This window comes from Pseudomonas sp. GD03875 (assembly GCF_029840585.1).
In the GTDB taxonomy this organism is placed as follows: domain Bacteria; phylum Pseudomonadota; class Gammaproteobacteria; order Pseudomonadales; family Pseudomonadaceae; genus Aquipseudomonas; species Aquipseudomonas paralcaligenes.
The window spans coordinates 1-43,445 of sequence record NZ_JAOCCV010000040.1 but is presented as its reverse complement, the minus strand read 5'-3'; the positions used below and the strand labels follow the sequence as shown (position 1 = coordinate 43,445).

The 43,445-nt window shown below is 68.7% G+C and carries 34 protein-coding genes and 2 tRNA genes; 23 read left to right on the top strand and 13 right to left on the bottom strand.

The window, feature by feature from the left end; translation table 11 throughout:
• Window positions 1-33: 33 nt before the first annotated feature.
• Window positions 34-120, bottom strand: a tRNA-Leu gene (locus N5D30_RS23520).
• A 107-nt stretch (window positions 121-227) separates the two neighbouring features.
• Window positions 228-314 (bottom strand) — tRNA-Leu (locus tag N5D30_RS23515).
• A gap of 196 nt (window positions 315-510) precedes the next feature.
• On the opposite strand from N5D30_RS23515, the gene rnr reads away from it, so the two are divergent.
• The 8 genes from rnr to alr all read left to right on the top strand — a co-directional run bounded on the left by rnr (window position 511) and on the right by alr (window position 8,718).
• Entirely contained in the window at window positions 511-3,027 is a 2,517-nt protein-coding gene (gene rnr, locus N5D30_RS23510; RefSeq protein WP_279910936.1) for a ribonuclease R, read from the top strand.
• Window positions 3,024-3,776 carry a 23S rRNA (guanosine(2251)-2'-O)-methyltransferase RlmB gene (gene rlmB, locus N5D30_RS23505; protein ID WP_220814627.1) on the top strand — a complete coding sequence of 251 codons (753 nt, stop codon included), beginning with the start codon at window positions 3,024-3,026 and terminating at the stop codon, window positions 3,774-3,776. The genes rnr and rlmB overlap by 4 nt, the downstream gene beginning before the upstream one ends.
• Before the next feature lie 168 nt (window positions 3,777-3,944).
• On the top strand, window positions 3,945-4,358 hold the full coding sequence (gene rpsF / locus N5D30_RS23500) for a 30S ribosomal protein S6 (protein WP_110683505.1): 414 nt from the start codon (window positions 3,945-3,947) through the stop codon (window positions 4,356-4,358).
• Between the two features lie 28 nt (window positions 4,359-4,386).
• Window positions 4,387-4,617 carry a 30S ribosomal protein S18 gene (rpsR, locus tag N5D30_RS23495; RefSeq protein WP_021701047.1) on the top strand — a complete coding sequence of 77 codons (231 nt, stop codon included), beginning with the start codon at window positions 4,387-4,389 and terminating at the stop codon, window positions 4,615-4,617.
• Window positions 4,618-4,654: 37 nt separating this feature from the next.
• The gene (locus tag N5D30_RS23490; RefSeq protein ID WP_279901956.1) at window positions 4,655-5,548 is read left to right on the top strand and encodes a hypothetical protein; all 894 of its coding nucleotides are present in this window, start codon (window positions 4,655-4,657) and stop codon (window positions 5,546-5,548) included.
• 21 nt (window positions 5,549-5,569) lie between these two features.
• On the top strand, window positions 5,570-6,016 hold the full coding sequence (rplI, locus tag N5D30_RS23485) for a 50S ribosomal protein L9 (RefSeq protein WP_220814626.1): 447 nt from the start codon (window positions 5,570-5,572) through the stop codon (window positions 6,014-6,016).
• 150 nt (window positions 6,017-6,166) lie between these two features.
• Window positions 6,167-7,561 carry a replicative DNA helicase gene (gene dnaB, locus N5D30_RS23480; protein WP_220814625.1) on the top strand — a complete coding sequence of 465 codons (1,395 nt, stop codon included), beginning with the start codon at window positions 6,167-6,169 and terminating at the stop codon, window positions 7,559-7,561.
• A gap of 80 nt (window positions 7,562-7,641) precedes the next feature.
• Window positions 7,642-8,718 carry an alanine racemase gene (gene alr, locus N5D30_RS23475; RefSeq protein WP_279910935.1) on the top strand — a complete coding sequence of 359 codons (1,077 nt, stop codon included), beginning with the start codon at window positions 7,642-7,644 and terminating at the stop codon, window positions 8,716-8,718.
• A gap of 58 nt (window positions 8,719-8,776) precedes the next feature.
• Here the strand turns inward: alr and N5D30_RS23470 are convergent, their stop codons facing one another.
• Window positions 8,777-10,657 carry a sensor domain-containing diguanylate cyclase gene (locus N5D30_RS23470; protein ID WP_279910938.1) on the bottom strand — a complete coding sequence of 627 codons (1,881 nt, stop codon included), beginning with the start codon at window positions 10,655-10,657 and terminating at the stop codon, window positions 8,777-8,779.
• A 209-nt stretch (window positions 10,658-10,866) separates the two neighbouring features.
• On the opposite strand from N5D30_RS23470, the gene N5D30_RS23465 reads away from it, so the two are divergent.
• Complete coding sequence (locus tag N5D30_RS23465) at window positions 10,867-13,155, top strand: YgiQ family radical SAM protein (RefSeq protein WP_279910934.1); 2,289 nt, start codon at window positions 10,867-10,869, stop codon at window positions 13,153-13,155.
• A gap of 9 nt (window positions 13,156-13,164) precedes the next feature.
• Here the strand turns inward: N5D30_RS23465 and N5D30_RS23460 are convergent, their stop codons facing one another.
• Window positions 13,165-13,668 (bottom strand): hypothetical protein, encoded by a 504-nt coding sequence (locus N5D30_RS23460; protein ID WP_279910933.1) that lies wholly within the window; start codon window positions 13,666-13,668, stop codon window positions 13,165-13,167.
• A 188-nt stretch (window positions 13,669-13,856) separates the two neighbouring features.
• Window positions 13,857-14,261, bottom strand: coding sequence for a bacteriohemerythrin (locus N5D30_RS23455; protein ID WP_279910932.1), 405 nt, complete (start codon window positions 14,259-14,261; stop codon window positions 13,857-13,859).
• Window positions 14,262-14,395: 134 nt separating this feature from the next.
• Between N5D30_RS23455 and N5D30_RS23450 the strand changes: the two genes are divergently transcribed.
• The 3 genes from N5D30_RS23450 (at window position 14,396) to N5D30_RS23440 (ending at window position 21,193) form a co-directional block, all read left to right on the top strand.
• Window positions 14,396-17,704, top strand: coding sequence for a transglutaminase family protein (locus N5D30_RS23450; RefSeq protein ID WP_279910931.1), 3,309 nt, complete (start codon window positions 14,396-14,398; stop codon window positions 17,702-17,704).
• Between the two features lie 85 nt (window positions 17,705-17,789).
• Entirely contained in the window at window positions 17,790-20,282 is a 2,493-nt protein-coding gene (locus N5D30_RS23445) for a circularly permuted type 2 ATP-grasp protein (protein WP_279910930.1), read from the top strand.
• Window positions 20,279-21,193: a transglutaminase family protein gene (locus N5D30_RS23440; RefSeq protein ID WP_279910929.1), complete on the top strand. Its 915-nt coding sequence runs from the start codon at window positions 20,279-20,281 to the stop codon at window positions 21,191-21,193. The genes N5D30_RS23445 and N5D30_RS23440 overlap by 4 nt, the downstream gene beginning before the upstream one ends.
• Window positions 21,194-21,406: 213 nt before the next feature.
• Here N5D30_RS23440 and N5D30_RS23435 read toward each other — a convergent pair whose 3' ends face one another.
• Window positions 21,407-22,645 (bottom strand): TIGR03862 family flavoprotein, encoded by a 1,239-nt coding sequence (locus tag N5D30_RS23435; RefSeq protein WP_279910928.1) that lies wholly within the window; start codon window positions 22,643-22,645, stop codon window positions 21,407-21,409.
• A 117-nt stretch (window positions 22,646-22,762) separates the two neighbouring features.
• Between N5D30_RS23435 and N5D30_RS23430 the strand changes: the two genes are divergently transcribed.
• Entirely contained in the window at window positions 22,763-23,896 is a 1,134-nt protein-coding gene (locus N5D30_RS23430; protein WP_279910927.1) for an aminotransferase class V-fold PLP-dependent enzyme, read from the top strand.
• On the opposite strand, the gene N5D30_RS23425 is transcribed toward N5D30_RS23430, so the two are convergent.
• Window positions 23,893-24,813, bottom strand: coding sequence for a histone deacetylase (locus tag N5D30_RS23425; RefSeq protein WP_279910937.1), 921 nt, complete (start codon window positions 24,811-24,813; stop codon window positions 23,893-23,895). The two genes, N5D30_RS23430 and N5D30_RS23425, sit on opposite strands and share 4 nt — an antisense overlap.
• A gap of 28 nt (window positions 24,814-24,841) precedes the next feature.
• On the opposite strand from N5D30_RS23425, the gene N5D30_RS23420 reads away from it, so the two are divergent.
• Genes N5D30_RS23420 through N5D30_RS23405 form a run of 4 tightly spaced genes read left to right on the top strand, consistent with a single transcriptional unit; the run spans window position 24,842 to window position 28,471 of the window.
• Window positions 24,842-25,396: a GNAT family protein gene (locus N5D30_RS23420; protein WP_279910926.1), complete on the top strand. Its 555-nt coding sequence runs from the start codon at window positions 24,842-24,844 to the stop codon at window positions 25,394-25,396.
• Window positions 25,386-26,993 carry a SagB/ThcOx family dehydrogenase gene (locus N5D30_RS23415; protein ID WP_279910925.1) on the top strand — a complete coding sequence of 536 codons (1,608 nt, stop codon included), beginning with the start codon at window positions 25,386-25,388 and terminating at the stop codon, window positions 26,991-26,993. Before N5D30_RS23420 ends, N5D30_RS23415 begins: the two co-directional genes overlap by 11 nt.
• Window positions 26,994-26,996: 3 nt before the next feature.
• The gene (gene tesB / locus N5D30_RS23410) at window positions 26,997-27,866 is read left to right on the top strand and encodes an acyl-CoA thioesterase II (protein WP_220814609.1); all 870 of its coding nucleotides are present in this window, start codon (window positions 26,997-26,999) and stop codon (window positions 27,864-27,866) included.
• Entirely contained in the window at window positions 27,863-28,471 is a 609-nt protein-coding gene (locus N5D30_RS23405; RefSeq protein WP_279905631.1) for an HAD family hydrolase, read from the top strand. The genes tesB and N5D30_RS23405 overlap by 4 nt, the downstream gene beginning before the upstream one ends.
• On the opposite strand, the gene N5D30_RS23400 is transcribed toward N5D30_RS23405, so the two are convergent.
• Window positions 28,465-30,294 (bottom strand): long-chain-acyl-CoA synthetase, encoded by a 1,830-nt coding sequence (locus N5D30_RS23400; protein ID WP_279910924.1) that lies wholly within the window; start codon window positions 30,292-30,294, stop codon window positions 28,465-28,467. The genes N5D30_RS23405 and N5D30_RS23400 overlap by 7 nt on opposite strands.
• A gap of 153 nt (window positions 30,295-30,447) precedes the next feature.
• Here N5D30_RS23400 and N5D30_RS23395 point away from each other — a divergent pair, with 153 nt between their 5' ends.
• Window positions 30,448-31,464, top strand: a complete 1,017-nt coding sequence (locus N5D30_RS23395) for an AraC family transcriptional regulator (protein ID WP_279910923.1) — start codon at window positions 30,448-30,450, stop codon at window positions 31,462-31,464.
• A 15-nt stretch (window positions 31,465-31,479) separates the two neighbouring features.
• Here the strand turns inward: N5D30_RS23395 and N5D30_RS23390 are convergent, their stop codons facing one another.
• Together N5D30_RS23390 and N5D30_RS23385 are read right to left on the bottom strand one after the other, a co-directional pair.
• Window positions 31,480-32,352 (bottom strand): zinc metallopeptidase, encoded by an 873-nt coding sequence (locus N5D30_RS23390; protein WP_279910922.1) that lies wholly within the window; start codon window positions 32,350-32,352, stop codon window positions 31,480-31,482.
• Window positions 32,353-32,420: 68 nt separating this feature from the next.
• Window positions 32,421-32,852, bottom strand: a complete 432-nt coding sequence (locus N5D30_RS23385) for a DUF411 domain-containing protein (RefSeq protein ID WP_279910921.1) — start codon at window positions 32,850-32,852, stop codon at window positions 32,421-32,423.
• A gap of 128 nt (window positions 32,853-32,980) precedes the next feature.
• Between N5D30_RS23385 and N5D30_RS23380 the strand changes: the two genes are divergently transcribed.
• Entirely contained in the window at window positions 32,981-33,370 is a 390-nt protein-coding gene (locus tag N5D30_RS23380) for a DUF4345 family protein (protein ID WP_279910920.1), read from the top strand.
• On the opposite strand, the gene N5D30_RS23375 is transcribed toward N5D30_RS23380, so the two are convergent.
• Window positions 33,356-33,991, bottom strand: coding sequence for a TetR family transcriptional regulator (locus N5D30_RS23375; protein ID WP_279910919.1), 636 nt, complete (start codon window positions 33,989-33,991; stop codon window positions 33,356-33,358). The genes N5D30_RS23380 and N5D30_RS23375 overlap by 15 nt on opposite strands.
• 163 nt (window positions 33,992-34,154) lie before the next feature.
• On the opposite strand from N5D30_RS23375, the gene N5D30_RS23370 reads away from it, so the two are divergent.
• From N5D30_RS23370 to N5D30_RS23360, 3 genes are read left to right on the top strand one after another with little or no spacing between them, the layout of a single operon-like run.
• Window positions 34,155-35,297 carry an efflux RND transporter periplasmic adaptor subunit gene (locus N5D30_RS23370; protein WP_279910918.1) on the top strand — a complete coding sequence of 381 codons (1,143 nt, stop codon included), beginning with the start codon at window positions 34,155-34,157 and terminating at the stop codon, window positions 35,295-35,297.
• 10 nt (window positions 35,298-35,307) lie between these two features.
• Window positions 35,308-38,445, top strand: coding sequence for an efflux RND transporter permease subunit (locus N5D30_RS23365; RefSeq protein WP_279910917.1), 3,138 nt, complete (start codon window positions 35,308-35,310; stop codon window positions 38,443-38,445).
• Window positions 38,442-39,878 carry an AdeC/AdeK/OprM family multidrug efflux complex outer membrane factor gene (locus tag N5D30_RS23360; protein WP_279910916.1) on the top strand — a complete coding sequence of 479 codons (1,437 nt, stop codon included), beginning with the start codon at window positions 38,442-38,444 and terminating at the stop codon, window positions 39,876-39,878. The genes N5D30_RS23365 and N5D30_RS23360 overlap by 4 nt, the downstream gene beginning before the upstream one ends.
• A gap of 443 nt (window positions 39,879-40,321) precedes the next feature.
• Here N5D30_RS23360 and trmA read toward each other — a convergent pair whose 3' ends face one another.
• Window positions 40,322-41,407, bottom strand: coding sequence for a tRNA (uridine(54)-C5)-methyltransferase TrmA (gene trmA, locus N5D30_RS23355; RefSeq protein ID WP_279910915.1), 1,086 nt, complete (start codon window positions 41,405-41,407; stop codon window positions 40,322-40,324).
• Entirely contained in the window at window positions 41,404-42,702 is a 1,299-nt protein-coding gene (locus tag N5D30_RS23350; protein ID WP_279905645.1) for an NCS2 family permease, read from the bottom strand. Before N5D30_RS23350 ends, trmA begins: the two co-directional genes overlap by 4 nt.
• A gap of 194 nt (window positions 42,703-42,896) precedes the next feature.
• Between N5D30_RS23350 and N5D30_RS23345 the strand changes: the two genes are divergently transcribed.
• The coding region (locus N5D30_RS23345) for a DJ-1 family glyoxalase III (RefSeq protein WP_279910914.1) at window positions 42,897-43,445 on the top strand (549 nt) is incomplete at its 3' end.

Below are 43,445 nucleotides of genomic sequence, written 5' to 3'. Positions count from 1 at the left end.
AACCGAGCCTTAGCTCGGTTTTTTCTTGAAGAGTGGTGCCCAGGAGAAGACTCGAACTTCCACGGTGTTGCCACCGCTAGGACCTGAACCTAGTGCGTCTACCAATTCCGCCACCTGGGCACATTGCGACGATTGCTCGCCGACTTTTTGCAGCTTCACCGCTTGCGGCGGTACGGAGGCTGCTCCGTTAAAAGCGAAACCGAGCTTTTGGCTCGGTTTCTGAAGAGTGGTGCCCAGGAGAAGACTCGAACTTCCACGGTGTTGCCACCGCTAGGACCTGAACCTAGTGCGTCTACCAATTCCGCCACCTGGGCACGGGAAACTATGATTACTCAGTCGCTTCCGTGTTACAACGTCTCAGCAACGTTGTGGGCGCGAACTATACGGAGCCCGTTTTTGCTTGTAAACCCCTGACGGCGAAAAAATTATTGTGCTGACCCCCGATGCCGTTTCGCGCTTCAATAGGGGCATGGCACACCATCTATATATGCGTAAAGGTGATTTCACTTAATGGCCGATTGGCAATCCCTCGATCCCGAGGCCGCCCGTGAGGCGGAAAAATACGAAAACCCCATCCCCAGCCGCGAGCTGATCCTCCAGCACCTGTCCGAGCGCGGCTCTCCCGCCGCTCGTGAAGAGCTGGTGGCCGAGTTCGGCCTGACCACCGACGAGCAGCTCGAAGCGCTGCGTCGCCGCCTGCGTGCCATGGAGCGCGACGGCCAGCTTATCTATACCCGTCGCGGCACCTACGCGCCGGTGGACAAGCTCGACCTGATCCGCGGCCGCATCAGCGGCCACCGCGATGGCTTCGGCTTCATGGTGCCGGATGACGGCAGCGACGACCTGTTCCTCAGCCCGGCGCAGATGCGCCTGGTGTTCGACGGCGACCGCGTGCTTGCTCGCGTCTCCGGTCTCGATCGCCGTGGCCGCCGCGAAGGCGCCATCGTCGAGGTCATCGCGCGCGCCCACGAGACCATCGTGGGCCGCTATTTCGAGGAGGCCGGCATCGGCTTCGTCGAGGCCGACAATCCGAAGATCCAGCAGGAAGTGCTGGTCACCCCGGGTCGTACGAGCGGTGCCAGGGTCGGTCAGTTCGTCGAGATCAAGATCACCCACTGGCCCACGTCGCGCTTCCAGCCCCAGGGCGATATCGTCGAAGTGATCGGCAACTACATGGCGCCGGGCATGGAGATCGACGTGGCTCTGCGCAGCTACGACATCCCCCATGTCTGGCCCGAGGCGGTGGTCAAGGAAGCGCGCAAGCTCAAGTCCGAAGTCGAGGAGAAGGACAAGGAGAACCGCGTAGATCTGCGTCACCTGCCGTTCGTCACCATCGACGGCGAGGACGCCCGCGACTTCGACGACGCCGTCTATTGCGAGAAGAACAGCGGCCGCTGGAAGCTGTTCTCCGGCGGCTGGAAGCTCTACGTGGCGATTGCCGACGTATCGCACTACGTCAAGGTCGGCTCCGCGCTGGATGCCGAGGCGGAGAAGCGCGGCAACTCGGTGTACTTCCCCGAGCGCGTGGTGCCGATGCTGCCGGAAGAGCTGTCCAACGGCCTGTGCTCGCTGAACCCGCAGGTCGACCGCCTGGCCATGGTCTGCGAGATGAGCATGTCCAAGTCCGGTGAGCTGGTCGACTACCAGTTCTATGAGGCGGTGATCCACTCCCATGCGCGGCTGACCTACAACAAGGTCAGCTACATGCTGGAGCAGCCCAAGAGCAGCGAGGGCAAGGCCCTGCGCGACGAGTACAAGGCGGTCCTGCCGCACCTCAAGGAACTCTATTCGCTGTACAAGGTGCTGCTGGCCGCTCGTCACGAGCGCGGCGCCATCGACTTCGAGACCCAGGAAACCCGCATCGTCTTCGGTGCCGGCCGCAAGATCGCCGAGATCCGTCCGACCCAGCGCAACGACGCGCACAAGCTGATCGAGGAATGCATGCTGGCGGCCAACGTGGCCACCGCGCGCTTCATGCTCGACCACTCGATGCCCTCGCTGTACCGGGTGCACGACGGTCCTCCGGCCGAGCGGGTCGAGAAGCTCAAGGCCTTCCTCGGTGAGCTGGGGCTGGCCCTGCACAAGGGCAAGCAGGGGCCGACGCCGAAGGATTACCAGAAGCTGCTGGCCAGCATCCAGGATCGTCCGGACTTCCACCTGATCCAGACCGTGATGCTGCGCTCCCTGAGCCAGGCCGTGTACAGCGCCGACAACAACGGCCACTTCGGCCTGAACTACGAGGCCTACACCCACTTCACCTCGCCGATCCGGCGTTACCCGGACCTGCTGGTGCACCGTGCCATCCGCAGCGTGATCCGCTCCAAGCGCGAGACCAAGCACGTACAGCGCGCCGGCGCGGCGAGCATGCCCAAGGCGCGTATCTACCCGTACGACGAAGCGGCGCTGGAGAAGCTCGGTGAGCAGTGCTCGATGACCGAGCGGCGCGCCGACGAGGCCACCCGCGACGTGGTCAACTGGCTCAAGTGCGAGTTCATGCAGGACCGCGTCGGCGAGACCTTCGAGGGCGTGATCACCGCGGTGACCGGCTTCGGCATCTTCGTCGAGCTGCGCGACATCTATGTCGAGGGCCTGGTCCACGTCACGGCGCTGCCGGGCGACTACTACCACTTCGACCCCGTGCATCATCGCCTGGCCGGCGAGCGCAGCGGGCGCAGCTTCCGCCTGGGTGACAGCGTGGAAGTGAAGGTCATGCGCGTCGATCTGGACGAGCGCAAGATCGAGTTCGAGCTGAGCGAAGGGCGGGCCGACAAGGCGCCGGCGGGCCGTGGCCGTGCCGGCGAGTCGCGTCGCAAGCCGGCGGCCAAGACCCCGGGGCCCGGTAACACCGATGTGCAGAAGAGCCGTGATGTGAAGAAGGCTCTGCTCGACGGCGCCAAGAAGGGCGGCGGCAAGGCTCCCGCGGCCAAGGGCGGCTCCGGCAAGGCTTCCGGCCATCGCAAGGGCACGCCCAAGGCGGGCGGTGCTCCGTCGGCAAGTCGGCCGAGCAAGCGCAAGGCGAAGCAATGAGCCAACTGGAAAAGGTCTACGGCGTCCACGCCGTCGAGGCGTTGCTGCGTCATCATCCCAAGCGGGTCAAGCAGCTGTGGCTGGCCGAGAGCCGGCATGATCCGCGGGTGCAGGCCCTGCTGGCGCTGGCCGGCCAACATCGCGTGGCGGTCGGGCACAAGGATCGCCAGGAGCTGGACGAGTGGGCCGAGGGCGTGCACCAGGGCGTGGTGGCCGAGGTCAGTCCGAGCCAGGTGTGGGGCGAGAACATGCTCGACGAGCTGCTCGAGCGTGGCGAGGGTCCCGCCCTGCTGCTGGTGCTGGACGGGGTGACCGACCCGCACAACCTCGGCGCCTGCCTGCGTACCGCCGACGCCGCCGGCGCCCAGGCGGTGATCGTGCCCAAGGACAAGTCCGCGACCCTCAACGCCACCGTGCGCAAGGTGGCCTGCGGTGCCGCCGAGGTGATTCCGCTGGTGGCGGTGACCAACCTGGCGCGTACCCTGGAAAAGCTGCAGAAGAAGGGCCTGTGGATCGTCGGCACTGCCGGCGAGGTCGACCAGGAGCTGTACCAGCTGGATATGACCGGCCCCACCGTGCTGGTCATGGGCGCCGAGGGCAAGGGCATGCGCCGCCTGACCCGCGAACACTGCGACTACCTGGTGAAGCTGCCTATGGGGGGCAGCGTCAGCAGCCTCAATGTGTCGGTTGCCACGGGAGTCTGCCTGTTCGAGGCGGTGCGCCAGCGTCGCGTGGCCGGCAAGGCCTGATCAAATAATCGCCAATTCGCCTTGCGCGCGACAGGGGGCTTCTCTAGAATGTCGCCCCTTGCCGCGACGGCAGGCGCTTGCGCGCCTTCGCTTCGGCAAGATCAACGAGTCATTCACTCCTTGCCTGACCACGTTCCGTTGGCAGGCTGCAACCCGTAAGGAGCATTCATGCGTCATTACGAAATCATCTTCCTGGTTCACCCGGACCAGAGCGAGCAAGTCGGCGGCATGGTCGAGCGTTACACCAAGCTGATCGAAGAAGACGGCGGCAAAATCCACCGTCTGGAAGACTGGGGTCGTCGCCAGCTGGCCTACGCCATCAACAACGTTCACAAGGCTCACTACGTGATGCTGAACGTCGAGTGCAGCGGCAAGGCCCTGGCCGAGCTGGAAGACAACTTCCGCTACAACGATGCCGTGATCCGTAACCTGATCATCCGCCGCGACGAAGCCGTTACCGGCCAGTCCGAGATGCTCAAGGCCGAAGAAAACCGCAGCGAGCGCCGCGAGCGCCGTGAGCGCGTTGAAACCGAATCCGCCGAAGGCGAAGACGGTGACAACAGCGACAACGCTGACGAGTAATCCACGGATCTATTGAGGAGCCACATTCATGGCACGTTTCTTCCGTCGTCGTAAATTCTGCCGTTTCACCGCCGAAGGCGTGAAAGAGATCGACTTCAAGGATCTCAACACCCTGAAGGCCTACATCTCCGAAACCGGCAAGATCGTTCCCAGCCGTATCACCGGTACCAAGGCTAAGTACCAGCGTCAGCTGGCCGTCGCTATCAAGCGCGCCCGCTACCTGGCCCTGCTGCCCTACACCGACAGCCACGGCCGTTGATAGCGGACCGTCGATTTCGTAGTAAGGGATAAACCGCATGCGCGCCATGGCTGAATTCATCATGCGCGGCCGCATGCAGGCCACCCTCGTGGTGGTCGGTTCGGCGGCAGTGCCGCTGTTGTTCTGGTTGAGTGCCGCCGCCAGCTGCCTGGTGCTGCTGCGGCGGGGGCCGAGAGATGCCGTTGGCATCCTCGCCTGGGCGTTGCTGCCGGCCCTGGGCTGGTGGCATTTCGGCGAGCCGCGCACCCTGCTGGTGCTGCTCGGTTCGCTGGGGCTGGCGCTGTTGTTGCGCGCCGGCCACGCCTGGAGTCGGGTGGTGCTGCTGAGCATTCCCGTCGGCCTGGTGTATGGCGTGGTTCTGGGTGCGGTGTTCCGTGAACCCATCGCCGCTCTGGCGGGTGAGCTGTACAAGCTCATGCCGCAGATGCTCGATGGGGTCTACCAGCAGATGTCGGTAGAGGAGCGGACCCGCCTGGAGGCACTGATCGTCCCCGTGCTCACCGGATTGATGGCGGCGTTGCTGCAGGCCGTCAGCCTGCTCTGCCTGATGCTTGGGCGGTACTGGCAGGCGGCACTGTACAACCCCGGTGGCTTCGGGCGCGATTTTCGCGCCTTGCGGCTGCCGCCGGCACTGGCCTTCGGGCTGTTGGCGGTCATGTTCCTGGCGCCGAATCTGGGCCTGGAGATGGCCATGCTGACACCGCTGTGCAGCGTGCCGCTGGCGTTTGCCGGGGTGGCCCTGCTGCATGGCCTGGCCGCCGAAGGGCGTCTGGCGCGGTTCTGGCTGGTGGGGCTGTATGTGTCGCTGCTGCTGTTCATGCAGCTGGTTTATCCGTTACTGGTGGCCCTGGCCATCGTCGACAGTCTGATGGATTTTCGCGGTCGCCGAGCGCGCAACGATGGCGCAGGCCCCGCGGACGGTGAAGGTTAAAAGTTAAGAGGTAAGACCCAAATGGAAGTTATCCTGCTGGAAAAAATCGCCAACCTGGGCAACCTGGGCGACAAGGTCAACGTCAAATCCGGTTACGGCCGCAACTACCTGCTGCCGCAGGGCAAGGCTACCGCCGCTACCGCCGAGAACGTTGCTGCGTTCGAAGCTCGTCGCGCCGAGCTGGAAAAAGCCGCTGCCGAGAAGAAGGCTTCCGCCGAATCTCGCGCTGCCCAACTGGCCGAGCTGGAAGTCACCATCACTGCCGTGGCCGGTGACGAAGGCAAGCTGTTCGGTTCCATCGGTACCCACGACATCGCCGAAGCCCTGACCGCCTCTGGCGTGGAAGTGTCCAAGGCCGAAGTGCGTCTGCCGAACGGTACCATCCGCCAGGTCGGCGAGTTCGACGTTGCTGTGCACCTGCACTCCGACGTGGAAGCCACCGTCAAGGTGATCGTGGTAGCCGCCTAAGGCGAGCGACCCGCGGGCCTTGCACGAAGGTGCGGGCCTGCAGACAATCGGGCACTCATCGCTTTGCGGTGCGTGCCCGTTGTTTTTTAGAACCCTTGGCCAAGCCGCGCGGCTTGCCCAAGGGCTCTGCGCAGTGGAATCCGAGTTGCCATGAACGATATCAGCGTCCCCCAGCAGTACGACCTGGAAACCGCCGCCCTCAAGGTGCCGCCGCATTCCATCGAGGCCGAACAGGCCGTGCTGGGCGGCCTGATGCTCGACAACAACGCCTGGGAGCGGGTCTCCGACGCGGTGTCCGATGGCGATTTCTACCGGCATGACCACCGCCTGATCTTCCGCGCCATCTTCACCCTGGCCGAGCGCAACTCGCCGTTCGACGTGGTGACCCTGTCCGAGCAACTGGACAAGGAAGGCCACCTGAGCCAGGTCGGCGGCCTGGGCTACCTCGGCGAGTTGGCCAAGAACACGCCCTCGGTGGCCAACATCAAGGCCTATGCGCAGATCATTCGCGAGCGCGCCACCCTGCGGCAGCTGATCGGCATCAGCAACGACATCGCCGACATGGCCTACGCGCCCCAGGGCAAGAGCGCGGTGGAGGTGCTCGACGAGGCCGAGCGGCAGATCTTCCAGATCGCCGAGGCGCGGCCCAAGGCCGGCGGGCCGGTGGGGATCAACGATATCCTGGTCAGGACCATCGACCGCATCGACGAGCTGTTCAATACCAACGAGGGCCTGACCGGCATCTCCACCGGCTTCACCGACCTGGACGGCATGACCAGCGGCCTGCAGCCGGCCGACCTGGTGATCGTCGCCGGCCGTCCGTCCATGGGCAAGACCACCTTCGCCATGAACCTGGTGGAGAACGCGGTGCTGCGTTCCGACAAGGTGATTCTGGTGTTCTCCCTGGAGATGCCCAGCGACTCGATCGTGATGCGTATGCTCTCGTCGCTCGGCCGCATCGACCAGACCAAAGTGCGCTCCGGCAAGCTGGACGACGACGACTGGCCGCGCCTGACCTCGGCGGTCAACCTGCTCAACGAGCGCAAGCTGTTCATCGACGACACCGCCGGCATCTCGCCGACCGAGATGCGCGCCCGCGCCCGCCGCCTGGCGCGCGAGCACGGCGATATCGGCATGATCATGGTCGACTACCTGCAGCTGATGCGCATCCCGGGCTCCAGCGGCGACAACCGCACCAACGAGATTTCCGAGATCTCGCGCTCGCTCAAGGCCCTGGCCAAGGAATTCAACTGCCCGGTGATCGCCCTGTCGCAGCTCAACCGCTCCCTGGAGCAGCGCCCCAACAAGCGCCCGGTCAACTCCGACCTGCGCGAATCCGGTGCGATCGAGCAGGACGCCGACATCATCATGTTCGTCTACCGCGACGAGGTGTACCACCCGGAGACCGAGTTCAAGGGTGTGGCCGAGATCATCATCGGCAAGCAGCGTAACGGTCCCATCGGTACCTGCCGCCTGGCCTTCATCGGCAAGTACACGCGCTTCGACAATCTGGCACCGGGGACCTACCAGTTCGAGGACGAATGACCGTCATACCCCTGCCGGATCAATGAAAGCGGGCGCCCAGCGGTTAAGATGGGCGCCCGTTTCGTTTCCGGAAGCCCGCCATGCGCCCTCTCGTCGCCACCATCGATCTGGCCGCCATCGTCCACAACTACCGGCTCGCCCGGCGCTGCGCCCCGGGGCGCCAGGCGTTCGCCGTGGTCAAGGCCAACGCCTATGGGCATGGCGCGCGGGAGGTGGTCAGCGTGCTCCACGATGAGGCCGACGGTTTCGCCGTGGCCAGCCTGGAGGAGGCCGCCGAGGTGCGCGCCATGCACGCTGAGGCGCGCATCCTGCTGCTGGAAGGCTGCTTCTCGGCCGACGAGCTGCCGATGGCGGCGCACCTGGGGCTGGATCTGGTGCTGCAGGGGCCGAAGCAGGTCGAGGCGCTGCTCGCCGCCGATCTGCCGCAGCCGCTTAACGTCTGGCTCAAGCTGGACTCCGGGATGCATCGCCTGGGCTTCTCCGCCGAGGCCATCCGCGAGCTGTTCCCCCGGCTGCGCGGCACCGCCCAGGTCGCCGAGCTGAACCTGATCAGCCACTTCGCCTGCGCCGATGAGCGCGGCCACTCGATGACCGAGCTGCAGCTGGAGCGTTTCCTCGAGCTGCTCGATCTGGATTTCGACCAGCGCAGCCTGGCCAACTCGGCGGCCGTGGTGGCGATCCCGGCCGCGCACATGGACTGGCTGCGGCCCGGCATCATGCTCTATGGCGCCACGCCCCTGGTCGACCTGAGCGCCGCCGAACTGGGCCTGAAGCCGGCCATGACGCTCGGTGCCCAGCTGATCGCCGTGCGCCAGGTGCCCGCCGGGGAGAGCATCGGCTACGGCGCCGACTGGGTCGCCACGCGGCCGTCGCGCATCGGCACCGTGAGCTGCGGCTATGCCGACGGCTACCCGCGCCAGGCGCCGGCCGGCACTCCGGTGTGGATCGGTGGCCGCCGTGTGCCGCTGGCCGGGCGGGTGTCGATGGACATGCTGATGGTGGACCTCACCGACCTGCCCGGGGCCGCCGTCGGCGACGCGGTGGAGCTGTGGGGCACCAACCTGCCGGTGGACGAGGTGGCGCGAGCCGCCGGCACCATCGGCTACGAGCTGCTGACCAAGGTCACCGCGCGGGTGCCGCGTCGCTATCACACCTGAGCCTGGCGTCGGTGCGCATGGCGCACCCTACGGGTTCGTTCGTGTAGGAAAGCCTGTTCTAGCTCAGTCCGCTGGGCACCTTGAGCACGTCCAGCGCCAGGCATTCTTCCAGGCTCAGTTCGCCGCCTTCGCCCTGCAGAACGAAGCCGGAGCGCCCCTTCTGCTTGGCCCGGTACATCGCCTCGTCGGCGGATTTGTAGAGGCCGGCGAACTGCAGCGCGTGCTGCGGGTAGAAGGCTGCGCCGATGCTGATGGTGACCGCCAGGCGGTTGGCGCCGTACATCACCGGCCGCGACAGTTCCGCAAGCAGGCGGGTGGCGACTTCCTCGACATGCTGGCGGGCGTCGGCGCCGCCTACCAGCACCGCGAATTCGTCGCCGCCGAGGCGCGCCACCATGTCGTTGGCGCGCATGTGCTCGCGCAGGCGCTGGCCGATGGTGCGCAGCATCAGGTCGCCGGCGTCGTGGCCATAGCGGTCGTTGATCGGTTTGAAGTGGTCCAGGTCCACCAGCATCAGGGCCACCGATTCTTCGCGGCGCTGGGCGTCGGCCAGCGCCATCTCGGCGCGCTCGATCAGGTAGCGACGGTTGGGCAGTTCGGTCAGCGGGTCATGGAAGGCGGCGTGCTGCAGGCGCTCCTCGCGCTCGCTCAGTTGCTGGTTGGCCAGGGCCAGTTCGGCGGTGCGCAGGCGCACGGCTTCCTGCAGTTCGTCGGCGCTGGCCTGCATCTGCGCCAGGCGCGCGGTCTTCTCGCGATCGGCCTGGAGCATGGCCTCGGCCTTTTCCTGCTTGAGCGTCTGGATGCGGTAGGCCAGGGCGAAGGAGAACAGGATGGTTTCGGCGGCCACCGCCAGGGGGAACACGTAGGCGTTCCAGGTGGCCGGCTGGACGATGCCGGTGGAGCGCATCAGCGCCAGGCTGATGCTGCCGAGGATCAGGCCGTAGCCGAACAGGTAGAGCAGGGCGGGGAAGTAGCCCTGGCGCCAGCGGATCATCGCCGAGCCGAGGGCGGCGGGGATGCTGGTCAGCGACAGCAGGGCGATCAGCCAGGCGGCGGTGCCGCGCAGGCCGAAGCCGTCGAGCACCACCGCGATCACGTAGCAGGCGCAGGCGAAGCTCAGCAGATGGTGCGCCCAGCGCACATGGACGCGGGTCTGCAGCAGGGTCTGGGTGAAGCGGCAGGCGCAGAAGCCCCATAGCGAGGGCAGGGTGATGCGGTCCAGCCAGAACGGTACCGGCGCGCCCGGCCACAGGTACTGGAAGCCGTGGCCGCTCATGCTGACGATCAGCAGCAGGGCGCCGGCGGTGGTCAGCACGTACCAGAAGTAGGCGGAGTCGCGCAGGGTGAGGAAGATGAACAGGTTGTACAGCAGCAGGGCGGCGATGATGCCGTAGATCAGGCCCAGGCCGAGGTTCTCATGGTTGGCCAGGTGGTCCAGCGCATCCAGCTGCCAGACCTTGAGCGGGAAGGAGTTGCCGGCCGGGTCGTAGCTGCGCAGGTAGAAGGTCTGCGGCGTCTCGCCCAGTTCCGGCAGGCGCAGCACCGCGCGCCGGTAGTCGTGGTCGCGGCCCTCGGCGAAACTCACCCGCTCGCCGGACTGGCGCAGGCTCCAGCCGCCCTGGCCGTCGGGCACATACAGTTGCAGGTCGAGCGGGGTCACCGCGCCGATTTCCAACCACCACTGCGCCGGCGCGGTGGCCGCCCGCTGCAGTTCGATCCTGATCCACCAGGGGTTGGCGTTCTGGCCGACGCTGGCGCGGCCGTCGGCTGGCCGGAAGCGCGCCTGCACGGCCGGGTCGGCCATGTCCTCGATGCCCAGCTCGCCACCGGCGTCTTCCAGCAGGGCGATATGCCCGTTCAGCTCCTGTCCGCTGCTGTCGGCCTGCAGCTGTATGGGCGCGGCCTGCAGCCGCCCGCCGAGCAGGCTCAGGCACAGCATCAGCAGCAGCGCATGCGCGAGAGGGCATCGCACCGGGTGGACTCCTTGAACCGGGTTCTGAATGGCGTGGGCAATTGGCCGGGAGTATAGCCATGGAAGTGATCGTGATCACAAACCGGCAGCAGGATACGCCCGAGCGCCCTGGTCGGATTCTGTATATTTTTTGTGCTATATTCCGCGCCCCGTGAGCGTCCGCCTGATCAAAAAATATGCAAGCCGCCAAGCCGCTGTTCGACTACCCGAAATACTGGGCCGAGTGTTTCGGGCCCGCGCCCTTCCTGCCGATGAACCGGGCGGAGATGGACCAGCTCGGCTGGGACAGCTGCGACATCATCATCGTCACCGGTGACGCCTACGTCGATCACCCGTCGTTCGGCATGGCCATCATCGGCCGCCTGCTGGAGGCCCAGGGCTTCCGCGTCGGCATCATCGCCCAGCCGGACTGGCGCTCGAAGGACGACTTCATGAAGCTCGGCCAGCCGAACCTGTTCTTCGGCGTGGCGGCGGGCAACATGGACTCGATGATCAACCGCTACACCGCGGACAAGAAGATCCGCAGCGACGACGCCTATACCCCGGGCGGTCTCGCCGGCAAGCGCCCGGATCGCGCCAGCCTGGTCTACAGCCAGCGCTGCAAGGAGGCCTACAGCCAGACCCCGGTGGTTCTCGGCGGCATCGAGGCCTCGCTGCGCCGGATCGCCCACTACGACTACTGGCAGGACAAGGTGCGCCGCTCGATCCTGATGGACGCCACCGCCGACATCCTGTTGTACGGCAACGCCGAGCGCGCCGTGGTGGAGATCGCCCAGCGCCTGGCCTTCGGCGAGCGGATCGAGCAGATCACCGACGTGCGCGGCACCGCCTTCGTCCGCCGCGACACTCCGGAAGGCTGGTTCGAGGTGGACTCCACCCGCATCGACCGCCCGGGCAAGATCGACAAGATCATCAATCCCTACGTCAACACCCAGGACACCGCCGCCTGCGCCATCGAGCAGGACAAGGGGCCGGCCGAGGACCCGAACGAGGCCAAGGTCATCGAGCTGCTGCCCAGCCCGAGGATGACCCGCGCCAAGACCGTGATCCGCCTGCCGTCGTTCGAGAAGGTGCGCAACGACCCGGTGCTCTACGCCCACGCCAACCGCGTGCTGCACCTGGAGACCAACCCGGGCAACGCCCGCGCCCTGGTGCAGAGGCATGGCGAGGTGGACGTGTGGTTCAACCCGCCACCCATCCCGATGACCACCGAGGAAATGGACTACGTGTTCGGCATGCCCTATGCGCGCGTGCCGCACCCGGAGTACGGCAAGGCGAAGATCCCGGCCTACGAGATGATCCGCTTCTCGGTCAACATCATGCGCGGCTGCTTCGGCGGCTGCACCTTCTGCTCGATCACCGAGCACGAGGGGCGCATCATCCAGAACCGCTCGCACGAATCGATCCTCGCCGAGATCGAGGAGATGAAGAAGGTGCCGGGCTTCACCGGCGTGGTCTCCGACCTCGGCGGCCCGACCGCCAACATGTACCGCATCGCCTGCAAGAGCCCGGACATCGAGCAGCACTGCCGCAAGCCGTCCTGCGTGTGGCCGGGCATCTGCGAGAACCTGAACACCGACCACTCGTCCCTGATCGAGCTGTACCGCAAGGCCCGCGCCCTGCCGGGGGTGAAGAAGATCCTGATCGCTTCCGGCCTGCGCTACGACCTCGCCGTCGAATCGCCCGAGTACGTCAGGGAGCTGGTCACCCACCACGTCGGCGGCTACCTGAAGATCGCCCCGGAACACACCGAGGAAGGCCCGCTGTCGAAGATGATGAAGCCGGGCATCGGCAGCTACGATCGCTTCAAGCAGATGTTCGAGAAGTTCTCGAAGGAGGCGGGCAAGGAGCAGTACCTGATCCCGTACTTCATCGCGGCGCATCCGGGCACCACCGACGAGGACATGATGAACCTCGCCCTGTGGCTCAAGCGCAACGGCTTCCGCGCCGACCAGGTGCAGGCCTTCTACCCGTCGCCGATGGCCAGCGCCACGGCCATGTACCACTCGGGCAAGAACCCGCTGCGCAAGGTCACCTACAAGAGCGACGGCGTGACCATCGTCAAGAGCGATCAGCAGCGCCGCCTGCACAAGGCCTTCCTGCGCTACCACGACCCGAAGGGCTGGCCGATGCTGCGCGAGGCGCTGGAGCGCATGGGCCGCGCCGACCTGATCGGCAACGGCAAGCATCACCTGATCCCGACCTACCAGCCGCAGCCCGACGAGTACCAGAGCGCGCGGCGCAAGAACTCGACGCCGGCCGGCAGCAAGAAGGTCGGCAGCGACAACAAGGGCAAGACGGTCGGCCGCATCCTCACCCAGCACACCGGCCTGCCGCCGCGCGGCAGCGATGGCAGCAAGGCGTGGGACAAGCGCGAGCAGGCCAAGGCCGCTGCCGAGGCGCGGCGCAAGGCGGAGAAGTCCGGGGGCAAGAAGCCGGTCAAGCGCCCGGTTGCACCGCGCTGAGGGAAGGGCTCAGCCTCGCCCCGGGCGGTATCGGCGGCGCAGCTGGCGCATCAGCCTGTGCAGCGCCTGCATGGCCCGATAGCGCTTGCTGTTGCTCAGCAGCAGTCCGGCGAGGCCTGCGCCGATGCCCGTGAGCGCCAGCCCGCCCTGCAGGCCCTGCGTCTGGACCGCCAGCGGGCCGAGCAGCAGGGCCGCGAACAGCAGGCTGTGCACGAGACGCGCTCCTGGCAAGCCCTGGATGAGCAGGATGTTGCCCAGGCTGTAGACGCCGACGAGCAGCATCAGCCCGAAGAACTGCGCCAGCGGCTGTTCCGCCACGGGTAGCGCCGGGACCAGCAGCGGGAGCGCGCAGACGATGGCGATCACCGCGCAGAGAAATATCCCGAAGAAGGTGGCGGCGAACAGGCCGGCCCACAGGCGCATGGCGCCGAGAGGCGTCAGGGCGGCCTCCCGGTTCGGTTCGATATATCCCTGCTGCAGCTGCTCCAGGGCCAGTTCCAGTGGCGTCCTCACTCCGATTCCTCGCGTCGTTCCCTCGATCCCCGCCGGGGCGGGCTGGATCATAGGCGAGTCGGTGCATCCGGTCCGGGAGGCGCAGCCCAATCTCCGTAGGGTGCAGGTAGACAGCCGCCGGGCACGCGCTGCTTGCACCGCACTGAAGCCTGCAGGGGGAGTGTCTCGCACCTTTCTGGTGCGTGCTTTCAGCCCAGGCCGTGGTCGCGGAAATGCGCCACGTAGGCCTTGTCCACCTTCAGGATGTGGTGCACCAGCCAGTCCTTGAGCAGTTCGAGGGCATCGGGGCCGACCGCTTCGCCCTCCTCGTGGCGCGCGAGCAGCGTCATCACCTGGCCGCTGAACAGGTTGTGCTGGGCCTGGTGCGCCTCGGCCTCGGGGTAGCCGAGGCGGACGAACAGGTTCTCCTCGACGATGAAGTGGTTCATCACATAGTCCATCAGGCCCTCCAGCAGTGCGCCGATCTGCTCGCGCGAGGCCCCGGCCCTCAGCGCCTCGTGCAGGTCGTTGGTCTGGTCCACCAGCCAGCGATGCTGTTCGTCGATCTCCGCTATCCCCACCTCAAGCGCTTGCGTCCACGGCATGAAGGTCATGCGCTCCTGCTCCCCTCGTTGTTTTTTGCTGCCGATCTTGCCCGCTGCTGCCGAGGCCTCGTTGATCCGGGTCAATGGCAATGGCACAACTCTTGCCCCTGCCGGTTATCGCCCTGGCTCGCAGGAGGCACGCCGTGTCGATCCATGTCGCACTGCAGCACGTCACGCACTACCGCTACGACCGCCCGATCAACCTGGGCCCGCAGGTCGTTCGCCTGCGCCCGGCGCCCCACAGCCGCACGCGCATCCTTTCCTATGCGCTGCAGGTTGAGCCGGGCGAGCACTTCGTCAACTGGCAGCAGGACCCCCAGGGCAACTACCTGGCGCGCCTGGTGTTCCCGGAGAAGACCGAGCGGCTCAAGGTCACCGTCGACCTGGTCGCCGAGATGGCGGTGTTCAACCCCTTCGACTTCTTCCTCGAAGAGCACGCCGAGAAGATTCCCTTCGCCTACACCGGCGGCGAGCAGCGCGAGCTGGCGCCCTACCTGGTGACGGCTGCCTGCGGGCCGCTGTTCGCCGAGTACCTGGCCGGCATCGACCGCACGCCGACGCCCAGCGTCGACTTCCTGGTCGCGCTGAACCAGCGCCTGTCCCAGGACATCCGCTACCTGATCCGCCTGGAGCCGGGCGTGCAGTCGCCGGAGGAGACCCTGCAGCTGGCCTCTGGCTCGTGCCGCGACTCGGCCTGGCTGCTGGTGCAGCTGCTGCGCCACCTGGGCCTGGCCGCACGCTTCGTCTCCGGCTACCTGATCCAGCTCACCGCCGACGTCAAATCCCTCGACGGCCCCAGCGGCGCCGAGCAGGACTTCACAGACCTGCACGCCTGGTGCGAGGTGTACCTGCCCGGCGCCGGCTGGGTCGGGCTCGACCCCACCAGCGGCCTGTTCGCCGGCGAGGGCCACGTGCCGCTGGCGTGCAGCCCCGAGCCCTCCGCCGCGGCGCCGATTTCCGGGGTGCTCGACGAATGCGAGTGCGAGTTCGAGCACGACATGCGCATCGAGCGCATCTGGGAAGCGCCTCGCGTGACCATGCCCTATGGCGAGGAGCAGTGGCAGGAGATCCTCGGCCTCGGTCGCCAGGTGGACGCCGAGCTGGCCTACGGCGACGTGCACCTGACCATGGGCGGCGAGCCGACCTTCGTCGCCATCGACTACCCGGACGACGCCGAGTGGAACACCGCCGCCCTGGGGCCGAACAAGCGCCGCCTGGCCGCCGAGCTGTTCCACCGCCTGCGTGCCCACTACGCGCCGCAGGCCCTGGTGCACTTCGGCCAGGGCAAGTGGTACCCCGGCGAGCAGCTGCCGCGCTGGTCGCTCAACTGCTTCTGGCGCAAGGACGGCGAGCCGATCTGGCAGGACCCGGCGCTGTACGCCGACGAGACCCGCTATTACGGCGCCGACGCGCGCCTGGCCGGGCGCTTCCTCGCCACCCTGGCTGGGCACCTGGGGCTGGAGGCCGAGCACGTGTTCCCGGCCTACGAGGACTGGCTCTACTACCTGTGGCGCGAACGCCGCTTGCCGGCCAACGTCACCCCGGGCGACGCACGCCTGGCCGACCCGCTGGAGCGCGAGCGCCTGCGCAAGGTGTTCTGCCGCGGCCTGGGCGAGGTGGTCGGCCACGTCCTGCCGTTGATGCGTAGCGCCGGCGACGACGCCTGGCTGACCGGGCCCTGGTTCCTGCGCGACGAACACTGCCGGCTGGTGCCCGGCGACTCGCCGCTGGGCTACCGCCTGCCGCTGGACTCGCAACCCTGGGTCGGCGAGCTGGACTACCCCTACGTCGCGCCACAGGACCCGCACCAGCCGTTCCCGCCGCTGCCCAGCCGGCAGAGCATCGTCCAGCAGCTGCGCATGCCGCTGCACCCGGCCGGGCGCAAGCCGCCGGCGGAGGGCGAGGGACCGCAGGCGCCCGGGCTGTTCGAGTCGGCGTCCGGCGTGGTCCGCACCGCCCTGTGCGCCGAACCGCGCGACGGCCGCCTGTACCTGTTCATGCCGCCGCTGCAGCGGCTGGATGACTACCTGGAGCTGGTCGCCGCCATCGAGGCCACCGCCCGCGAGCTGCGCTGCCCGGTGCTGCTGGAAGGCTACGAGCCGCCGCAGGACCCGCGCCTGACCCACTTCCGCGTCACCCCGGACCCCGGCGTGATCGAGGTCAACATCCACCCGGCCGCCACCTGGGACGAACTGGTCGAGCGCACCGAATTCCTTTACGAGGCGGCGCGCCACTGCCGCCTGAGCAGCGAGAAGTTCATGCTCGACGGCCGCCACACCGGCACCGGCGGCGGCAACCACTTCGTTCTCGGCGGCGCCACGCCGGCCGAGTCGCCTTTCCTCCGTCGTCCGGACCTGCTGCGCAGCCTGATCAGCTACTGGCACAACCATCCGTCGCTGTCCTACCTGTTCAGCGGCCTGTTCATCGGCCCGACCTCCCAGGCGCCGCGGGTGGACGAGGCGCGCAACGACGCCCTCTACGAGCTGGAGATTGCCTTCGCCCAGATGCCCGAGCCGGGCCGCGAGTGCCCGCCCTGGCTGGTCGACCGCCTGCTGCGCAACCTGCTGGTGGACGTCACCGGCAACACCCACCGCGCCGAGTTCTGCATCGACAAGCTGTACTCGCCGGACTCGGCCAGCGGCCGCCTCGGCCTGCTCGAACTGCGCGCCTTCGAGATGCCGCCGCACGCGCGCATGAGCCTGGTCCAGCAACTGCTGCTGCGCGCTCTGGTCGCGCGTTTCTGGAACGAGCCGTACCGCCCGGCGAAGCTGGCGCGCTGGGGCACCGAGCTGCACGACCGCTTCCTGCTGCCGCACTTCGTCGAGCAGGACTTCGCCGACGTCATCCAGGAGCTCAATGCCGCCGGCTACCCGCTGCGCGCCGAATGGTTCGCCCCGCACTTGGAGTTCCGCTTCCCGCGCCTGGGCGACTACGCCGTCAAGGGCATCGACCTGGAGCTGCGCCAGGCCCTGGAGCCCTGGCACGTACTGGGCGAGGAGGGCGCTGTCGGCGGCACCGTGCGCTACGTGGACTCGTCCCTGGAGCGGGTGCAGGTGAAGCTGAACGGCCTGGCGCCGGACCGCTACCTGCTCACCTGCAACGGCGTGCCGGTGCCGTTGCGGCCCACCGGCAGGGTCGGCGAATTCGTCGGCGGCGTGCGCTACCGCGCCTGGCAGCCGGCCAGCTGCCTGCAGCCGACCATCGGCGTGCACGCGCCGCTGGTGTTCGACCTGGTGGACACCTGGATGCAGCGCTCCCTCGGCGGCTGCCAGTACCACGTGGCGCACCCCGGCGGGCGCAATTTCGAGGCGCTGCCGGTCAACGCCTACGCCGCCGAGAGCCGGCGCATGGCACGCTTCTTCCGCCACGGGCACAGCCCGGGTGAACGCACGGTGGCCGAACCGATCAACAATAATGAACTGCCCATGACCCTGGACCTGCGCCGCTCCTGAATCCTTCTCCCGCCGGGAGAAGGTGCCCGAAGGGCGGATGAGGGTGCTGAGGGAGAGGCGCCGCGTTAACACTGCCGAGATGTCCATGCCTGACCTGCTTGCCGACTACCCGCGCTCCGGCGCGGCCTACCAGGAACTGCTCGACGCCCGTGGCCAGGTGCGCCCGCACTGGCGCCGCCTGTTCGACCAGCTGCAGCGCAGCACCCCGGCCCAGCTGCAGCAGCGCCAGGCCCTGCTGGAGCGGCAGATCCAGGAAAACGGCGTGACCTACAACGCCTACGCCGCGCCGGACGGCGCCGACCGCCCCTGGGAACTGGACCTGCTGCCCAACCTGATCCCCGCCGACGAGTGGCAGCAGATCGCCGCCGGCGTGGCCCAGCGCGCCAGCCTGCTCGACGCCGTGCTGGCGGACATCTACGGCCCGCAGCAACTGCTCGCCGAGGGCCTGCTGCCGACCGAGCTGGTGTTCGGCCACGACAACTTCCTCTGGCCCTGCCAGGGCGTGCGCCCGCCGGGCGGCACCTACCTGCACCTGTACGCGGTGGACCTGGCGCGGGCGCCGGACGGCCGCTGGTGGGTCACCGCCGACCGCACCCAGGCGCCTTCCGGCGCCGGCTACGCCCTGGAGAACCGGCAGATCCTCTCGCGCGCCTTCCCCGAGCTGTACCGCGACCTACGCGTGCAGTATCTGGCCGGCTTCTTCCGCACCCTGCAGGACACCCTGGCGCGCCAGGCGCCGGCCGACGGCGAGACGCCGCTGGTGGTGGTGCTGACCCCGGGGCGCTTCAACGAGAGCTATTTCGAGCACCTCTACCTGGCGCGCCAGCTCGGCTATCCGCTGGTGGAAGGCAGCGACCTGACCGTGCGCGACGCCTGCCTCTACCTCAAGACCCTGGCCGGCCTGCGCCGGGTCCACGCCGTGCTGCGCCGCCTGGACGACGACTACTGCGACCCGCTGGAACTGCGCACCGACTCCGCCCTCGGCGTGCCCGGCCTGCTCGAAGCGGTGCGCCAGGGCAACGTGCTGGTGGCCAACGCCCTGGGCAGCGGCGTGCTGGAGTCGCCGGGGCTGCCCGGCTTCCTGCCCGCCATCGCCGAGCGGCTGCTGGGCGAGGAACTGCTGCTGCCGTCCATCGCCAGCTGGTGGTGTGGTGAAGAGCCGGTGCTGGGCGAGGCGCTGGACAAGCTCGACGAACTGCTGGTGCGGCCGAGCTTCCCGTCGCAGAGCTTCGTCGCCCAGTTCGGCCGCGACCTCGACGAGACCCAGCGCGCGGCCCTGGCCGAGCGCATCCGGGCGCGTCCCTACGCCTACGTGGCGCAGGCCCGCGCCCAGCTGTCCCAGGCGCCGGTGTGGCTGGCCGAGGAGGGCGGCGTGGTGCCGCGCGCCATCGGCATGCGCGTGTTCGCCGTGGCCAGCGCCGACGGCTACCGGGTGCTGCCCGGCGGCCTGACCCGGGTGGCCGCCGATGCCGACGCCGAGGTGATCTCGATGCAGCGCGGCGGGGCGAGCAAGGACACCTGGGTGCTCGGCGAGCGCCACCCGGGCGGCGAGCCCTGGCAGTGGCTGCGCCCGCTCGGCGTGGCCGACCTGGTGCGTAGCGACCCCTTCCTGCCGTCGCGGGTGGTGGAGAACCTGTTCTGGTTCGGCCGCTACGGCGAGCGCTGCGAGGACAGCGCGCGGCTGCTGCGCATCATGCTGTCGCGCTACGTCGACGACGATGACGACCCGCAGGCCCTGCAGGCCGCGCTGGTCCTGGGCGAGGGGCTCGGCCTGCTGCCGGATGCCGCCAGCGGCACCTTGGAGCAGCGCCTGTTCGAGGCCATGCTCGGCGCCGACTGGCCGGCCAGCCTGCGCGCCGGCCTGCAGCGCCTGCAGTGGTCGGCCGGCAGTGTGCGCGGCAAGCTGTCCCGCGCCAACTGGCAGGCGCTGGTCGAGCTGCAGCGCGAGGCCCAGAGCCTGGAGCGCGAGGGCGCCGACTTCGGCGACCTGCTGGACTTCCTCAACCGCCTGCTGATGTCGCTGGCTGCCCTGGCCGGCTTCGCCCTCGACGACATGACCCGCGACGACGGCTGGCGCTTCCTCATGATCGGCCGCAGCATCGAGCGCCTGCAGTTCCTCTGCGAGAGCATCGCCGGCTTCCTCCGTGGCCACGCCGCCCACGACCAGTCCGCGCTGGAGTGGCTGCTGGAGCTGGGCAACAGCAGCATCACCTACCGCACCCGCTACCTGGCCAGCGCCCAACTGATCCCGGTGCTCGACCTGCTCCTGCTCGACGAGCAGAACCCGCACGCCGTGCTGTTCCAGCTGCGCCAGCTGCTGCGTTCCCTGGAGCGGCTGGAGGAGAACTTCGGTTTCGTCGCCGGCGACGCGCTGGCCGAACTGGGCGACAAGCTCGCCGGGTTCCGCCTGGGCAGCCTGGAGAACCCGCTGTTCGGCGCCTCCGGCGTGCGCGCCGTGCTCGGCGGCCTGGCCGACCTGCTGCTGCAGATCGTCGAGGCCTCCGGCGAGGTCTCGGACCAGCTGGCCCTGCGCTTCTTCGTGCACGTGGACGCCAGCCGGGGGACACTCTCGTCATGAAGCGTGCCCTGTACCAGGTCCTCCACGATACCCACTACCGCTACTCGGCGCCCGTCTCCCTGGCCCAGCAGCTGGCCCACCTGTGGCCGCGCGACTGCGAGCGGCAGCTCTGCCAGGAACGGCACCTGGCCATCACCCCGCAGCCGACCCGGCGCCAAGACGGCCTGGACACATTCGGCAACCCGCTCACCCGCCTGGCCTTCGAGCGCCCCCACGACGAACTGCGGGTGGTCGCCAGCCTGCGCGTGGAAGTGCTGGCCCGCGAGGGCCTGCAACTGGAGGACTCCCCGCCCTGGGAAGAGGTGGTGGCGGCCCTCGGCTACAGCGGCCAGCCGCTGTCCGCCGGGCTGCTGGAGGCCGCGCGCTACCGCTTCCAGTCGCCCTACGTGAACCTCAAGGGCGTGTTCGTCGACTACGCCGCCGACTGCTTCGCGCCGGGCCGCCCGCTGCTGCTGGCGGTGCGGGCGCTGATGCGCAGGATCTTCGAGGAATTCACCTTCGATGCCGCCGCCACCCAGGTGGCGACCCCGCTGCTGCAGGTGCTGGAGGAGCGCCGCGGGGTCTGCCAGGACTTCGCCCACCTGATGCTCGCCTGCCTGCGCTCCCGTGGGCTGGCGGCGCGCTACGTCAGCGGCTACCTGCTGACCCGGCCGCCACCCGGCCAGCCCCGGCTGATCGGCGCAGACGCCTCGCACGCCTGGGTCTCGGTGTACTGCCCGCGCCAGGGCTGGGTGGACTTCGACCCCACCAACAACCTGCTGCCCGCCCTGGAACACATCACCCTCGGCTGGGGCCGCGACTTCGCCGACGTCTCGCCGCTGCGCGGCGTGATCCTCGGCGGCGGCAGCCACGACCCGGACGTGCGGGTGACGGTGACGCCCCTGGACGAGCCGTTGCCGGCGGTGGGGTAGGCGCTTCGCCTGGATTGCGCGGGTGCGTTGGTGGGAGCGGCCTTGGCCGCGATCGCTATCCGGCAACAGTTCGCGGCCAAGGCCGCTCCCACAGTGGATAGGCTGGTGCCGCCTTGACCGCTCCAGCGCGTAGAGCGGGTGAAACCCGCGCACCCGTCAGTGGGTTTCACCCGCCCACGGATGTAGGGGGCGCCGTGCGCACCAAGGCGCTGTTCACCGCCCCCGCAACCACTCCAGCGCCCCCAGCGCGGCGGCCCTGCCGCTGGCGAAGCAGGCGGTGAGCAGGTAGCCGCCGGTGGGCGCTTCCCAGTCGAGCATTTCGCCGGCGCAGAAGGTGCCGGGCAGGGCGCGCAGCATCAGGCGTTCGTCGAGCGCCGCGAAGGTCACTCCACCGGCGCTGGAGATCGCCTCGTCCAGCGGGCGGGTGCGCAGCAGTTCGATCGGCAGCGCCTTGATCGCCCGCGCCAGGCGGCTCATGTCGGCGAAGTCCTCGGCGTTGGCCAGCTCGCGCAGCAGCGCGGCCTTGGCACCATCCAGGCCGAGCTGGCGGTGCAGGTGCTTGGCCATCGAGGCCGAGCCGCGTGGCTTGCTCAGCAGCGCTTCGATCTTCTCCAGCGTGCGATCCGGCTGCAGGTCCAGGCGCACCAGGGCGCGTCCGTCGCGCTCGATGCGTTGGCGGATGGCCGCGGACAGGGCGTAGACCAGGCTGCCCTCCACTCCGTGCTCGGTCAGCACGAACTCGCCGCGGCGCGGTGCCTCGCCGTCCAGCGCCAGGGTGACGTTCTTCAGCGGCGCGCCGGCGAATTTGCCACGCAAGTGCTCGCTCCAGCCGGCCACCTCAAAGCCGCAGTTGGCCGGGCTCAGCGGTGAAACCTCCACGCCGCGCGCCTGCAGCAGCGGCACCCAGGCGCCGTCCGAGCCGAGCCGGGCCCAGCTGCCGCCGCCGAGGGCCAGTACGCAGGCGTCGGCCGCGACCAGCCGCTCGCTCTCGGCGGTGGCGATGCGTAGCGTGCCGGCCTCGTCCCAGCCCAGCCAGCGGCTGCGGGTGTGGATCGCCACGCCGGCCTCGCGCAGGCGTCGGAGCCAGGCGCGCAGCAGCGGCGCGGCCTTCATGTCGGTGGGGAACACCCGGCCCGAGGTGCCGACGAAGGTGTCGATGCCCAGGCCGTGAATCCAGGCGCGCAAGTCCTCGGCGTCGAACTCCGCGAGCAGCGTGGCGATCTCGCCTTCGCGCTCGCGGTAGCGCGACAGGAACGGCGCCTTCGCCTCGGAATGGGTGATGTTCATGCCGCCGACTCCGGCCAGCAGGAACTTGCGCCCGACCGAGGGCATGGCGTCGAACAGCTCGACCCGCGCGCCGCCCGCCGCCAGCACTTCGGCGGCCATCAGCCCGGCGGGGCCGCCACCGATGACGGCGACATGGGGAGCGGAGTGAGAGGGGGAGTCGGTCATGGCGGCGCGGGGAGCGATGGAAAGGCGACATTCTACCCGAGGCTCCGGTCGCCGGCCTTGTCATCTGCTCGGGCTTCGGGCAGGGTCTGGGCATCATCCCAGTCGAGAGCACGTGCCATGTCCGGCCTCTATCCCAGTGTCGATCCCGAGGGTCTGCTCGAATATTCGGTGGTCTACACCGACCGCTCCCTGAACCACATGTCGCAGTCCTTCCAGGGCGTGATGCGCGACATTTCCAGCACCCTCAAGCAGGTCTACAACGCCCATGCCGTGGCCGTGGTGCCCGGCAGCGGCACCTTCGGCATGGAGGCGGTGGCGCGCCAGCTGGCCACCGGGCAGAAGGCCCTGGTGCTGCGCAACGGCTGGTTCAGCTATCGCTGGACGCAGATCTTCGAGATGGGTCAGATCCCCACCGAATCCATCGTGCTCAAGGCGCGCCCGGTTGCCGGGGGCAGCCAGGCGGCCTATGCGCCGGCGCCGCTGGACGAGGTGCTGGCGACCATCGCCGCGGAGCGGCCGCAGGTGGTGTTCGCGCCCCATGTGGAGACCTCGTCGGGGATGATCCTGCCCGACGACTATCTGCGCGCCGTGGCCGACGCCGTGCATGCGGTGGGTGGCCTGTTCGTGCTCGACTGCATCGCCTCCGGCACCCTCTGGGTGGACATGCAGGCCTGCGGCGTCGACGTGCTGATCAGCGCGCCGCAGAAGGGCTGGAGCGCCTCGCCCTGCTGCGCCCTGGTGATGCTCGGCGAGGCCGCCCGGGAGCGCGTCGAGGCGACCCAGAGCAGCAGTTTCGCCTGCGACCTGAAGAAGTGGCTGCAGATCATGCAGGCCTACGAGCAGGGCGGCCACGCCTACCACGCGACCATGCCCAGCGACGCACTGGCGCGCTTCCGCGACGCGATGAAGGAGGCCGAGGCCACCGGCTTCGCCACGCTCGACCAGCAGCAGCGCGAGCTGGGCCGGCGCGTGCGCGAACTGCTGGCCGCCAGGGGCTTCAGGAGCGTCGCGGCGCCGGGCTTCGAGGCGCCCGGCGTGGTGGTCTGCTACACCGACGATGCGCAGATCAAGAACGGCAGCAAGTTCGCCGCCCAGGGCCTGCAGATCGCCGCCGGGGTGCCGCTGCAGTGCGACGAGCCGGCGGACTTCCAGACCTTCCGCCTCGGCCTGTTCGGCCTGGACAAGCTGGGCAATGTGGAGCGCACCGTGGCCACGTTCGAACAGGCTCTGGATAAGGTCCTGGCCGGCTAACGCAGCCCCGCCGCGAGCCACACCCGCGCGGCGCTGTGGTGGAGGATGCCGTGGCGGCGGGCGAGCAGAGCGCGGTCCTTGTCGTAGCCGCCGCCGATCAGGCCGACCACCGGGATATCGCGTTCCAGGCAGTGGCCGAACACCGTCTCGTCGCGGGCGGCGATGCCGGCGTCGGTCAGCTGCAGGTAGCCGAGGGCGTCGTCCCGGTGCACGTCCACGCCGCCGTCGTACAGCACGATGTCCGGCTGGTAGAGGGCCAGCAGGTAGCCGAGGCTGTCGTTCACCACCTTGAGGTAGTCGGCGTCGCCCATGCCGATGGGCAGGCCGATGTCCCAGTCGCTCCTGGCCTTGCGCGCCGGGAAGTTCTTCTCGCAGTGCAGCGACACGGTGATGGCGTCTGGCACGTTTTCCAGCAGGCGCGCGGTGCCGTCGCCCTGGTGCACGTCGCAGTCGTAGATCAGCACCCGGCCGGCGCGGCCGCTTTCCAGCAGGTAGCGGGCGACCACCGCCAGATCGTTGAAGATGCAGAAGCCGGAGGCCTGGTCGTAGTGGGCGTGATGGGTGCCGCCGGCCAGGTGGCAGGCGATGCCGTGCTCAAGCGCCAGCTCTGCCGCCAGCAGCGAGCCGCCCACCGCGCGCACGGTGCGCCGGGCCAGCGCGGGACTCCAGGGCAGGCCGAGCCGGCGTTGCTCCTCGTGGGCCAGTTCGCCGCCGGCGAAGCGCTCGATGTAGTCCGGGCAGTGGGCCAGGGCGAGGATGTCCGGCGGACAGGGCTCGGGGCGATGCAGCTCGGCGTCGCGCACCAGGCCGCTGTCCACCAGGTGGTCGCGCAGCAGGCGGAACTTCTCCATGGGGAAGCGGTGGTTGGCCGGGAAGGGCGGGCTGTAGTCGTCGTGGTAGACCAGCGGCAGCATAATGCGTCACTCATGAAGGCGAGCCCAGTATATGACCACGACCCTGACCAGCGAGCGCCTGACCCTGCGGCCCTGGCGCGACGACGATCTCGATGCCTTGGCCGCGCTGTGCGCCGACCCCGAGGTGATGGCGCATTTCCCCGCGACCCTGGACCGAGTCGGCAGCGCCGATCTGCTGCGGCGGCTGCAGGCGCATCAGACCGAGCACGGCTTCACCTTCTGGTGCCTGGAGCGGCGCGAGGATGGTGCCTTCGTCGGTTTCACCGGCCTGGCGCGGGTCGGCTTCGACGCGCCCTTCGTGCCGGCGGTGGAGATCGGCTGGCGCCTGGCCCGGCCCTTCTGGGGCCAGGGCCATGCCCTGGAGGCGGCGCGGCGCTCTCTGGACTTCGCGTTCGACGAATTGGAGCTGGCGCAGGTAGTGTCCTTCACCGTGCCGGCCAACCGGCGCTCCTGGGGGCTGATGGAGCGCCTCGGCATGCGCCGCGATCCCGCCGACGACTTCGAGCATCCGGGCCTGCCGGCGGGTCATCCGCTGCGCCCGCACCTGCTCTACCGGCTGGACCGGGAGGACTGGCATGGACGCTGAGCGACAGGTACGCGCCTATCACGCGCTGAGCAAGCATCGGCCGGAGGGCTACGCGCCCGGCCCCGGCCAACTGGACTGGGCGATCCAGCCGGCGCCGTTCCGCCGCTATGCCGGCAGCCGCCTGGTCGAGCTGTGGCAGCGCCCGCTGGAAGAGACGCCTGGCTATGACGCGCCCTTCGCCGGCCCCATCGGCGAGCCGCGACCCGTGAGCCGCGCCAGCCTCTCGCAGCTGCTGTACGACAGCCTGGCGCTGTCCGCCTGGAAGGAGGCCGGCGGCAATCGCTGGGCGCTGCGGGTCAATCCGTCGTCCGGCAACCTGCATCCGACCGAGGCCTATCTGTTGTTGCCGCCTGGCGCGATCGAGGGGCAGGGGCTGCTGGCGCACTATGCACCAGACGCCCACGCCCTGGAGGTACGCGCCGAGTTGCCGCCGGCGCTGGGCGAGCAGTTATCCGCCGCCTTGCCGGCCGGCGGCTTTCTGCTCGGTCTGGCCAGCATTCCCTGGCGCGAGGCCTGGAAATACGGCGAGCGCGCCTACCGCTACTGCCAGCACGACCTGGGCCATGCCCTGGCCTGCCTGGCCATCGCCGCTGCCGTGCAGGACTGGCAGGTGCGACTGCTGCGCGGGGTGGCCGAGGCGCGCCTGGACGGGCTGCTGGGGCTGGATCGCCAGGGTTTCCACGAGGCCGAGCAGGGTGACTGCCTGTTGTGGGTCGGCCCCGCACAGGCGCGGGAGCCCGTTCTGCCTGAGGCATTGCTGCGGGAGCTGGCGGCACTGGAGACGAGCGGCGCGCCCAATCGCCTGTCGCGCCAGTACCGTGACTGGCCGGAGCTGGCCCGGGTGCACGCACTGTGTCGTGCCCCCGCATTGCCCCGTGGGGACTGGCAGGCGCGGGCCGGCCGGAACGAGGATGCAAACCCCGGTCTGCCGCTGCGCCCGATCCTGCACCGGCGGCGCAGCGCCCAGGCCTTCGACGGTCGTACCGGCATCCAGACCGAGCTGCTGTTCGCCTGGCTGCAGCGCCTGCTGCCGGCGAACTCGCCGGTGCCCTTCGCGGTGACCGGCGAGCCGCCACGGGTCGATCTGCTGCTGTTCGTCCATCGGGTCCAGGGCCTGGAGCCCGGGCTCTACTGGCTGGCCCGTTGCGATGGCGATCCTCAGCCGGATGGCCTGCGTGCGGACTTCACCTGGCAGCGCGCGCACCCCGAGCTGCCGCTGTACCGCCTGCTGGAGGGCGATGCCCGCGGGCTGGCCGGTTTCCTCGCCTGCGGCCAGGACATTGCCAGCGACGGCTGCGTCGCCCTGGCCATGCTGGCGCGTTTCGACGCGGCGCTGGACGAGGGTGCCTGGCGCTACCCGCGGCTTTACTGGGAGTGCGGGCAGATCGGCCAGTTGCTGTACCTGGAGGCCGAGGCGGCGGGGCTGTCGGGCACCGGCATCGGCTGCTTCTTCGACGATCAGGTGCACGAATTGTTGGAACTGGCCGACAGCCGCTGGCAAAGCCTTTACCATTTCACCATCGGTCGCGCGGTCTGGGACGAGCGCCTGTCCAGCGCGCCGGCCTATAACGAATTGCGTGTGCCGCCCGAGGAGTGACGAATGAGCCAAGTGCTGGATGATCTGGTAGCCCTGTTGAGCATGGAGCCGATCGAGGAAAACCTGTTCCGCGGGCGCAGCCAGGACCTGGGCTTCCGCCAGCTGTTCGGCGGCCAGGTGCTCGGCCAGAGCGTGTCCGCCGCCTGCCAGACGGTGGAGGAGGCGCGCCACGTGCACTCGCTGCATGGCTACTTCCTGCGCCCCGGCGACGCCAGCCTGCCGGTGGTGTACAGCGTCGACCGGGTGCGCGACGGCGGCAGCTTCAGTACCCGCCGGGTCACGGCGATCCAGAAGGGCCAGCCGATCTTTTTCTGCTCCGCCTCGTTCCAGGCCGACGAGGAAGGCTTCCACCACCAGTTGCAGATGCCGGACGTGCCGGGCCCCGAGGACTTGCCCTCGGAGACCGACAACGCGCGCCAGGTGGCGCACCTGATTCCCGAGCGCATGCGCGAGCGGATGGTCAGCGAGAAGCCCATCGAGATCCGCCCGGTGACGCGCATCAACCCCTTCGCCCCGGAGCCCGCCGAGCCGGTCAAGTACGTGTGGTTCCGTGCCGCCGGCGAACTGCCGGCCGAGCCGCAGCTGCACAAGCTGCTGCTGGCCTATGCCAGCGACTTCAACCTGTTGACCACCTCGCTGCTGCCCCACGGCGTGTCGGTGTTCCAGAAGTTCATGCAGGTGGCCAGCCTCGACCATGCCCTGTGGTTCCACGGCGACCTGCGCATGGACGACTGGCTGCTGTACGCCATGGACAGCCCCTGGGCCGGCAATGCCCGCGGCTTCGCCCGCGCCAGCATCTTCAGCCGCGACGGCCGGCTGGTGGCGTCGTCCTGCCAGGAGGGCCTGATCCGCCAGCGCGAGGACTGGAAGTGACGGCGCGGGTGTCGCCCGCCCTGCGCCATCGGCGCCACTGGGTGTTCGACATGGACGGCACCCTGACCGTGGCCGTCCACGACTTCCCGGCCATCAAGCGGGCGCTGGGCATTCCCCAGGAGGAAGACATCCTCCATCACCTGGCCGCGCTGCCGGAAGCCGAGGCTCAGGCCAAGCACGCCTGGCTGCTGGAGCACGAGCGCGAACTGGCGATCGGTTCGGTGGCGGCGCCCGGCGCGGTGGCGCTGGTGCGCGGGCTGCACGAGCGCGGCTGCCGGCTCGGCATCCTCACCCGCAACGCCCATGAACTGGCCCTGCTGACCCTGGCTGCCATCGGCCTCGGCGACTGCTTCGACAGCGCCGACGTGGTCGGCCGCGGCGAGGCGCCGCCCAAGCCCGACCCGGCCGGCCTGCTGCACCTGGCGCAGCGCTGGGCCGTGGCGCCCGACGCGCTGGTGATGGTCGGCGACTACCGTTTCGACCTGGACTGTGCCCGCGCCGCCGGCGCCCATGGGGTGCTGGTCAACCTGCCGGAGAACCCCTGGCCGGAGCTGGCCGACGGCTTCGCTCCGGACTGCCGGGCGCTGCTCGACCAGCTTCAGTAGCGATAGGCCCCGCCCTGGATGGCCGCGTGCAGCGCGCCATCCACCGGCACGTAGCTGTCCGTGCCGGGCAGCCAGGCGTACAGCGGGTCGGCGCAGCGGGTCGGATCGAAGCCCTGTTCCTTGAGCGGCGCCTTCTTGTGCTTGAAGGTGCCGGTGGTCTCCATCTTCTCGCTCAGGCGCAGGAACAGCGGCACCGCGTAGTGCGGCAGCTCGCGGCGCAGTTCGGCGAGCAGGCCGCGGAAGTCGAAGTCAGCCGGGACACGGTCCAGGCGGATACAGGCCATCCCGGCGCGGCCGTTGGTGCCGGCGATCTCCACGCCATAGACCACCGCCTCGCCGACCCCGTCGATGCCGTCCAGCACGGCCTCCACCTCGGTGGTGGAAACGTTCTCGCCCTTCCAGCGGAAGGTGTCACCCAGGCGGTCGACGAACTGGGCGTGGCGCCAGCCCTGGTGCAGCATCAGGTCGCCGGTGTTGAACCAGGCGTCGCCCGGTCGGAACACGTCGCGCAGGATGCAGCTCTCGGTCTTGGCCGGGTCGGTGTAGCCGTGGAAGGGCGTCTTCTCGGTGATCTCGCCGATCAGCAGGCCGGCCTCGCCGGGCTTCACCCGTTGCAGGCGGCCATGGGCATCGCGCATGGGCGCCTCGCTGTCGCGGTCGTAGCGGACGATGGCGTAGGGGTAGGGGGTGAAGCCCACGGTGTGGTCCAGGTTGAGCAGGTTGGTGAAGCCGATGTTGCCCTCGCTGGAGGCGTAGAACTCGACCACCTGGCGAATGCCGAAGCGCTGCTTGAAGGCGCTCCAGATGGCCGGGCGCATGCCGTTGCCGACCATGATGCGCAGCGGGTTGTCGGCGTCGTCGGGGCTGGCCGGGCGCTCCAGCAGGTAGCGGCACAGCTCGCCGACGTAGCCGAAGGCGGTGGCGCCATGCTGGCGCACTTCGTCGAGGAAGCGGCTGGCGCTGAAGCGCCGCACCATGATCAGCGCCGCCTGGCCGGACAGCGCCGAGCCCCAGCACACCACCATGGCGGTGGCGTGGTAGAAGGGCAGGCTGCAGTACAGGCGGTCGTCGCGGCCGAGGCGCACGGCGCCGTGGCCGAAGATGCCGTAGCCCTTGAGGAAGCGCCCGTGGTTGAACACCACGGCCTTGGGCAGGCCGGTGGTGCCGGAGGTGTAGATGTAGAAGCAGGGGTCTTCGGCCTGTACCGGACGCGTCAGCGGCGGCGCCGTGTCCGGCTGTGCGGCCAGTTCGGCGGCCGGGTGGTGCCAGCCGGCCGGGGCCTGGCCCGGGTCGCGCCAGGTGGGCCGGTCGGCGAAGTAGTAGCCGGCGTCCGCCGGCAGGTGCAGCTGCTCCCGCACCTCGTCGAAGGCTTCCCGCAGCTCCTCGCCGACCAGGGCGATGCGTGGCTTCACCAGGTTGATGCTATGGGCCAGCACCTGGCCGCGCTGGCTGCCGTTGACCAGCGCGGCGACCACGCCGAGCTTGGCGCAGGCGACGACGCAGGCCAGCAGCTCCAGGCGGTTTTCCAGCATCAGCACGGCGCAGTCGCCCTGGGCCAGTCCGTCGGCGCGCAGGCGGTGGGCCAGGCGGTTGGCCCACTGGTCGAACTCCCGGTAGGTCAGCCGCTCGTCGCCCTGGATCAGGGCGATGCCCTCGGGGTTGCCATGGGCGGCCTGTTCCACGCACTCGGCCAGGCCGCCGACGGCATTGCCGCGGGCGCGGCTGGCGAGGCGCAGGCCATGGACGATGCCGGGCAGGCCGGAGAGCAGGTAGGGCAGCCGGGACAGCAGGCGTGGCAAGGTGAGAACGGCGGATGGGTTCATGGGGAGTTTCCTGCGCTGTTGTTGTTATTGGCCCGCAATCTACGCAAGGCGACGCCGGCCTGTTGATAGCCTCAGGTCGCAAGGGACTGGCAATTCGTCTCAGTGACGACGCACAATCGACCACCTCCGCTGCCGGAAAGGGACCTGCCGATCATGCTGGATCACGCCCCGAGCGCCACGGCCTCATTGTTGCTCGACCTGTACCAGAGCCTGCGCCAGCTGCAACTGGCGGAGCCGGCCGATCTCGCCGGGCTGGGCCTGGCGCCGGAGCGGCCGCTGACCCTGGAGGCGCGCATCCCGGTGGCCTGGCTGCTGCGCCTGTGGCAACTGGCGGCCGAGCGTGGCGCGCCGGCCGATATCGGCCTGCTGCTCGGCCAGCGGCGTGGCCTGGGGACACGAGGCCCGGTGGCCAACCTGGCGGCCATGAGCGCCACCATCGGCGAGGCGCTGGACCTGTTCAGCCGACACAGCCCGGTGATGAGCGAATGCGAGAACCTGCGGGTGGAGCGCGAGGCGGAGCGGGTGCGCATCGCTTTCCTGTTCACCGCGCCGCTGGCCGATCATCCCCCGGCCTGCGAATACAGCCTGAGTTCGGCGCTGTGCTGGGGCCGGCAGATGAGTGGCGTGCGCCTGTTGCCGTTGCGGGTGGGGTTTCGCCATGCGCCACTGGCCGCGCAGGCCAGCTACCGCCGGGTGCTCGGTTGCCCGGTGCGTTTCAGCGAGCCGCTGGACTACATCGAGATGACGGCCGCCGACCTGCAACTCCCCCTGATCGGCGGCAACGACTACCTCAAGAGCCTGTTGCAGCAGCGCGTCAGCGACATGCAGGCGCAGCTGCCGAGCCACCACAGCCTGCGCCAGCGGGTGCTGCAGCTGATCGAACTGGGTCTGATCGACGGGGCCTTCTCGGTGGAGGCGGTGGCGCGGCGCCTGGGGACCAGCCGGCAGACCCTGCATCGCCACCTGTGCACCGAGGGCTGCAGTTTCTCCGGGCTGCTCGCCGAGGTGCGCCGCGAGCATGCGCTGCGCCGCCTGCGCCAGGCGGACTGCCGGGTGGAGCTGCTCAGCCGCGAACTGGGCTTCGCCGAACCGAGCGCCTTCTACAAGGCGTTCAAGGGCTGGTTCGGCGTGTCGCCCAAGGCCTACCGGCAAACCCCGCAGGGCGGGTGAAACCCGCGTATCGCTCTACAGCTTGGTCGCGGCGAAGGTGTCGCAGCGCCCCGGCTGGCCGCTCTCGAAGCCGGTCTTGAACCAGCGCATGCGCTGCGCCGAGGTGCCGTGGGTGAAGGAGTCCGGCACCACGGTGCCGCGGGACTGCTTCTGCAGACGGTCGTCGCCGATGGCGTTGGCGGCGTTCAGCGCCTCTTCCAGGTCGCCCGGCTCCAGCCAGTCCAGGCGCTGCTGGGCATGGTGCGCCCAGACGCCGGCCAGGCAGTCCGCCTGCAGCTCCTGGCGCACCAGCAGGCCGTTGTCGCCTTCCAGCCGCTGGCCGCGCTGGCGCGCCGCGTTGACTTTGGCCGAGACGCCGAGCAGGGTCTGCACATGGTGGCCGACCTCATGGGCGATCACGTAGGCCTGGGCGAAGTCGCCGGCGGCGGAGAAGCGGGTCTCCATCTCGCGGAAGAACGACAGGTCGAGGTAGACCTGACGGTCGCCGGGGCAGTAGAAGGGGCCGACCGCGGCGTCGGCGAAGCCGCAGGCCGAGCGCACGCCACCGCTGAACAGTACGAGCTTGGGGTCCTGGTACTGCTTGCCGGAGGCCTGGAACAGAGCGCGCCAGGTGTCCTCGGTATCGCCCAGCACGGCGCGCACGAACTCGCTCTGCTGGTCGTTGGCCGCCGGGGCGCTCTGCTCCTGCACCGGGGCGCCCTGCTGCATGCCCTGGTTGACCACGTTGCCGAGGATGGTCAGCGGGTCCTGGCCCATCAGCAGGCCGACCACCACCACGATGGCGATACCGCCCAGGCTCAGGCCCTTGCCGCCGCCGAAGCGCATGCCGCCGCTGCGGCCACGGGCGTCCACCACGTTGTCGCTGCGTCTTCCTCTTTCCCAGCGCATGGCCGCGCTCCTTCAGTCTGTCGGGAGTGATAGTGTCGCCGTCTCGGCGGGAGCGCGCCAGTCCGCGATCACTCGGCGGGATAGTTGGCCAGCACCTGCTCCTTGCCGTCCCGGTCCAGGCCGATCACCTGATAGGCGTGCTGCATGCCGGTCTCCATGCCCGGCGAGCCGTGGGGCATGCCCGGCACGGCGGCGCCGAGCAGGTCGGGACGGCCTTGCAGGGCGAGGATGTCGCGGGCCGGTACGTGGCCCTCGACGAACTTGCCGTCGATCACGCCGGTGTGGCAGGAAGCCAGGCGTGGCGGCACGCCGAGGCGCTGCTTGACCGCGCTCATGTCGTCCTCGACGTGGTCGTTGACCTTGATGCCGTTCTCTTCCAGATGGCTGATCCAGGCCTTGCAGCAGCCGCAGTTGACGTCGCGGTGGACGTCCATGGTGATGGGCTCGGCGGCCTGGCTGGCGGTAGCGAACAGGAGGGCGGCGAGAGGCAGGAGACGCATGGCGGATTCCTCGGCGGAGTGGATGGGCGGCAGGATAGCGCTGCCGCTTCGACAGTCCCACATCGTGACTGTTTCCGCCTGCGACGATGCGTCCTATGCTCGCGGGACACCCTCCGAGGAGACCGCCGATGCTGCCCGCTCGCATACTGTTGGCCGTCCAGGCCCTGCTACTGGCCGGTATCGGCCTGGCCTACTTCATCCGTCCGCAGGAGATGGCCAACCTCAGCGGCATGCTGCTGATGGAGCCGGCCGCCGTCACCGATGTCCGCGCCTACTACGGCGGCCTGCAGCTGGGCCTGGCGGTGTGGATGGTGCTGGCGCTGCTGCGCGCCGACCTGCTGCGCCCCGCGCTGATGCTGTTGGTGCTGCTCTACGCCAGTCTGCTGGTCGCCCGCCTGGGCGGCCTGGCGCTCGACGGCGGTGCGCAGCAAACCTTCAACCTCTACGCGATGCTGTTCGAGGGCGTTTCGGCCGGGCTGGCGTTCTGGCTGTTGCGCCGCCGCTCAGGCGCGGCGTAGGGCGTGGCTGCAGCGCAGCATGTCGAGCAGGGCGTCGACCAGCATCGGCGCCTGCTCGGCCATCGAGTCCCCGCCCGAGGCCAGCAGCCAGTTGGCCTGCAGGCCGTGGATGTAGCCGTGCAGGCAGAGGGTGGCGCGGCGGCAGTCCAGCTCGGCGGGCAACTGGCCCTTGCTGACCGCGTTGCGTAACGACTTCTCGATACGCTCGTCGCATTCGATGTGCAGCGCCTGCATCTTCTGCCGCAGGTCGCCGAGATCGTCGGTGTACTCGCACTTGTGTTGCAGTATCTCCTGGATGCGCCGGCTCTGCGGGTCCAGTTCGACGTTGCGCAGCAGGCGCACCAGCAGTTCGCGGGTGTGCCCGAGGGGGTTGGGCTCGTCCTCGCGTTCGCTGGCCTGGGCCAGTTCCTCCAGCGGCAGATGCAGGCGCTCGAGCATGGCCTGGAACAGGTCGACCTTGTTCTGGAAGTGCCAGTAGATGGCGCCGCGGGTCACCCCCGCGCCGCTGGCGATGTCCGCCAGCGAGGTGCGCGAGACGCCGCGCTCATGGAACAGGTGTTCGGCGGCGTCGAGTATGCGCTGGCGGGTTTCTTCGGCTTCCTCTTTGGTGCGTCGGGCCATGGCGTCTGAGTAAAGATCGAGAAAAGTTACGAATGCGATGGGGTTCGCTCATTTACAAACATTCTAGTATGTAAGTATATTTGTTAGCCAGCTAAACGTTATTCCTTCCCCGCGCCCGGTCTTCTCATGACCGAGCCGTCTCCATGACATGAGGTCGATTCAGATGCAGAAGAAGCCAGCCTTCACAGCTATGGTTTCCGCCGTCGCTCTGGCTACGTTGGTGCTTACCGGCTGCCAGGAAAGCGCCCCGCCGCCCGCCGCGGAAACGCCCAGGGTGGGCGTCGTCACCCTGCAGGCCCAGCCGTATACCCTGACCACCGAGCTGCCGGGGCGCACCAGCGCTTACCGCATCGCCGAGGTGCGTCCACAGGTCGACGGCATCATCCAGAAGCGCCTGTTCGCCGAGGGCTCCGAGGTCAAGGTCGGGCAGCAGCTGTACCAGATCGACCCGTCCGTCTATCAGGCGAGCTACAAGAGCGCCCAGGCCACCCTGGCCTCGACCCAGTCGCTGGCCGAGCGCTACAAGGACCTGGTCAGCGACCAGGCGGTGAGCAAGCAGGCCTACGACGAGGCCCAGGCCGCGCGCCTGCAGGCCGAGGCGGCGCTGGAGCGGGCGCGCATCGACCTGCGCTACACCAAGGTGCTGGCACCGATTTCCGGCCGCGTCGGCCGTTCCGCCGTCACCGAGGGCGCGCTGGTCAACAACGGCCAGAGCACGGCGCTGGCCACCATCCAGCAGCTCGACCCGATCTACGTGGACGTGACCCAGGCCACCAAGGACCTGCTGCGCCTGCGCCGCGACCTGGAGAGCGGCAAGCTGCAGAAGGCCGGCGAGAACGCCGCCAAGGTCAAGCTGACTCTGGAGGACGGCAGCGCCTACGCCCATGAGGGCACCCTGGAGTTCTCCGAGGTCTCGGTGGACGAGGGCACCGGCTCGGTGACCCTGCGCGCGGTGTTCCCCAACCCCGACCATCTGCTGCTGCCGGGCATGTTCGTCCACGCCCAGCTCGGCTCTGCGGTCAACCAGCAGGCCATCCTCGCTCCGCAGCAGGGCGTGACCCGCGACCCGAAGGGCCAGGCCACCGCGCTGGTGGTGGGCGAAGGCAACAAGGTTGAGCTGCGCAAGCTGCAGGCCGAGCGCACCGCTGGTAACCGCTGGCTGGTGAGCGAGGGCCTGAAGCCGGGTGACAAGCTGATCACCGAGGGTCTGCAGTTCATCAAGCCGGGCGACGAAGTGATCCCTGAAGAAGCCACCAACGTCGCCGGCGACAAGCCGAAGTCGGACGACCTGGTCCAGAGCCGCTAAGGAGCGAACGATGTCGAAGTTCTTCATCGACAGGCCCATCTTCGCCTGGGTGATCGCCCTGGTGATCATGCTGGCCGGCGGCTTGTCCATCCTCAAGCTGCCCATCAACCAGTACCCGAGCATCGCGCCGCCGGCCGTCGGCATCCAGGTGTCCTACCCGGGCGCCTCGGCGCAGACCGTGCAGGACACCGTGGTGCAGGTGATCGAGCAGCAGCTCAACGGCATCGACGGCCTGCGCTACGTCAGTTCGTCGAGCAACTCCGACGGCAGCATGGAAATCACCGTGACCTTCGAGCAGGGGGTCAACCCCGACATCGCCCAGGTCCAGGTGCAGAACAAGCTGCAGCTCGCCACCCCGCTGTTGCCGCAGGAGGTCCAGCAGCAGGGCATCCGCGTGACCAAGTCGGTGCGCAACTTCCTGCTGGTGATCGGCGTGGTCTCCCGCGACGGCAGCATGACCCGCGAGGACCTGTCCAACTACATCGTCTCCAACCTGCAGGACCCGATCTCGCGGACCAAGGGTGTGGGCGACTTTCAGGTGTTCGGCGCCCAGTACGCGATGCGCATCTGGCTCGACCCGGCCAAGCTGAACAACTTCCAGCTGACCCCGGTGGACGTGCGCAGCGCCATCCAGGCGCAGAACGTGCAGATTTCCTCCGGCCAGTTCGGCGGCTTGCCGGCCGCGCCGGGCAACCAGCTCAACGCCACCATCATCGGCAAGACCCGCCTGCAGACGCCGGAGGAATTCCGCAACATCCTGCTCAAGGTCAACCGCGACGGTTCCCAGGTGCGCCTGGGCGACGTGGCCAAGGTCGAGCTGGGTGGCGAAAACTACGCGATCAACGCCCAGTACAACGGCATGCCTGCCTCCGGCCTGGCGATCAAGCTGGCCACCGGCGCCAACGCCCTCGACACCGCCAAGGCGGTGCGCGAGACCATCTCCAACCTGGAGCCGTTCTTCCCGGCGGGCATGGAAGTGGTCTTCCCCTACGACACCACGCCGGTGATCTCGGCCTCCATCGAGGGGGTGGTGCACACCCTGTTCGAGGCCATCGTGCTGGTGTTCCTGGTGATGTTCCTGTTCCTGCAGAACCTGCGGGCGACCATCATCCCCACCCTGGCGGTGCCGGTGGTGCTGCTCGGCACCTTCGGCGTGCTGTCGGCCTTCGGCTTCTCGATCAACACCCTGACCATGTTCGCCATGGTGCTGGCCATCGGCCTGCTGGTGGACGACGCCATCGTGGTGGTGGAGAACGTCGAACGGGTGATGCGCGAGGATGGGTTGTCGCCCAGGGAGGCGACGCGCAAGTCCATGGGGCAGATCCAGGGCGCCCTGATCGGTATCGCCCTGGTGCTGTCGGCGGTATTCCTGCCGATGGCCTTCTTCGGCGGTTCCACCGGGGTGATCTACCGGCAGTTCTCCATCACCATCGTCTCGGCCATGAGCCTGTCGGTGCTGGTGGCGCTGATCTTCACCCCCGCGCTGTGCGCCACCCTGCTCAAGCCCATCGACGGCGACCACCACGAGGCCAAGCGCGGCTTCTTCGGCTGGTTCAACCGCGTCTTCGACCGTGGCAGCAACGCCTATCAGCGCGGCGTCGGCGGCATGCTCAAGCGCAAGGCGCCGTACCTGCTGCTGTACCTGGTGATCGTCGGCATCATGATCTGGATGTTCACCCGCATCCCCACCGCCTTCCTCCCCGAGGAAGACCAGGGCGTGCTGTTCGCCCAGGTGCAGACCCCGGCCGGTTCCAGCGCCGAGCGTACCCAGGCGGTGGTCGACGACATGCGCCAGTACCTGCTCGAGGACGAGGCCAGCACGGTCAAGTCGGTGTTCACCGTTACCGGCTTCAACTTCGCCGGTCGCGGCCAGAGTTCGGGCATGGCCTTCATCATGCTCAAGCCCTGGGGTGACCGCCCCGGCGAGGAAAACGGCGTGGCTGCCCTGGCGCATCGCGCGCAGCAGCACTTCTTCAGCTTCCGCGACGCCATGGTGTTCGCCTTCGCCCCGCCGGCGGTGATGGAGCTGGGCAACGCCACCGGCTTCAACCTGTTCCTGCAGGACCAGGCCGGCGTCGGCCACGAAGTGCTCAACCAGGCGCGGGACAAGTTCCTGCAACTGGCCAACGAGCACCCGGTGCTCGACAGCGTGCGCGCCAACGGCCTGTACGACGAGCCGCAGTACCAGCTGCTGATCGACGACGAGCGCGCGCGGGCCCTCGGCCTGTCCCTGGCGGACATCAACAGCACCCTGTCGATCTCCTGGGGCGCCAGCTACGTCAACGACTTCATCGACCGCGGCCGGGTGAAGAAGGTGTACCTGCAGGGTGCGCCCGATTCGCGCATGAGCCCGGAAGACCTGAACAAGTGGTACGTGCGCAACGACCAGGGCCAGATGGTGCCGTTCAGCGCCTTCGCCAGCGGCGAGTGGACCTATGGCCCGCCCAAGCTGGCGCGCTACAACGGCGTGTCGGCGGTGGAGATCCTCGGCGCCCCGGCGCCCGGCTACAGCTCGGGTGACGCCATGGTCGCGGTGGAGGAAATCGCCCGGCAGATGCCGGAAGGCGTCGGCTACGCCTGGACCGGCCTGTCCTACGAGGAACGCCTATCCGGCGCCCAGGCCCCGGCGCTGTACGCCATATCGCTGCTGGTGGTGTTCCTCTGCCTGGCGGCGCTGTACGAGAGCTGGTCGGTGCCGTTCTCGGTGATGCTGGTGGTGCCGCTGGGGATCATCGGCGCGCTGCTGTTCACCAGTCTGCGTGGCCTGTCCAACGACGTGTTCTTCCAGGTCGGCCTGCTCACCACCATCGGCCTGTCGGCGCGCAACGCGATCCTCATCGTCGAGTTCGCCAAGGCCCAGTACGAGCAGGGCATGAGCCTGGTCGACGCGGCCATCGAGGCCTGCCGCATGCGTCTGCGGCCGATCGTGATGACCTCGCTGGCGTTCATCCTCGGCGTGCTGCCGCTGGCCATCGCCAGCGGCGCCGGCGCCGGCAGCAAGCACGCCATCGGCACCGGGGTGATCGGCGGCATGCTCAGCGCCCTGATCCTGGCGATCTTCTGGATTCCGCTGTTCTACGTGCTGGTCTGCTCGCTGTTCGAGAAGAAGCGGGCCGAACCGGCCACCGAGAAGGAGGCCCTGCAGTGAGGCATTCCCTGTTGACCCTGGCAGTGGCCGTCGCGCTCGGCGGCTGCAGCCTGATCCCCGACTACCAGCGCCCCGCGGCGCCGGTAGCCGCCGACTGGCCGCAAGGCGAGGCCTACACCGCCAGCGGCGCCGCGCAGACCGATACCGCTGCGGCGGACCTGGGCTGGCGCGAGTTCTTCCGCGACCCGGCGCTGCAACGCCTGGTGGAAGTGGCCCTGGCCAACAACCGCGACCTGCGCATCGCCGCGCTGAACGTGGAGGCCTACCGCGCCCAGCACCGCATCCAGCGTTCGGAGCTGTTCCCGACCATCTCCGCCAGCGGCAGCGGCACCCGCCAGCGGCTGCCGGGCGACCTGTCGCAGACCGGCGAGGCCACCACCGGCGGCCAGTACAGCGCCACCGTCGGCACCAGCGCCTGGGAGATCGACTTCTTCGGCCGCCTACGCAGCCTCAGCGAGCAGGCCCTGGAGCAGTACTTCGCCACCGAGGAAGCGCAGCGCAGCGCGCAGATCGCCCTGGTGGCCAGCGTCGCCAACGCCTGGCTGACCCTGCAGGCCGACCAGGAACTGCTGCAGCTGACCCGCGACACCCTGGACACCTACCGCAAGAGCTACGCCCTCACCGAGCGCAGCTTCAACGTCGGAGTGGCCGATGCGCTGTCGCTGAGCCAGGCGCGCACCGCGGTGCAGAGCGCCGAGGCCAGCCTGGCCCAGTACAGCCGCCTGGTCGCCCAGGACCGCAACGCCCTGGCGATGCTGCTGGGCGGCGCGGCGGAAGTCCCCGCCGGCCTGCCGCTGAACGACGACCTGCTGGCCGAGGTGCCGGCCGGGCTGCCGTCCGAACTGCTGCAGCGCCGCCCGGACCTGCGCCAGGCCGAGCACTCGCTGAAGGCGGCCAACGCCAGCATCGGCGCCGCACGCGCGGCGTTCTTCCCGTCCATCAGCCTGACCGCCAACGCCGGCACCGCCAGCAGCGAGCTGTCCGGCCTGTTCGACGGTGGCTCCGGCACCTGGCTGTTCCAGCCGCAGATCAACCTGCCGATCTTCACGGCCGGCCGGCTGCGCGCCAGCCTGGACTACGCCGAAGTGCAGAAGGACATCCAGGTGGCCCAGTACGAGAAGTCGATCCAAGTCGCCTTCCAGGAAGTGGCCGACGGCCTGGCCGCGCGTACCACCTATGAGCAGCAGCTCACCGCCCAGAGTGCCCTGGTCGATACCAGCGAGGAGTATTACCGCCTCGCCGAGCGCCGCTTCCGCACCGGAGTGGACAGCTACCTGACCGTGCTCGATGCCCAGCGCCAGCTGTTCAGCGCACGTCAGCAACTGATCGGCGACCGCCTCAACCAGCTCACCAGCGAGGTCAACCTGTACAAGGCCCTCGGCGGCGGCTGGAACGAGCGGACCAGCCTGGCCTCTGCGCCGGCAGCGGACTGAGTCTGGGTGTCGGTACGTCCGTAGGTGGCGGTTGAGCGTAGCGAAGCCCGACACGGGGCCCGCGCGGCCCAACCGTTGGGCTTCTCTGCTCCTCAACCCAACCACGCCCTGCAACGAAAAAGCCCCGGCATGCCGGGGCTTTTTTATGGCTATGTCTCCGTTGCGTGTTGCAGACGCTACAGCTGCCCTGAGGAAGCCTGTCTGGGAGCCGGTAGGGTGGTTGGGCCACAGACCGTAACCCACTAGAGCAATTGATCGCGCCACCGTCGGTGGATTACGCCGGCAAGCGGCTACCCACCCTAAGTGCTGCGCGGTCAAGCGCCTCTATCTGAACGCTGCAGCTGCCTGCCCCTGGATTCCCGCCTGCGCGGGAATGACGGTTTCGGAAGAAACTCCCCCCCTACCTCGTCATCCCCGCGCAGGCGGGAATCCAGGCGCTTCCATCAGCGCCGTACCAGCAATACGCCGCTTTCCATATGGTGCGTCCACGGAAACTGGTCAAACAGCGCACAACGCTCGATGCGGTGGGTATCGTTCAGCTGGGCAATGTTGGCGGCCAGGGTCTCCGGGTTGCAGGAGATGTACAGGATGCGGTCGAAGCGCTGGGTCAGTTCGCAGGTGTCCGGGTCCATGCCGGCGCGCGGCGGATCGACGAACACGCAGCCGAAGTCGTAGGCCTTCAGGTCTATGCCGGCCAGTCGGCGGAACGGGCGCACCTCGTTGAGGGCCTGGGTCAGCTCCTCGGCGGACAGGCGCACCAGCTCGATGTTGTCGATGCCGTTGTCGGCCAGGTTGGCCAGGGCGGCATTCACCGAGGTCTTGCTGATCTCGGTGGCCAGCACCTTCCTGACCCGGGTGGACAGCGGCAGGGTGAAGTTGCCGTTGCCGCAGTACAGCTCCAGCAGGTCGTCGTCGCGCTGGCCCAGGGCATCGTAGGCCCACTGCAGCATCTTCTGGCACACCGTGCCGTTGGGCTGGGTGAACGCGCCCTCCGGCTGGCGGTAGCGGAAGGCGCGGCCGGCCACCGTCATCTCTTCCTCGACGTAGTCCTTGCCGATCACCAGGCGCTGGCCGCGCGAGCGGCCGACCAGGCTGACGCCCAGGTCCGCCGCCAGGCGCTCGGCCTCGGCCTGCCACGCGGCGTCCAGCGGGCGGTGGTAGCACAGGGTGATCAGCGCGTCGCCGGCCAGGGTGGTGAGGAACTCGGCCTGGAACAGCTTGAACGACAGCGTGCGGCTCGCCTGCCAGGCGGCCTTGAGCCGGGGCATCAGCGTGTTGATGCGGGCGCTGGCGATGGGGAACTCGTCGATCAGGATCGGCGTGTGCTTGTCGCCGGCCTCGAACATCGCGTAGTGGCGCTCTTCCTGCTCGCGCCACAGGCGGAACTCGGCGCGCAGCCGGTAGTGCTCGCGCGGCGAGTCGAACACCTGCGGCTCCGGCGCGACGAAGGGCGCCAGCAGCTCGCGCAGGCACGCGACCTTCTCGTCCAGCTGGGCGGCGTAGGCCGCGTCGTCGCGCACCTGGATCATGCGCTGGCGCCGAAGGCGAACTTGACCACGAAGATCGCGGCGAGGATCACCAGGGCCGGGTTCAGGTCGCGGAAACGGCCGGCCAGCGCCTTGATCAGCACCCAGGCGATGAAGCCGAAGGCGATGCCGTTGGCGATGGAGAAGGTCAGCGGCATGGCCAGGGCGGTGATCACCACCGGCGCGGCGACGGTGATGTCTTCCCAGTCAATCTCGGCCAGGCCGGAGGTCATCAGCACGGCGACGAACAGCAGCGCCGGCGCGGTGGCGAAGGCGGGTACGGTGCCGGCCAGCGGGGCGAAGAACAGCGCCAGCAGGAACAGCACGGCGACCACGATGGCGGTCAGGCCGGTGCGGCCGCCGGCGGCCACGCCCGAGGCGGACTCGATATAGCTGGTGGTGGTGCTGGTGCCGAGCAGCGAGCCGCCCATGGCGGCGGTGCTGTCGGCGATCAGGGCGCGGCCCATCTTCGGCAGGTGGCCGTCCTTGCTCATCAGGCCGGCGCGCTTGGCCACGCCGATCAGGGTGCCGGTGTTGTCGAACAGGTCGACGAACAGGAAGGCGAAGATCACGCTGATCATGCCCACTTCGAAGGCCCCGGCGATGTCCAGCTGGAGGAAGGTCGGCGCCAGCGACGGCGGCATCGACACCACGCCGCCGAACGGAGTCACGCCCAGGGCGATGGCGAGGGCGGTGATCGCGAGGATGCCGATCATCACCGCGCCGGTCACACGGCGGGCCTCCAGGGCGACGATCAGGAAGAAGCCGAGCACGGCCAGCAGCGGGCCGGGGGCGGTCAGGTCGCCGAGGCCGACCAGGGTGGCCGGGTTATCCACCACCAGGCCGGCCTCCTTCAGCGCGATCAGCGCGAGGAACAGGCCGATGCCGGCGGCGATGGCCGAGCGCAGCGGTAGCGGGATGCTGTTCACGATCCACTCGCGGATGCGGAAGATCGACAGCAGGAAGAACAGGGTGGCGGAGATGAACACCGCGCCCAGCGCGGTCTGCCAGGTGTAACCCATGTGCAGCACCACGGTGTAGGTGAAGAAGGCGTTGAGGCCCATGCCGGGCGCCAGGGCGATCGGGTAGTTGGCGATCAGGCCCATCACCGCCGAGCCGATGGCCGCGGCCAGGCAGGTGGCGACGAACACGGCGCCCTTGTCCATGCCGGTTTCGCCGAGGATCGCCGGGTTGACGAACAGGATGTACGCCATGGTCAGGAAGGTGGTCAGGCCGGCGAGAATCTCGGTGCGCACGTTGGTGTCGTGCGCCTTGAGTTGGAACAGCTTTTCCAGCATGGTGGGGCTCCCGTGGGGCTGGTGCGGCAACGATTTGCGGACTGCGAAAGCAAAGCACAAAGGCTGCCAGCTCGAAGAAGAACGAGCGCAGATTCGGCCGGGTCCGGAAAAGCCGCGCACTATACCAGCTCACCCCCGAGCGGTGAATTTATGACCGGACGGACAGTATCGGTTTCGTCCGAGGGAAGAGACAGATGACCCGTCGCGCCCTGATCGCCGTTGCCGACGGCGTGGAAGACATCGAGACCATCACCCTGATCGACGTGCTGCGCCGTGCCGAGGTGGAAACCGTGGTCGCCAGCATCGAGGAGCGCCGCATGTTCACCTGCGCCCGTGGCACCCGGGTGACCGCCGACGCCATGCTGGTGGACGTGCTGGCCCAGGAGTTCGACCTGATCGTGCTGCCCGGCGGCCTGCCGGGCGCCCAGCACCTGGCCGATCACGAGCCGCTGGCCGACAAGGTGCGCGAGCAGGCCGGTGCGGGTCGGCTATTCGCCGCCATCTGCGCCGCCCCGGCGCTGGCCTTGCAGGGCTACGGTGTGCTCAGGCAGCGGCGCATGACCTGCTACCCGGCGATGAGCGACCGCCTGTCCGGCTGCACCTTCGTCGACCAGCCGGTGGTGGTGGACGGCAACTGCATCACCAGCCAGGGGCCGGCCACCGCGCTGGAGTTCGCCCTGACCCTGGTCGAACAAATGCTTGGCAAGGCCCGGCGCAAAGCCGTGGCCGAGGCGATGCTGGTG

Bases quoted from the DNA above. Each gene is read 5' to 3' on its own strand.
- dnaB (WP_220814625.1), top strand. From the start codon at position 6,167: ATGAACGATATCAGCGTCCCCCAGCAGTACGACCTGGAAACCGCCGCC.
- N5D30_RS23395 (WP_279910923.1), top strand. From the start codon at position 30,448: ATGCTGGATCACGCCCCGAGCGCCACGGCCTCATTGTTGCTCGACCTG.
- N5D30_RS23380 (WP_279910920.1), top strand. From the start codon at position 32,981: ATGCTGCCCGCTCGCATACTGTTGGCCGTCCAGGCCCTGCTACTGGCC.
- rplI (WP_220814626.1), top strand. From the start codon at position 5,570: ATGGAAGTTATCCTGCTGGAAAAAATCGCCAACCTGGGCAACCTGGGC.
- alr (WP_279910935.1), top strand. From the start codon at position 7,642: ATGCGCCCTCTCGTCGCCACCATCGATCTGGCCGCCATCGTCCACAAC.
- rpsR (WP_021701047.1), top strand. From the start codon at position 4,387: ATGGCACGTTTCTTCCGTCGTCGTAAATTCTGCCGTTTCACCGCCGAA.
- N5D30_RS23370 (WP_279910918.1), top strand. From the start codon at position 34,155: ATGCAGAAGAAGCCAGCCTTCACAGCTATGGTTTCCGCCGTCGCTCTG.
- N5D30_RS23465 (WP_279910934.1), top strand. From the start codon at position 10,867: ATGCAAGCCGCCAAGCCGCTGTTCGACTACCCGAAATACTGGGCCGAG.
- N5D30_RS23420 (WP_279910926.1), top strand. From the start codon at position 24,842: ATGACCACGACCCTGACCAGCGAGCGCCTGACCCTGCGGCCCTGGCGC.
- N5D30_RS23415 (WP_279910925.1), top strand. From the start codon at position 25,386: ATGGACGCTGAGCGACAGGTACGCGCCTATCACGCGCTGAGCAAGCAT.
- trmA (WP_279910915.1), bottom strand. From the start codon at position 41,407: ATGATCCAGGTGCGCGACGACGCGGCCTACGCCGCCCAGCTGGACGAG.
- N5D30_RS23435 (WP_279910928.1), bottom strand. From the start codon at position 22,645: ATGACCGACTCCCCCTCTCACTCCGCTCCCCATGTCGCCGTCATCGGT.
- tesB (WP_220814609.1), top strand. From the start codon at position 26,997: ATGAGCCAAGTGCTGGATGATCTGGTAGCCCTGTTGAGCATGGAGCCG.
- rpsF (WP_110683505.1), top strand. From the start codon at position 3,945: ATGCGTCATTACGAAATCATCTTCCTGGTTCACCCGGACCAGAGCGAG.
- N5D30_RS23445 (WP_279910930.1), top strand. From the start codon at position 17,790: ATGCCTGACCTGCTTGCCGACTACCCGCGCTCCGGCGCGGCCTACCAG.
- N5D30_RS23365 (WP_279910917.1), top strand. From the start codon at position 35,308: ATGTCGAAGTTCTTCATCGACAGGCCCATCTTCGCCTGGGTGATCGCC.
- N5D30_RS23400 (WP_279910924.1), bottom strand. From the start codon at position 30,294: ATGAACCCATCCGCCGTTCTCACCTTGCCACGCCTGCTGTCCCGGCTG.
- N5D30_RS23440 (WP_279910929.1), top strand. From the start codon at position 20,279: ATGAAGCGTGCCCTGTACCAGGTCCTCCACGATACCCACTACCGCTAC.
- N5D30_RS23430 (WP_279910927.1), top strand. From the start codon at position 22,763: ATGTCCGGCCTCTATCCCAGTGTCGATCCCGAGGGTCTGCTCGAATAT.
- rlmB (WP_220814627.1), top strand. From the start codon at position 3,024: ATGAGCCAACTGGAAAAGGTCTACGGCGTCCACGCCGTCGAGGCGTTG.
- N5D30_RS23470 (WP_279910938.1), bottom strand. From the start codon at position 10,657: ATGCTGTGCCTGAGCCTGCTCGGCGGGCGGCTGCAGGCCGCGCCCATA.
- N5D30_RS23375 (WP_279910919.1), bottom strand. From the start codon at position 33,991: ATGGCCCGACGCACCAAAGAGGAAGCCGAAGAAACCCGCCAGCGCATA.
- N5D30_RS23350 (WP_279905645.1), bottom strand. From the start codon at position 42,702: ATGCTGGAAAAGCTGTTCCAACTCAAGGCGCACGACACCAACGTGCGC.
- N5D30_RS23455 (WP_279910932.1), bottom strand. From the start codon at position 14,261: ATGACCTTCATGCCGTGGACGCAAGCGCTTGAGGTGGGGATAGCGGAG.
- N5D30_RS23490 (WP_279901956.1), top strand. From the start codon at position 4,655: ATGCGCGCCATGGCTGAATTCATCATGCGCGGCCGCATGCAGGCCACC.
- N5D30_RS23385 (WP_279910921.1), bottom strand. From the start codon at position 32,852: ATGCGTCTCCTGCCTCTCGCCGCCCTCCTGTTCGCTACCGCCAGCCAG.
- rnr (WP_279910936.1), top strand. From the start codon at position 511: ATGGCCGATTGGCAATCCCTCGATCCCGAGGCCGCCCGTGAGGCGGAA.
- N5D30_RS23390 (WP_279910922.1), bottom strand. From the start codon at position 32,352: ATGCGCTGGGAAAGAGGAAGACGCAGCGACAACGTGGTGGACGCCCGT.